This window comes from Mesorhizobium sp. P2_D5 (assembly GCF_056404355.1).
This window is the reverse complement of sequence record NZ_JBFUEE010000007.1, coordinates 1-55,709: the sequence shown is the minus strand read 5'-3', so window position 1 is coordinate 55,709 and position 55,709 is coordinate 1. Positions and strand designations below refer to the sequence as shown.

The window sequence follows — 55,709 nt, the reverse complement described above, 5'->3', positions numbered from 1 at the left end:
CCCCAGCACGGGCAAATGCCCGGTCGTGCACACAGCCGTCGGCAGGGTCAACCGCGACTGGTGGCCGAATCAGCTCAATGTCCAGATTCTCCATCAGCAGTCGCCGCTGTCCGATCCGATGGGTGAGGCGTTCGACTATGCCGAGGAATTCAAGAGCCTCGACCTCGACGCCGTGATCAAGGACCTGCATGCGCTGATGACGGACTCGCAGGAGTGGTGGCCCGCCGATTTCGGCCATTACGGGCCGCTGTTCATCCGCATGGCGTGGCACAGCGCCGGCACCTACCGCATCGCCGACGGCCGTGGCGGCGCCGGGGCAGGCCAGCAGCGCTTCGCGCCGCTGAACAGCTGGCCGGACAACGTCAACCTCGACAAGGCCCGCCGGCTGTTGTGGCCGATCAAGCAGAAGTACGGCCGCAAGATCTCCTGGGCCGACCTTTTGATCCTGACCGGCAACGTCGCGCTGGAATCGATGGGCTTCAAGACCTTCGGTTTCGCCGGCGGCCGCGCCGACGTCTGGGAGCCCGAGGAGGACATCTACTGGGGTCCGGAAGGCAAGTGGCTGGCCGACGAGCGCTACAGCGGCGACCGCGATCTCCAGGATCCGCTCGGTGCCGTGCAGATGGGCCTGATCTACGTCAACCCGGAAGGACCGAACGGCAAGCCTGATCCGCTGGCCTCCGCGCGCGATATCAGAGATACCTTCGCGCGGATGGCGATGAATGACGAGGAGACCGTCGCGCTGATCGCCGGCGGCCACACCTTCGGCAAGACCCATGGTGCCGGCGATGCGACGCTGGTCGGCGTGGAGCCGGAAGGCGCCGACATCGAGCAGCAGGGCCTTGGCTGGGCGAGCACGTTCGGCACCGGCAAGGGCGGCGACGCCATCGGCAGCGGCCTGGAAGTGACTTGGACGACGACGCCGACGAAGTGGAGCAACAACTACTTCGACAATCTGTTCGGCTTCGAATGGGAGTTGACCAAGAGCCCCGCCGGGGCGCACCAGTGGACGCCGAAGGGCGGCGCGGGTGCTGGCAGCGTGCCGGATGCGCACAATTCGGCCAAGCGCCACGCTCCCTCCATGCTGACCACCGACCTCGCTTTGCGGTTCGATCCTTCCTACGAGACGATCTCGCGGCGCTTCCATGAAAACCCGGCTCAGTTCGCCGACGCGTTCGCGCGCGCCTGGTACAAGCTGACCCACCGCGACATGGGCCCGCTCGTGCGCTATCTCGGTCCGTTGGTTCCGAACGAGCAACTGCCCTGGCAGGACGTCATTCCGGCGGTCGATCATGTGCTGATCGACGAAGAGGACGCTGCAGCACTGAAAGCCGAGATCCTGGCGTCCGGCCTGTCGGTGTCGCAGCTGGTGTCGGCGGCGTGGGCGTCGGCCTCGACCTTCCGTGGCTCCGACAAGCGCGGCGGCGCCAATGGCGCGCGCATCCGCCTTGCGCCGCAGAAGGACTGGGCCGTCAACCAGCCGGCGGAACTCGCCAAGGTGCTCGACAAGCTCGAAGCGATCCGCAAGGCGTTCAACGCTTCGCAGACCGGCAACAAGAAGGTCTCGCTTGCCGACCTGATCGTTCTCGGCGGCGGCGCCGCCGTCGAGAAGGCCGCGAAGGACGGTGGCCACAGCGTCGACGTTCCCTTCTGGCCGGGCCGCATGGATGCCTCGCAGGAGCAGACGGACATCCACTCCTTCGCACCGCTGGAACCGACCGTTGACGGTTTCCGCAACTATGTCGGCGGCAAGCAGCGGCTGACCGTCGAGGAGGCGCTGGTCGACCGCGCGCAACTGCTGACGCTGACGGCGCCGGAGATGACAGTTCTCGTCGGTGGCCTGCGCGTTCTCGGCGCCAATGCCGGGCAGTCGAAGCACGGTGTCTTCACCAAGCTGCCGGAAACGCTGAGCAACGACTTCTTCGTCAACCTGCTCGACATGGGCACGGAGTGGAAGGCGACCTCGGACGCCAAGGACGTGTTCGAAGGCCGCGACCGCAAGACCGGCGAAGTCAAGTGGACCGGCACCCGTGCCGACCTCATCTTCGGCTCGCATTCGCAGCTGCGCGCGTTGGCCGAAGTTTATGCGACCGCAGACGCCAAGGCGAAATTCGCCAGGGATTTCGTGGTGGCATGGACCAAGGTGATGAACGCCGACCGTTTTGATATCGCCTGAGCTCGGCAAAAGGCACTGGCGCGGCCTGGGAATGGTTGCGCCAGAGCGTCGGTTCCTCCCAAGGGATAAGAACAAGGCCGCGTTTCCAGCGATGGGAATGCGGCCTTGTCGCAAGAGGCCACACCCGGTGGACCGTGCCTTCGCGGATAATGCTGCTACTTTATCGGCGCAGCTACTCCGCCGGTGCAAAATGGTCGAACTCGTCAAACCCGCGCTTGAACATTTACCGTCCTACAAGGCGGCGCTCGAGCGCGGCTGGTCGCCGGACAATGTGCGGCTCGAGCAAGCGACGCGCGAGCAACTTGCGGCCATCGAAAAGGATCCGGTGGCCTTTCTCGCCGACCTCGATGACCCTCTGGCCAATGGCGGCCCTATAACCTTGCCCGACGGCAGAAAGGTGCCGCGCCTGCCGGGCTTTCGGCGCTGGATCTGGGACGGCGAAGCTTCAGGTTCGATCGGCTTTCGCTGGCAGCCAGGTACAGCTGCGCTGCCGCCGCATGTGCTCGGCCATATCGGCTATGCGGTGGTGCCGTGGAAGCGACGGCGTGGCTACGCCACCGAGGCGCTGCGGCTGATGCTGGACGAGGCGAGGGCGGTCGGCTTGCCTTATGTCGAGATCACCGCCAAGCCGGGCAATCCGGCGTCGCACAAGGTGATCCTGACCAATGGCGGCAAGCTGGTCGAGCGTTTCTTCGAGGATGCCGCCTATGGCGGAGCGGAAAGCCTGCGGTTCCGGATCGATCTGTAGCGGGCGCGCGAGCCCTCCTCACCCGTGCTCGTCGGCGCACAGCGCGTGGTCGGACAAGGCGCGGATGACGTAGCAGTCGCCGACCGTATTGCCGTGGCAGCAAGATGTGATGCGTTCGAGTTCGGCCTCCAGCCGCTGCAGCTGGGCAATCTTTTCCCGCACCGAGATCAGTTGCTCCCCGGCGATCCGGTCGGCATGGCCGCAGGGCTGCTCGGGGTGGCCGCTCAATTCGATGAGCGAGCGGATATCCTCGACGGCGAAGCCGAGGTCGCGGGCGTGACGGATGAAGGCCAGCCGCTCGAGCTCCTGCCGGCCATAGCGGCGCTGGTTGCCTTCCGAACGCTCGGGTGCGGCAACCAGGCCCATCTGCTCGTAGTAGCGGATGGTCGGCACCTTGACCCCGGTGCGGCGGGAGAGATCGCCGATCGAAAACATGATTTTGCCTCTTGAAGCTCTAGTGACTAGAGCAATTACAGTGTCCGACATCAGGGTTCAAGGCCGAGGCGGCGGCACGCCACGCGGGCAAGGCAGACAGGTGAAGCGATGACGGCGCCCCTCAAGCAACCAAGTATCAGGCAGACACGGTTCAAGATCGACGGCATGGACTGCGCCTCCTGCGCGGCCAAGATCGATACGGCGGTGCGCCGTCTCGATGGCGTCGCCGACGTCTCGGTTTCGGTGACCGGCGCCAGCATGACGGTCAGCCACGGCGGTGTACTGCCCGAAGACAAGGTGCTGCAGCAGGTGACGCGGCTTGGCTACGCCATCGCCAGGGCGGAAGCCAAGACCGACGGGCATGCAGTAGCCATGGCGCATGATCATGCTGATCACGATCATGAAGGCCACGACCATGGCGGCGAGCCGGTCCGCGAGCGGACCATCGGTTCCGCCCATCTCTATGGCGATGCCGAGTCGAGGCAGGCGTGGTGGCGCAGCCGCCGCGCGGCGCTGACGCTGGCCTGTGCTGCAGCGCTTCTTGCCGCCTACGGCATCGGTCATCTGTTTCCGGCGGCCGAGCGCTGGGTCTTCCTGGCCGCGCTGCTGGTTGGCCTGGTGCCGATCGCCCGGCGCGCGCTGATGGCGGCACTGGCCGGCACGCCGTTCTCGATCGAGATGCTGATGACCATCGCCGCCAGCGGTGCGGTGATGATCGGCGCCACCGAGGAAGCCGCCGCCGTGGTGGTGCTGTTCCTGATCGGCGAAATGCTGGAAGGCGTCGCTGCCGGTCGGGCACGGGCCAGCATCCAAGGCCTTGCCGACCTGGTGCCGAAGACGGCAATCGTCGAGCGGGCAGGCGGCACGGTCGAAGTCCCAGCCGAAGACCTTGTCGTCGGCGACGTGATCGTGGTGCGGCCAGGTGATCGTATCCCGGCCGATGGCGAGATCGTCGAGGGAGCGAGCGCTATCGACGAAGCACCTGTGACCGGCGAGAGCACGCCAAAGCGCAAGGGTGTCTCGGACGGTGTCTTCGCCGGCACGATCAGCACCGACGGTGTGCTCAAGGTTCGGGTGACGGCAGCAGCGTCGGACAACACCATCGCTCGGGTGGTGCGGCTGGTGGAGGAAGCGCAGGAAGCCAAGGCGCCGACCGAGCGCTTCATCGATCGCTTCTCACGGTACTATACGCCTGCTGTGCTGGTGGTTGGGGCGCTGGTGGCGCTGCTGCCGCCGCTGGTTGCCGGCGGCGACTGGAACGAATGGATCTACAAAGGCCTGGCGATCCTGTTGATCGGCTGCCCCTGCGCACTGGTCATCTCGACGCCGGCGGCGATCGCCGCGGGCCTGGCCACCGGCGCGCGGCATGGCCTGTTGATGAAGGGCGGTGCCGTGCTGGAAGGCTTTCGCCGGATCACAGCCGTCGCCTTCGACAAGACCGGTACGCTGACCGCGGGCAAACCGGTGGTTACCGACATCGTGGCCTATGGGCGCGACGAACGCACCGTGCTGGCGCTGGCGGCAGCACTTGAGCAGGGCTCCAGCCATCCCCTGGCGGTGGCCATACTGGACAAGGCCAAGGCCGCCAAGGCGCCGGTGCCGCCGGCCCTGGCCGCCAAGGCGATTTCAGGCAAGGGCGTCGAGGGTAGCGTCGGCGGCGTCGCGGCCTTCCTCGGCTCCGGCCAGGCGGCGGGCGAACGCGCTACGATAACCGAGGCGCAGCGTCTTGCCATCGACAGCCTCAACGGCCAGGACAAGACCGTCTCGGTGCTGGTGGCCGATGGCGTGGTGGCCGGGCTGATCGCCATGCGCGACGAGCCGCGGCCGGATGCGGCGGCCGGCATTGCGGCGCTGAAGGCCGAAGGCATCCGCGCTGTGATGCTGACCGGCGACAACCGACGCACGGCCGAAGCCATCGCCGCTTCGCTCGGCATCGAGGCGCGGGCTGAGCTCTTGCCTCAGGACAAGCTGCGCATCGTCGGCGAATTGCAGCGCGGGGGGCTGAGGGTGGCCAAGGTTGGCGACGGCATCAACGACGCACCGGCGCTCGCCGCCGCCGACATCGGCATTGCCATGGGCGGCGGCACCGATGTCGCGTTGGAGACGGCCGACGCTGCGATTCTGCATGGCCGGGTCATGGATGTCGTGCGCATGGTGCGGCTGTCGCGGGCGGTGATGGCCAACATCGGCCAGAACATCACAGTGGCGCTCGGGCTGAAGGCGGTGTTCCTGGTCACCACCATTGCCGGCATCACCGGCCTGTGGCCGGCGATCCTGGCCGACACCGGCGCCACCGTGCTGGTCACCGCCAACGCCATGCGCCTGCTGCGCTGGCGCGGGTGAGCGTTCTTGTGTCGTGCGCTTACTCGGCTGGCGCCGTCAGCGGCGGCGTGGCGTTGCTGCGTCCTTCCCAGACATAAGACGCGAGCGCCACTGCTACGGCGACCAGCATGGCGATGGCACCAAGCAGCGGCAGGCTGCGGTAGCCGTAGCCGGCATTCAGCATCGCCGAGCCCAGCGATGCGGCAAGCGCGATGCCGACATTGAAGCCGGATGGAATGAGCGACGAAGCGAGATTGGACGCATCGGCGGTCCAGGCCAGGATACGGGTCTGGATCGGCGTGCCGATGGCGAAGTTGAGACCGCCCCAGATGACGATCGCCACAACCATCGGCAAGGGGTAGGGGCTGACGGCATAGATCACCGCCAGCGTCACCGCCTGCAGGGCCAGCATTGTGATCAGCGACGGCATCAGCTTCCAGTCGGAGAGCTTGCCGCCGAGGAAGACGCCGAGTGTGGCGCCGACGCCGTTGAGCAGCAGTACCCACGGCACCTGGCTTTCATCTAGGCCGGTGATTTCGAGCAGTGTCGGCGTGATGTAGGTGAACAGGCCGAACTGGCCGATCATCAGCATCAGCATCAGGATCAGCGAAGTCCAGACCTGCTGGCGCGCCAGCACGCGAACCTCGCGCGCCAGGCCGGCGGGCTTGGCCTGATATCCAGCGGTGCGCGGCAAAAGCGCTGCCATGGCAAGCGTTGCCGCGACACCCAGCGCACCCATCACCCAGAAAGTCGTGCGCCAGCCCCAGATGTTGCCGATCGCGGTGCCGGCCGGCACGCCGATGACATTGGAGACGGTGAGCCCGGACAGGATGACGGCGACCGCCATGCCGCGCTGGTCTTCGCGCACAAGACCGACCGCCACGACCATGGCGACGCCGAAATAGGCGCCGTGCGCTATCGCCACGGCAATGCGCAGCAACAGCATCGAGGTGAAATCGGGTGCCAGCGCGCAGGCCGCCTGGCCGATGGTGAAGGCGACGGCAAGGCCGAGCAGCAAGGTCTTGCGCGGCAGCGACTTGGTGGCGAGCGCCAGCAGCGGACCGCCGATGGCGATGCCGCAGGCATAGCCCGAGACGAGATAACCGGCCGATGGAACCGAGACGCCAAGCCCCTCCGCCACCTGCGGCAGCACGCCGGCGATGACGAATTCGGTGGTGCCGAAAGCGAAGGCGGCAATGAACAGGGCGATGAGCGGAAGCGACATGGGAAGGCCCTAGCTGGAACGGCCTCAAACCACGGATGGGCGTTGCGGGCAATCCAGAAATTTTTGTCGCGACTTTAGGTTTTCTTGAGTGGAACGTGCGGGCGTGGAACCGCCGATCTCCCTCGCGGGGAGACCGGCAGGGTCAACCTCCGCTCGCCTTAAGCCGCGATCCAGTGAGGAGACCGCGCTCTTCGAGCACCGGATAGGCCATCGACGCCAAAAGCGAATTGATCTGCTTCAGGTCGCGGATGGTGTCGAGATGGATCGAGCTGGTCTCGACGCTCTTGGCGGTGCCGTCGCGCAGCCGCACGAAATGGCTGGCGCTGGTTTCCTTCTCGCGGTCGCGCAACTGGTCCTTTTCCAGCACCAGCTGGCGGGCGGTCTCGGGATCGCGTGATACCAGCACGTTGAAGGCGAGCCGAGCATTGGCCAGCACCGAAGCGTGGAAAGCGCATAGTTCGCGCCAGCCCTCGGGCGTGAACTCAAGCCCGCGCTCGAGCTTCTTCTTCACATGCACCAGCATATTGCGCACGATGATGTCGCCGACCTGCTCCAGCTTGACGCAGGCGCCGATCAGCTCCTGGCAACGCAGCGCCTCGTCCTCGGTCAGCGGGTTCCTGGTAAGCTTGGCCAGGTAGAGCTTGATCGCTGCGTGCTTGCGGTCGACGCGGTCGTCGAGTGCTGCCAGCGCCTTGATCTTGTCGGCGTCAGCGCTCTCGTACAGCTCGATGATGCGCTTGAGCATGATCTCGACGGTCTCGCAGACCCGCACCACCTCGCGCGTGGCATTGGCCAATGCCTGGCTTGGAACGTCCAGCGCGCTCTCGTTGAGCGCGGAAAGCTCGACGACATCGAGTGTGGCGGCCGGCGCCGGCTTGGTGCCGAGTGCCACGATCTTCTCCGAGGCGCGGTAGACGAACCCGGCCAGCGGCAGGCCGGCGAGCAGGATCAGCACATTGAACAGGATGTGAGCGTTGACAATCTGGTCCGCCGCCGTTGCGCCGAGGAAGGCGACATGCGGCCTGAAGGTCATGAACAGGATCAGCACGACCAGCGAGCCAAGCCCGCGCATCAGGAGATTGCCGATCGGCACGACGCGCACGGCAGGCCCGGCCGAACGGGTCAGCATCGGCGCGATGATCGAGGATCCGAGGTTGACGCCGAGGATGAGGACGACGCCGAGTTCCGGCGTGATCAGGCCACGGCCGGCCAGCGTCGCCATCAACAGAACCGCCGCGATACTCGACTGGAACAGCCAGGTGATCAGCGCCGCCAACAGATAGGCGGTGATGGAATCGCTGGAGAAGTAATTGATGATGACCGGCATGAGCTGGCTGTTGCGCAGCGGCTCCGATGCCTGGCCGATCATTTCCAGCGACAGGATCAAAAGGCCGATACCGACCAGGATGCGGCCGGACTGGCGCCAGTCGCGCCGCTCGGTGGCCATGAACATCACCGTGCCGGTGATCAGGCAGAGCGGCACCAGCAGGGTGAGATCGAAGGTCAGCAGCTTGACCACCAGCGCCGAGCCGATTTCGGCGCCGCGCACGGCAAGCTGCCCGGCGGCGCCCGAGACGATGCCGGAGCCGGCGAAGGAGCCGACCAGCAGCGTGACGGCGGTGGAGCTCTGCAAGGCGATGGCGAGGCCGGTGCCGGCCAGCACCGCCATGATCGGATTGCGCATGGTGGCGCGCAGACGATGGCGCAGCACGTCGCCATAGGCGCGCTCTACGCCGGTTTTCACCATGCGGGTGGCAAACAGCATCAGCGCCACGGCGCCGGCCAGATGCAGTAGGACGACGGAACCGCTCATGTCGCCTTCCGCATGCGGACAACGGGGTGCGCGATGCGATCAGCGCGGCGATCAGTAGGGGAAACGAGGGTGCGAATCATGTTCATAGCAGTGACCAGAATGACGATATTACATTAGCCGGGTAATAAAATCTTGTCGATTTCAAGGGCCGTTGCGCCGCGACAGGCGGTGTCGGAAAATGGACGGACGCGCAAATGGTTGCATTGCGAGGCTGCTGTGGCGCGGCGGATCGCGCGTGTTTGGTCGCGATCTTTGCGAGGATGTTCAACTCTCCTAAGTAAGCTAAGGAATTCATTACACAATTGTAATGCAGGTGTTCAGTTTCGGTTCATCGGTGGGTCACTATCCCTTGGGCATCGACAACCAAGGAGACTCCCATGAAACGCATTGTCCTTTCCGCACTCGCTTTCTCGATGCTGGCCGCCACGTCGCTCGCCGGCCAGGCCGCGCCGATGAATGCGCCGAACGCCCCGCAGTCGACCTACAGCCAGGTCGACTGGCAAAAGCCCGGCAAGCACGTCGACGTCAGGAAGCGTGTCGTGAAGAAGAAGATCGTCGTGAAGCGCAGCCATTGGCGCAATGGCCAGAAGTATTCCGGTTGGAGGCAGCACCGGCCGATCCGCGACTATGGCCGCTATGGCCTGCATCGCCCCGGCCGCGGCCAGGAGTGGATCCGCGTCGGCAACGACTATGTGCTGGTCGGCGTTCTCTCCGGCGTCATTTTCGGCGCGCTTGCCGGGCAGTAAATCTCGTCTGGGCCAGCACCCTGCTGGAGGTGAAAGAAAGGCGGCCCGCAACGGCCGCCTTTTTTGCCCTGTGGAAACCGGGCATCGTCCGCATTAGGGGTCGTCGGATTCCGCGGGCATGATTATATGGTGGGGAAACGAGTTTCCCGATGCGCTTTCCGCCCGCCTTCCTCGACGAGATACGCGACCGCGTGCCGATTTCATCGGTGATCGGCCAGCGCGTCGCGTGGGACAGGAAGAAGACCAACGCGCCGCGCGGCGATTATTGGGCCTGCTGCCCGTTCCATGGCGAGAAGAGCCCATCCTTCCACTGCGAAGACAAGAAGGGCCGCTACCATTGTTTCGGCTGCTCGGTTTCGGGCGATCATTTCAAGTTCCTCACCGAACTCGACGGCATGAGCTTTCCCGAAGCGGTCGAGAAGGTCGCCGACATGGCCGGCGTGCCGATGCCGGTTCGCGATGCGCAGGAGGAGCGGCGCGAAAAGGAACGCGCCAGCCTGACGGACGTCATGGAGATGGCGACCGCCTTCTTCCAGGAGCGCCTACAGGGGCCGGAGGGCGCGAAAGCCCGCGCTTATCTGCGCGATCGTGGGCTGACACCGGCGACGCAGCAATCGTTCCGGCTCGGCTTCGCGCCCGACAGCCGCAATGCGCTGAAGGAGCATCTCGCCGCCAGGGGTGTTCCCAAAGCCGATATCGAGGCCTGCGGGCTGGTGCGGCATGGCGACGACATTCCGGTCTCCTATGACTGGTTCCGCGACCGCATCATGTTCCCGATCCCGGATTCGCGTGGCAAGATCATTGCTTTCGGGGGCCGCGCGCTGGCGCCGGATGCGCTGGCCAAATACATGAACTCGCCCGACACAGAGCTCTTCCACAAGGGCAACGTGCTCTACAATTTCGCCCGCGCCCGCAAGGCGCTTGCCAAGGGCGGTACGGTCATTGCCGTCGAAGGCTATATGGACGTGATCGCGCTGGCGCAGGCCGGCTTCGAGAATGTCGTGGCGCCGCTGGGCACGGCGCTCACCGAAAACCAGCTCGAGCTGTTGTGGCGCATGGCCGGCGAGCCGGTGTTGTGCTTCGACGGTGACAAGGCCGGCCTGAAGGCTGCCTGGCGGGCCGCCGACATGGCGCTGCCGGCGGTGCAGGCAGGGCGCTCGGCGCGCTTTGCACTGCTGCCGGAAGGCAAGGATCCCGACGACCTGGTCAAGGCCGAAGGGCCGGACGCTTTCCGTTCCGTGCTGGCCGATGCGCGGCCGCTGGCCGACCTTCTGTGGATGCGCGAAACGGCCGGCGGCGTCTTCGACACGCCGGAGCGGCGGGCCGAGCTCGAAAAGACGTTGCGCGAACTGACCAGCCGCATCCGCGACGAAAGCCTTCGCTATCACTATCAACAGGAAATGCGCGAGCGCGTGCTGAGCTTCTTCGGCGCGCAGCGCGGTACAAGGCAAGGCCGCCAGGATGGGCGCCCGGGCCAAGGCAAGGCGCCGCCGCCGGGCGGACAATTCGCCAAGGCCGGCGGCGGACGCACGCCGATCACCGAGAGCCTCGGCCGCTCGGCGCTGGTCAAGCGCGGCAGCGAGGGGATGTCGATGCGCGAGGCGACGATCATCGTCGCGCTGGTCAACCATCCGGTGCTGATCGACGAGAATTTCGCACATATCGAGTTTCTCGATCTCGCCAACTCCGATCTGAGGCGGCTGCACGCCGCCATCCTCGACGCGATGGCGCATGACATGGCCAACGACCGTCAGGCCGTGGTGGCAATGATCGAGCGCGCCGGCTGCGCCGAGATCTGGGAGCGGGCGGTCGGGCTGATCCGGCGAATGCGGCATTGGCCGGCGCTGGAAACCGCAGCCCTCGAGGATGCCCGCGACGCTTTCAGCCAGGCCCTGCACTTGCAGCGCAGCGCGCGCACCTTACATAAGGAGCTGAAACAGGCGGAAGCGGCGCTCGCCACCGATCCCACAGATGAAAACTATCGGCACCTGATCGAAATTCAGGCGCAATTTCAGGATGTACAAGCGACGGAAGCGCTGATCGAAGGATTCGGTGTATCCTCGGGCAGGGCCGGGCGGGCTTAAAGCATGATCCCGAAAAGTGGGAACGGTTTTTCGGACAAACGGAAACCGTTTGTCCAGAGATCGTGCTTCCACCAAAAGAAAGACAGAGCCTTTGCCGGCCGATAGGGCAGGACGGGCTCGGCAAGAGAGTGAAATGTGAAAGCGCTGTTGCGCGTCCAAATGGCGCTTGGCGGGGCTAAGTCGGGTAATTGATTCGCTTTTTTCATGCGAATCATGCGAGAGGCGCTTGACCTTCCGGCAGAATGGCGGAATCAGGACGATTCGAAACGTTAACCCGCACCCGCGTCGACGGGAAATAAACGATGTGAGGTACTGGTCACTGGACAGGCAAGCTGCCTGCCACAGATATCAGGGTTAATCTGGACTTAACGAGAGATGCAGTTACTGGCCCGGTGAAGCGCGACTCATAAGCGAGTGCATCCGATTTGACTGGTCCGACAGCTTACGCGGCTTTGATGTTCGGCCGCTAGGAGAAGATAAAGACTATGGCGACAAAGGAAAAGGAAGAGGTCGAAACCGAACGCGAAGGTGCCACCGATGGCCCTCTGCTCGACCTTTCCGATGATGCTGTCAAGAAGATGATCAAGGCCGCCAAGAAGCGCGGCTATGTCACCATGGACGAGCTGAATTCGGTGCTGCCCTCCGAGGAAGTGACCTCAGAGCAGATCGAGGACACCATGGCGATGCTGTCCGACATGGGCATCAACGTGGTCGAGGACGACGAGCAGGGCGAAGAGCCCGAGGCCGCAGACACTGCGGCTGATGCCGAGGAAGACGCCAACGAGCTGGCCGAGCAGACCGGCACCGCCGTTGCTGCCACCACCACCAAGAAAGAGCCGACCGACCGCACCGACGATCCGGTGCGCATGTATCTGCGCGAGATGGGCTCGGTCGAGCTTTTGTCGCGCGAGGGCGAAATCGCCATCGCCAAGCGCATCGAGGCCGGCCGCGAGACGATGATCGCGGGCCTGTGCGAAAGCCCGCTGACCTTCCAGGCCATCATCATCTGGCGCGATGAGCTCAACGAATCCAAGATCCTGCTGCGCGAGATCATCGATCTCGAAGCCACCTATGCCGGCCCCGAGGCCAAGCAGGCGCCGGTGGTGGAGCGCATTGAGGAAGCCAAGGTCGAGGACAAGCCGCGCCGTTCGCGCGACGAGGAAGACGACGTCACCAATGTCGGCGCCGACACGCGCGGGCTGGTCGATGACGACGAGGAAGACGAGGACGAGGCCAGCCTGTCGCTGGCGGCGATGGAAGCGGAACTCCGCCCCCAGGTGATGGAGACGCTCGACGTCATCGCCGACACCTACAAGAAGCTGCGCAAGCTGCAGGACCAGCAGGTCGAGAACCGGCTGGCCGCGGCCGGCACGCTGTCGCCCAGCCAGGACCGCCGGCTGAAGGAGCTGAAGGACCAGCTGATCAAGGCGGTGAAGTCGCTGTCGCTCAACACGGCGCGCATCGAGGCGCTGGTCGAGCAGCTCTACGACATCAACAAGCGCCTGGTGCAGAACGAGGGCAAGCTGCTGCGGCTCGCCGAAAGCTACGGCGTGCGCCGCGAGGAATTCCTGAAGGAATATCAGGGCTCGGAGCTCGACCCGAACTGGACGCGCGCGATCGGCAACCTGACCTCGCGCGGCTGGAAGGAATTCACCAAGAACGAGAAGGACGCCATCCGCGACCTGCGCGCCGAAATCCAGCATCTGGCCACCGAAACGGCGATCTCGATCCTGGAATTCCGCAAGATCGTCAATCAGGTGCAGAAGGGCGAGCGCGAAGCCGCGATCGCCAAGAAGGAAATGGTCGAGGCCAATCTGCGTCTCGTCATCTCCATCGCCAAGAAATACACCAATCGCGGCCTGCAGTTCCTCGACCTGATCCAGGAAGGCAATATCGGCCTGATGAAGGCGGTCGACAAATTCGAATACCGCCGCGGCTACAAGTTCTCGACCTACGCGACATGGTGGATCCGGCAGGCGATCACGCGTTCGATCGCCGACCAGGCGCGCACCATCCGTATTCCGGTGCACATGATCGAGACGATCAACAAGATCGTGCGCACCTCGCGCCAGATGCTGCACGAGATCGGCCGTGAGCCGACGCCGGAAGAGCTGGCCGAAAAACTCGCCATGCCGCTCGAAAAAGTGCGCAAGGTGCTGAAGATCGCCAAGGAGCCGATCTCACTCGAAACGCCGGTCGGCGACGAGGAGGATTCGCACCTAGGCGATTTCATCGAGGACAAGATGGCGATCCTGCCGATCGACGCGGCGATCCAGGCCAATCTGCGCGAGACCACCACCCGCGTGCTGGCCTCGCTGACGCCGCGCGAGGAGCGCGTGCTGCGCATGCGCTTCGGCATTGGCATGAACACCGACCATACGCTGGAAGAGGTCGGCCAGCAGTTCTCGGTCACCCGCGAGCGCATCCGCCAGATCGAAGCCAAGGCGCTCAGGAAACTGAAGCATCCAAGCCGTAGCCGGAAGCTCAGGAGCTTCTTGGACAGCTGAGCAGGGACGGCGTCGTCGCCGGCCAGCTCAATTGACGCCGATACCGATGCCTGCTGCGGTGTGCTCTTCGAAGGGCATCAACGCCGCGAAGGCCTGGGGCGTCCGCCCGTTGTCGATCTACCACAACGGCACGTTCAGCCGCGTCCCCTTGACGATGATGCCGCCCCGGTCGCCGATCTCTATCGAGCCATAACGCTGCCTGAAGCACTCGGGCAGCGGTCGGTCGCCCGGCACTGACAACCACAAACGCAGCATATGGCGCCGCTTGTCCGGGTCTGGCCAATCCCGAAAGCCGCTGCGGTCGTGAAGCAGCGAATGATTGTAGACGAACTGCATGTCGCCGGGCCGCAGGCGCATCGACAGGTTTAGTCTGGGATCATTGGCAAGGCTGTCGAAGAGATCCAGCGCTTCGATATGTGTGGTGCTGAGCCGCATGGCATCCGGAAAGCGTTGCGCGCTGTCGATGTACTGGCGCTGATAGATGCCGGTCAGCAATCCCGCATGCCAGTTGAGAACCGGGATTTCGAAGTAGGGTTTTTCCCCTTCCGGTATCTCGCCGCGCCGGTCGGTGGCGATCGGATCAAACAGCAGGCGGGTGAGATCAGGCCGCTTCCTGCGCATCACGTTGTAGATCGTCGCTGTGCTCACCAGCAGGGACTCGCCGCCTTGCATGGCATCGCGCCGGCAGAGCAGACCGACGACATCGGCGGAGTCGGTGTGAAACGTCTGGCGCTCAGAGGTCTGGTAGATGCGCGTCGTGGCGTCCCTGGCGTCGGCGCCTATGTCGCGGACGTGGCCGAGGATATGGCCCTGGGCATTCTGGGATCGTGCGCTTCCCAGATGCGCGCCAATCCCGCAGAAAATCGTTGCCGCCCTTTGCGCTGAATATCTCTCGACCGGGAGACCGCGAAGCACCTCGAAGCCAATGCCGGCGATCAGTTTTTCGCGAAGGGCGGCAAGATGGCCGACAAGCCGGGGCAAGGGGAAGTCAGCCTTGGTCAGGTTGCCGATGTCCTGCGAGCGGGCGAGAAAGCCGGTTGCCGCCAACTCCAGTTCCGCGACGTCGCGCGCATCCAGTTCGACCAGCCAACGCTCAGGATGTTTCGCCATGTCCTCGCCGGTCCATGCGGCAGGACTCTCGATCGATTCCGGCGGCAGGTCGATGGTTTCGCGCATGAAGCTCTCCGGCGGCTGGATCGGTCTCGGTTGCCGGCCGGGGATTTCCGCCAGATCGACGGCCACGACCGAGATTGCCGCAATCGGGCGGGTTTTAAAACCGGCTTTCCCCGGTCGGTGCGCCGACCGTCTTACGGCCGTCGCTTTGCCGCCGCCTCGCGAGGCTCGTCTTTACCCAGCAACAGGGCGTCGGCGCGGTAGTCCTTGCAGGATGTTCGCTGCGGGAGGATAATTTCGACGTCGGATGCATTTTCTGGGCGACAAACCCGGATGCCCGCCCCGGCGAAGCCGCCGTGCTCCGTGGCCCGGAGGGAGGTGTGCATGACAAGCTATATCGTGCTGATGAACTGGACGGAACAGGGCGCCAGAAATGTGCGCGATTCACCGAAGCGACTCGACGCCGCCAGGAAGCAGCTGGGAGACATGGGCGGATCGTTCAAGGCGTTCTACCTGACCATGGGTGAATACGACATGGTGGCCGTGGTTGAAGCGCCCGACGACGCGGTCCTGGCTCGCTTCTCGCTGATGCTGGCGGCGGCCGGCAACATCAGGACGCGGACGCTGAAAGCCTTCCCCGAATTTGCCTACCGCGAGATCATCACCTCGCTCGGGTAGTGCTCTCAGAACAGCGCCGAGGCTGAAGCGCTTCAGGTCCTTGTGGAATGCATGTCGCCCAAATCCGCTGCGCAGTTTTGGGCGACATGCACTAGGATGCGGCCATGTCCGAACCGAATTCACATGCGCATCTGTGGCCCGGCGTGCCGCTCGCTCTTGGCTCCGCCATCCTGTTCGGCGCTGCGCCGCCGCTGTGCAAGCTGCTGCTCGACAGCGTCAATCCCTTCATGCTGGCCGGTCTGCTCTATCTCGGCGCCGGCGCCGGGCTGGCCCTCTATCGCTCGGCTCGCGGCGGCGGCGGCGGCGAGGCGCAACTGACCGCCAGGGACATACCATGGCTGCTGCTGGCGATCGGCGCCGGCGGCATCGTCGCGCCGGTGCTGCTGATGTTCGGCCTCGGCCTCAACACCGCATCCAGTTCCGCGCTGCTGCTTAATCTCGAAGGGTTGGCGACGATGGCGATCGCCTGGCTCGTCTACCGCGAGAATGTCGACCGCCGGCTGCTCCTGGGCGCCTTCGCCATCGTGGCCGGCGCCGTTCTGCTGTCGTGGCAAGGTGAGGGCGTTGCCTTCAACCTTGGTGCCGTGCTCGTCGCCGCGGCGTGCCTGGCGTGGGGGCTGGACAACAATTTCACACGCAAGATCTCGGCCACCGACCCGGTGGTGATCGCCATGCTCAAAGGGCTGGTGGCTGGTGTCGTCAATGTCGGGTTGGCGCTCGCCGGCGGGGCTTCGTTTCCGCCAGCGTCGATCGTCGCAGTCACCGCGGCCGTCGGCTTCTTTGTCATCGGGGTCAGCCTGGTGATGTTCATCGTGGCGCTGCGTCATCTCGGCACGGCACGGACAGGGGCGTATTACTCGCTCGCCCCCTTTATCGGCGCGCTGCTGGCAATCGTCGTCCTGGGTGACGCCGTCACGCTCAAGCTTGCGGTTGCCGGGCTTCTGATGGCCTTCGGACTCTGGCTGCATCTGTCGGAACGCCATGAGCACGAGCACGACCACGAGGAACTGGAACACGAGCACAGCCATGTGCATGACGAGCACCACCAGCACCGTCATGACGGACCGGTGAGCGAGCCGCATTCGCACTGGCACCGGCATGCGCCCATGCGCCACCGGCATCCGCATTATCCCGACCTGCACCACAGGCATGGCCACGGTTGAGCATGATCCCAGGAAACAGGTACCGGTTTTTGGAGGAATCATGCCCGAGCAACGGGCCAAGCCTTTGCTGACCGTCTGGTACAACACACGCTGCCCGGTTTGCGATGCCGGTATCAGCCGGCAAAAGCGGCGGCTGATCGAAGCGGTCAAGGCCGGGCGGATCGCGTTTCGCGACATCAATCTTGAACCGGCAGCACTTGCTCGATTTGGTGCGTCGCTTGAGGATGTCCGCCGCCGGCTGCACGCCACCGACGCCGACGGCCGACTGCTGGTCGGTGCCGATGTCGCGATTGCCGTGTGGCTGATAACGCCGGGCGAGGGCTGGCTGGCGACGGTGTTAGGCAATCCGGTCGCCTTGCCGTTGACGCGCTTTGCCTATGATCAGTTCGCCGACCTGCTCTACGCCTGGAACCGGCGCAACGGCCGCTGGTAGCGGTTCCTCGTCGGTGACCGGGGCGAATGGAGGTCCCGAACCATTTGCGGACCTCCCTTCGCCAGGCCCTATCGGCCGGCCGGCTCGCAGAGTGCGCCGACGATGCGGCGCACCATCGGCAGCACCAGCAGCAGCGTTGGAAACGCCACCAGCCAGGACAAACCCCAGGCCGTCATCCAGATCGTCGGCAGGCCGGGGTGGAAACCGAGGCTTTTCAGCGTCGAGATGAATGAGACAATGAAGGTCATCAATAGCGACAGCACCAGCGGGCTGAGGATGGCAGCATAGCGCGCAGGCAGCTTCCTGCGCCGATTTCTTGCAGTCATTTTGGGAGTTTCCCTGAAGTGTCCGGTCCGTCGCATTTGGCATCCATTCGCCGGTTTTCGGCGCAATTGCCCGGAAGGACCGGGGTTGGATGCGTTGCCTGACGTCAGACGCTTACGGAGCAGCCGTGGCGCTCGCGGGCCTTCTAGCGGCGCGTTCCGGCAAAAGCAAGCCTCTGGCGCGGCATTCAGATACATCGTAAGATATATCTTGACTCCAGCGATTGGTGCGCCTAGTTAAGATATATCGTAAGATAGAACTCAAGGAGCAATCAATGCACAAGCAATTCGGGCACAATCATTTCGGCGAGCGCATATTCATGCACATGGCCGGCAAGTTCGGCGGCCGTGGCGGCGGCTTTGGCCCGTTCGGCCATGGCGGTCGTGGCGGCGGACGCGGCGGGCCGGGCGACATGTTCCGCGCCGGGCGCATGCTGGCCGACGGCGATCTCAAGCTGATCACGCTGTCGCTGCTGGCCGAGGCACCGCGCCACGGCTACGACATCATCAAGGCGCTTGAAGAGCGCACCAGCGGCATCTACAGCCCGAGCCCGGGCGTGGTCTACCCAACGCTGACCTTCCTGGAAGAAGCCGGCTATGCCGCTTCCGCGGCCGACGGCAACAAGAAGGTGTTTTCGATCACCGAAGCCGGGCAGGCGCATCTCAACGACAACCGCGAGATGATCGACGGCGTGCTCGACCACCTCGAGCGCTTCGGCCGCAAGATGGCCAAGGCGCGCGACTGGTTCGGCTGGAACGACGAGCGCGAAGAGGGCGGGCGTCGCGGCGGTCGTGGTGGCCGCTCGGAAGCGCGCGACGAATTCCGCGCCGTGCGTCACCGGCTGCGTGCGGCTCTCGGCGATTTCGTCGATGCCCCGGCCGACAAGCAGGCCGAGGCGATCGCCATTCTCGAAGGTGCCGCCGAGGCGCTGGAAGCGCTGTCGCGCGGCTGAGGCCGCCCGTCCAGTACCGCCAAAAGCCAGAACAGACAAAAGCTCGGGAACCCCCGGGCTTTTTGTCATTTCGATTGACCGGCTGCGGCAGGCTGACGAGATCGATCTGCCAGCCGACGTCTTCATCAGGGGGCTGGAATGCGGCGGCACATTCGCGCATTCTGGAACGACAGCGTCGTGAATCGCGAACAGGGCAGGCCGCGATTGCAGGGCGAACAGGGAGATTTGAGCGATGTCTTTTCTAAAACGTCTTTTCGGTGGCGGTGGCGAAGCCGAGGCAGGTGAACCAAAAAGTGCAGCGCCGGCCAAGCAGGTCGAGCACAAGGGGTTCCTGATCAGCGCCACGCCCTACAAGGCCGAGGGCCAGTACCAGACCTGCGGCGTCGTCTCCAAGGAGGTCGATGGCGTCGTCAAGGAGCACAAATTCATCCGTGCCGACCGCTTCGCCGGGCTCGACGACGCCGTCGACATCTCGATCAAGAAGGGCATCCAGCTGGTGGACGAGCAGGGCGAGCGGATCTTCCGATAGGGCAGGACCGGTCGAGGCGACGATCGTCGGCTTTGCGCCAGCTGGTTGACCTTTACTTCCCCTACGCGGGGCTGCCTTTGACCGCTCTATTGAGTTCCTGTTCCAGGTCGACCAGTTCCTTGCCGCCGGCCATCAGATTGAGCAACTGATCGCGATCAATTTCGCTTTTCGCGTAGGTGCCGGTGCATCTGCCGCGCTTCAACAAGGTAAAGCGGTCGCCGACCACATAGGCGTGATGAACGTTGTGGGAAATGAAGATGACGCCGATGCCGCGCGCCTTGGACTGGACGATGAGCTTCAGGACGACAGATGCCTGATGGACCCCCAGCGCCGATGTCGGCTCATCCAGGATCAGCACCTTGGCGCCGAAATAAACGGCGCGGGCGATGGCCAGGCACTGCCGTTCCCCGCCCGAAAGCGTGCCGACAGGCTGTTCCGGATCGCGCAGCTGGATGCCCATCGCCGACAATTCGTCATACGCGGTGCGGTTGGCGAACTCGGCGTCAAACTGGCTGATCGGGCCGAACTTGCGCATTGGCTCGCGCCCGAGAAAAAAGTTTCGCGCCACGCTCATGAGCGGCACCAAAGCCAAGTCCTGATAGACCGTTGCGATGCCGCTGTTGCGCGTATCGGCCGGTGACGCAAACCTCGTCGGCTTGCCCTGGACGCGGATTTCACCCTCGTCTGGCGCGTAGACGCCGGACAGCGTCTTGATCAGCGTCGACTTGCCCGCGCCGTTGTCGCCGAGCAGGCAATGGACTTCGCCCGGACATACGTCGAACGACACATCCTTCAGCGCAACGACCGATCCGAAATACTTGCTGACCGACTTCAGTTCGACATAGGGCTCGGCCATCACCGGCTCCTCATGGCGCGGTTGCGCACATAGCTGTTGAACAGCACGGCGATGACCATCATGGCGCCCATGAACAGCTTGAACCAGTCCGTGTCTATGCCGGTGTAGAAGATGCCCATCTGCACCACGCCGAAGATCAATGCGCCGAACATGGCGCCGACGGCCGATCCGTAGCCGCCGGTGAGCAGCGTGCCGCCGATGACGACGGCTATGATGGCCTCGAATTCCTTCTGGGTGCCGCGCAGCGTGTCGGCCGAGCCGGTGACCAGGACCTGGATCGCAGCAAAGAGCGCGGCCGCCATGGCCGTCATGACGAACAGCGTGATCTTGGTGCGCGCCACCGGTACACCGAGGTTGCGCGCGGCGTTGGCTTCACCGCCGGCGGCGAAGATCCAGTTGCCGAAGCGGCTGCGCGTCAGCAACCAGGTGCAGATCAAGGTCAATGCGATCCACCAGACGATCGACACCGGAATGCCGGAAATCGACGGCAGTCCGTCCGCCCGCTTGCCGACCAGGCCGATGTCCGAAAGCCAGGCGATCAGGCCGGAAAACACCTGGCCTGAAAACAGGCTGTTGAGAGGATCGTTCAACGCCAGTTCATGCACGCCCGAAACCTGGGTCCGCCCGGATATGCCGCGGGTGAGACCGAGCGTCAGGCCGCGCAGCATGAACAGGCTTCCGAGCGTCACGATGAAGGAGGGCAGCCCGGTCTTGACGACGGCGAGCCCGTTGAGCGCACCGATACCGCCGCAAACAGCGAAGGAAAACAGCAGCGAAAGCCAGATGGGCCAGCCCCAGAATACGGAAGGGATCGCGATCAGGATCCCGGCAAAGCCAATCATCGAGCCTACCGACAGGTCGAACTCGCCCGCGATCATCAACAGGGCCACGGGTGCGGCGAGAATGCCAAGCTGGGCCGAGACCTCGAGGAAATTGATGATCCCCTTGGCACTGAAAAGTCCCGTATTTCCCGCCGTGATGGCGAAGAACACAAAGACCAGAACGGTCCCGGCCGCCGCGCCAAGTTCCGGCCTGCTCAACAGGCGGCTCAGGCGGGAGACGGACCGGATCCGCTCGTCGCGAACCTCTGCAGCCATGGATGCGTTACCTTCATCGGTGAAAGCGGCCGGGCCGGAGCCCGGCCGCCAGCGGTTAACGCTTGCCCTGTTTTGCCAGATCGATGACCGAGGCGGCAGTATCCTTGGTGACGAAACCGGGGCCTGTCGGATAGTCGGCGATCGGCATGATCTTGTACTTCTTCCAAAGGTCGAACATCGCGACCGGGATATAGCCCATGGCATATTGCTGGGCGTCGATGCCCCACTCCATCTTGCCGGCAACAACGGCCTGCAGGATGGTGGGAGACAGATCGAACGTGCCGGTTTTCACCTTGCCCGCGAGGCCCATTTCATCGAGCGCGGCCAGCGTTGGTTCGGCACCGCTGGCGCCGACAGCGAGAATGAACTGCGTGTCGGCATGGGCGGTCATATAGGCGATCATGCGGTTCTTCATTTCGGTCGGGTCGATGACGCCGTTCATCACCGGAACATCGACGCCCAGCCCCTTGGCAAAGCCCGCGCAGCGATCGTCAAGGCTGGAATTGCCCACCTCGTGATTGGCGCAGACCGCCTTGGTGAGGCCGAGTGCCTTGATGCGCTCGCCGGCCATGACGCCCGCCTGAAATTCGTCCTGTCCCATGAACAGCAGGCCGCCAAGATCATGAGTCAGCTTCGAGCCGCCGGAGTCGATGACGATGACCGGGATGCCGGCGGCAACGGCATTCTTGACCGGACCTGAAAGGGCCGCGGCGTCGGGGATCGAAACAACCATCCCATCGGGCTTCGAGGCTGTAATGGCGTCGATCATTTGCGCCATCTTGGCCATGTCGAATGTTTCGGGCGCCAGATATTCGGCCTTGACGCCCAGGGTCTTGGCCGCATCGTCCATGCCGTTCTTCACGACCGACCAGTAGGGGTCGCCGCTCTGGCCATGGGTTACAAACACCACGTGCGTATCATCGGCGGCCGCAAGACTGGTGGCCGCCGCCATCATCGTAACGCCGGCCAGCAGGCCGAGCGCAGGCTTTATTAATTTCGCAAGCGAAAACATAACAACCTCCTGTTTGTTTTCCGCCGCCGCAGTTACGGTCGGCAGTCCAGTTGCCCCTTCAAGGTGTGTTGTTATTCCATGACCTGAATCTTCGCACACCTCTGTCCAGTTTCATTCATCAGCACTGGTTCCCTGGAGGCCGAATAGTGGCCTCGATCATTCCCTGACAGTAAATCCGGCTTCCCCAGCCATGCGCGACAAATTCCGGAATCCCATTGTCGCATAGGTCAGCGGGTTGGCCTTGCTGGGATCCTGCTCGGCCTCGACGACCAGCCAGCCGCTGTAGCCGTTGTCGGCAAGCACGCGCAAAATCGAGGGATAATCGATGAACCCGTCGCCGGGAACGGTGAATATCCCGTCCATGACCGCTCCCATGAAACTCATGTCTTGCGCGCGAGCCCGATCAAGCACGGCCTTGCGCGCGTCCTTGCAATGCACGTGCACGACGCGCTTGACGTGCGCCCTGATCAAAGCCAGCGGATCGCCGCCCGAGAATATCGAATGGCCGGTGTCGTAGAGCAAGCCGACCGCCTCGCCGGTGTGGCGCATCAGCAGGGCCACCTCGGCATCGGTCTCGACGATGGTCCCCATATGGTGGTGAAAGGCCATGCGCACGCCGAAATCCGCCATCCGCTCGGCCAGCGCGGTCAGTTTGCGGCCGTAGGCCGGCCATTCCTGCGGGCTCAGTGCCGGGCGTTGCGAGATTGGTCCCCAGATGGCGTCATGGCGTCCGCGCGAGGTGTCGGCATAAACGACATGCGCCGCGCCCATATCCTTCAACAGCTGGAGATGCGGCATGATCGCATCCATTTCCGCGCTGACTTCCTTCTCGTCGCAGCGGCCATCATACCAGCCGGAAATCACGGCAAGGCCATAGCGCTCCATGATCGGCTTCAGCTCGGCCGACCGGCGCGGGAACTTGCCGCCAAGTTCAGTGCCGGAATAGCCGGCCTGTTTGGTCTCGCCGAGACAGACCTCAAGTGGCGTATCGCCGCCGAGTTCCGGCACGTCATCATTGCTCCAGGTGATCGGGTTTATGCCGATGCGAACCGTCACGGGCGAGCTCCTGATTGCTTGAGCTGGGCAAGGTGGCGCCGGGTGAGCCCGGCCAGCAGCGTCATGTCGCGACGCGCCTGCTCGGCGGTGTTGCGCACCGGCGTGCCTTCGACGATCGCCGACCAGAAACCCTTCAACTCCTCGACAAACGCCTCTTCGTATCCGCTGCGGATGTCGCGGCTGGAAAGCGTGTGGCCGTCGCTGGTGCGCAGGGTCAGCCGTGTCGGTTGGTGGTTGAGATAGGGTGAGGGGAATTCCAGTTCGAGCGAGGCTTGGTCGAAGTAGAGCGTTATGCGCTCGCGGTAGTCGGCGAGCCCAGGTACGGCCAGATGCACCATGTTCCACAGCGCCTGGCCACCGAGCAGCCGCACGGCACCCTGGCCGCCTTCACCCCTGGCAAAAAGCGAGGCGCCGACAATGTCGCCATCTGTGACGCCGAGCGCATCGAGCAGCCCGTGGACGGCGTTCACGTCGTGCACGATCGCTGAACAATAGGCGCCGACAAAACCACGAAAGGCGTCGGGATCATCCAGTCCAGGCACCGCTCGATCCACCTGCTCGCGCTGCCTGGCTTCGGTCGCGGCAACCAGATCCACCGCGACGTCGTCACCCCGGCATGTGGAATGGTGCCGCACGAACGGCCACGCGTCGGGATCGTTGACCTCGACCGAAATGTAGCGAAGCGTCCGCGCCGTGCCCGGCAGCATCTTCAGCGCCGCCTCGTAGCTCGGATCGAAACGCTTCATGTAGCCAACCTGAAGCACCTTGCCGGCGCGATCCCTGGCGGCGATCAGGTCGTCGATGTCCCCGGCGCTGTAGCAAAGCGGCTTTTCGCAGAAGACGTGCAGCCCCCGGGCGAAGGCGGCGAGAGCCTGTTCCCAGTGCAAGGCATCGGGGGAGGCTATGACCACGGCGTCAAGCGGCATCGCTAGAAGTCCGTCGAGATCGGCGAATGTAGCGAGGCCGAATTCCTCGCCGACAAAGGCGCGGGCTTTGCGCGAAGGATCATAGACGCCGAGGATCTTGAACTGCCGGTGCAATTTGAGCAGATTCGGGATGTGCTCGACCTGGGCGACGCCTCCCGCACCGATCACTCCCACCCTTATGCACTGCATTGGTCAGCCCCACCTGAACCTGAACGCATTTTTCTTGAGCCTAGGACTGCTTTGGTTCCATTGTTAGAACCAGTTTGCATTGATTTTTCGGAACCAGGATGAAGACGAGTTTTCCAATCGACGGCATTGCGCTGGATCGCGGCAGTTCCGCCAACCTGCACAGGCAGCTCTACGTCCAGTTGCGCGGTCTGATCGAACGGCGCGTGCTGCCGAGCGGCCATGCGCTGCCCTCGACACGGGTCATGGCGCGGGATCTGCAGGTGGGCCGCAATACGGTGATTGCCGCTTGCGACCAGCTGGCGCTGGAGGGTTATCTGGCGATAAGGCCACGCCGGCCCTCGGTGGTCATGGATCTGCCGACCCGTTCGACCGCGGCTGAGCATGTATCGGTCGAGGGTGAGAATCCGATATCATTGCGCGGGCAGGCCATGCTCGCCCAACCCTATCATCACGGCCGACCCGGCATGCTCGCATTTCATCCCGGCATGCCGGACCCGGATAATTTTCCGTTCAACACCTGGTCGAAACTGCTCAGCCGCCGCGCAAAATTTGCGCATATCGACCTTTTCGGGACCTATCACGTCAAAGGCTATCCACCTCTTTGCGAGGCTATCGCTCGCTATCTCACCGCGTCGCGGGGGGTTCAGTGCACCGCCGAGCAGATTGTCGTGACCAATGGCGCGCAGTCGGCGTTCGATCTTCTGGCCCGGCTGCTGATCGATGAAGGCGACACGGTGTGGATGGAGGAGCCGGGATACTATGGGGCGGGTTCGGCTTTCGTCTCGGCTGGGGCGAAACTGGCGCCACTGCGCGTGGGCAATGCAGGCTGGAACCTCGATCCACCGCCTGTCATTCCGCGCATGATTTTCGTGACGCCCTCCTGCCATCATCCGCTCGGCATAACCATGCCGATGGAACAGCGGCTCAATCTCCTGCACATGGCCGAGACCTGGCGGTCATGGATCATCGAGGACGACTACGACGGCGAATACCGTTTTCAGGGGCAGCCTATACCGGCGCTGCAGGGCATCGGCGCGTCGAACCGCGTGGTCTATGTCGGTACCTTCGCGAAAATCCTGTTTCCGGCCATGCGCCTCGGCTTTCTGGTGGCGCCCAAAGCGATAGACCACACAATCGTCTCGGCGCTGAGCGTGACCGGCCAGTTCGCCCCGTTGCTTGCCCAGGCAGCACTGGCGGACTTCATGAACGAGGGGCACTTTACCCGCCATCTCAGGCGCATGCGACGCCTCTATGCGGACAGGCGGCAGTTCTTCCTGGAGAGCGCTCAAAGACATCTCGGAGAATGGCTGGATTTCCATTCCACCGAATCCGGCATCCAGGTTGTCGGCATTTTCCGCGATAGATGTAACGACGCGGCGACTGCCGAGGCGTTGCTCCAACAGGGGATCAACGTCTCGGCTCTATCGATCCAGTACCGTCACGGCTCGGAACAAAACGGCCTTGTCATGGGTTTTGCGGCTGCAGATGCGCAGACAACCGAAAAGACGATGCAAAAATTTCGAGCCGTGCTGCAAGCCCATTTCGGCTAGACTCCCAAGATCACGCCGTCTGCAACTCACGGCGCGGCAGCGGCGGGAAGGCGATCGCGATGCCGACCGCGCCAAGGCCGATGATGGCCGAGCCGATGAACAGCCAGGAATAGTTGGCGTAGGCATCGAACACCATGCCGCCGGCCAGCGGACCGAGCGCCATGCCGAGGCTGGACAGCATGGTTGCGGCCCCGAACACGGTGCCCAGGATGCGCTGGCCGAAATACTCGCGCGCCAGCACCGCATAGAGCGGCATCACGCCGCCATAGGTGGCGCCGAAGATGACGGCCAGCATGTAGAACTGCTCGAGCTGGCTGATGCTGAGATAGGCGGCAATGACGATTGCCTGGATGGCCAGGCCCGCGATCAGCACCGGCTTGACGCCGAGCCGATCGGCAAGCACGCCGTAGAGAAGCCGCCCGCCAAGCCCAGCGAGGCCCTCGACGCTGTAGATCGAGACCGCCGCCATGGGCGCCACGCCGCACAGCATGGCATAGCTGACCATATGGAAGATCGGCCCGGAATGGGCAGCACAGCAGGCAAAGAAGGTCAGCCCGAGCACGATGAATTGCGGTGAGCGCAGCGCCTGGCCGGCCGTCAGGCCGGCGCCTTCGGCAACCCGTGAGGAACCGAAATCGGCCACGGCTCGCTTCGGCGGCTGGCGGACCAGCAGCACGGCCGGCAACAGCAGCACCCATGCGGTAATGCCGATGTCGAACATGGCCGTGCGCCATTCATAGGCCGAGATCAGCCAGCGAGCGAAGGGCGAGATCGTCATCGGTGCTACGCCCATGCCGGCCGAGACCAGCGAGACCGCAAGGCTGCGGTTGGTGTCGAACCAGCCTGATGTCAGCGCGATCATCGGCGCGAAGAAGGCGCTGGCCGCGAGGCCGACAAGCACGCCATAGGTGATCTGGAAGGTCAGCAGCGAGCCGGCGCGGCTGGCCAGCACCAGCGCCAGCCCGAGCAGCACCGCGCCGATCGTCACGACGATGCGGGCGCCAAAACGGTCGGACAGGGCGCCCCAGGCGAAGCCGCCAAGGCCCATCACCAGGAAGTTGAGCGTCACGGCGCTCGAGATGCCGGCGCGCGACCAGCCGGTGTCGATCGCCATCGGCTCGAGGAAAATCGCCAGCGAAAACATCGTGCCGATGGCGACACAGGACATCAACGCGCCAGCCGCGACGATGACCCAACGATAGGAAAGGCTCATGTTTTTCTCCCATGCCAGAGGGCAGCGCAACGCGCTGCTTGCGTCCGAAGGACGCTGGCACGGACATCGATCCTACAATCCGGTTGCATTTTTTATCCAGTCTAACTGGCGCCTTTTCCGGTCGCCCCGGCCGCTTTTGGGCGACATGGTTTTTGGACGCATGTCGTGGTCCCAAAACCGCTTCACACTCTTGGGTGACATGCGTCATAGCGGCAGTTCGGATGTGTATTTGATCGTCTGGCTAGGGACATCCGTCTTGACGTTCTGCACACCCTTGATGCGGCTCAGATGCTCCGACTGGAAGCGGCGGTAGTCGTCGATGCCGGCCGCCACCACGCGCACCAGGGCATCGCAATCGCCGAGCATCAGATAGCATTCCATCACCTGCGGCAGCTTGGCCACTTCGGTGGCGAAATGCTCGATCGTGTCCTCGTCCTGCTGCTTCAGCCAGATGCGGGTGAAGAAGGTCAGGCCCTTGCCGATGCTGGCCGGGTTGAGCACGGCGACATAGCGGTCAATGACGCCGGCCTCCTCCAGCAGCTTCACGCGCCGCAGGCAAGGCGATGGCGACAGCCCGACCTCGTTGGCCAGATCATTGTTGGCCATGCGGCCGTCGCGTTGCAGTGCCCGCAGGATGCGCTTGTCGATCTCATCCAGCTTCATGGCTACGGATTCCATTTTCTTGGCGATTTGTGACACTCAATGCCAAAATCAAATGAAATACAACAATCTTCGCAACCAAATTGCTGGACGGTGTTGGTATGTTTGCCGCCGACATCACTGATTTCAAACGCAATTGGAAGCGGCGGCCGCGAGGCCGACCGATGGCAAAGCATGAGCATTTCACAGGCAGTCGAGGCGGCACGCGATGGTTCGACGTCCGAGTTCCGCCGTGGCGTGGCGTCATGCGCGCCGGTGCTGTTCGGCACCATCCCCTATGCGCTGGTGCTCGGCGCCCAGGCCACCCAGAAAGGCTTGAGCGTCGTCGAACTCTCGGCAATGACAGGGCTGAATTTCGCCGGCGGCTCGGAATTCGCGGCGATCCAGCTGTGGACGTCGCCGCCGCACATCGTGCTCATCGTCGCCATCACCTTCTTGGTCAACAGCCGGCACCTGCTGATGGGGGCCGCATTGGCGCCGTTCCTGCGTCACTTGCCGCGGCGCAAGATGTTTCCGGCGCTGTTCTTCCTATGCGACGAAAGCTGGGCGCTCGGGCTTGCCGATGCTAGGCAGCGCGCCGCGGCTGGTATCACGCCAGCCTTCAGCCCGCGCTACTATATGGGTGCGGCGCTGGCGATGTATCTCACCTGGGTGGCCTTCACCACGCTGGGTGCCTTGCTCGGCCCGATGCTTGGCCATGTTGAGACCTATGGTTTCGACATGGCGTTTCCGGCCGTCTTCCTGGTGTTGATGAGCGGCATGTGGAAGGGCGTGGCCGCCGCGCGGCCCTGGCTGGTCAGCCTTGTCGTCGCGGCGCTGACCTATCTCATGGTTCCCGGCGCCTGGTATGTCGCGGCGGGCGCGGTGTCGGGGCTGGTCTCGGCCTGGTTCTTCTGGAGAGAAGCATGATCGACGCGACGACCCTTTTCACCATCGTGCTGATGGCCGGCGTCACCTATCTGACCCGTATCGGCGGCTATCTCGTGCTGCGCAACCGCACGCTCAGCGTCCGTGCCACGGCGGTGATGGAGGCTGCACCCGGCTGCGTTCTGATCTCGGTGATCGCACCGGCCTTCGTGTCGAGGAACCCGGCTGACCTTCTGGCGCTGGCCATCACTTTTGTCGCCGCAACACGGTTCTCCATGCTGCCGACTGTGCTGATCGGGGTCGCCTCGGCGGGCATTCTGAGGCATCTGATCGGTTAGGACAAAAAGAGCAGGCGCCGACGCCTGCCTTTCCTCATCGGTGTCGTAGCCGCCGCGATCTATTGGATCGTGGACGTGATGCGCCGACCCTCGGCGTTGAACAGATGGAGCTGCGTCAGGTCCGGGGCCAGGAAAACGTGCTGACCCGGCATCACGCGGATCCGCTCGCGCAGCAGCGCGCTCAGCGTGTTGTTGCCGGCTTTGGCAATGACAAGGGTTTCCGAGCCGGTCGGCTCGACCACTTCGACCACTGCCGGCACGCCGCTGTCGGAAAGCCTGAGATGTTCGGGCCGGATGCCCCAGGCGACGGCGCTTTCGGTCTGTTCCAGCACGGGCAGCGGGAAGACGATGCCGTTTCCGGTGGTGAAGCCGTCGGCGGTGCTGCGCCCTTGCAGGATGTTCATCGCCGGCGAGCCGATGAACTGGGCTACGAACAGGTTGGCCGGTCGGTCGTAGAGGTCGAGCGGAGCGCCGACCTGTTCGACGATACCGCCATTCATGACGACGATCTTGTCGGCCATGGTCATGGCTTCGACCTGGTCGTGAGTGACATAGACGATGGTGGTTCCCAGGCGCTGGTGCAGCGCCTTGATTTCGGTGCGCATCTGCACGCGCAGCTTGGCGTCGAGGTTGGAGAGCGGCTCGTCGAACAGGAAGACCTTCGGCTCGCGCACGATGGCGCGGCCCATGGCGACACGCTGGCGCTGGCCACCGGAAAGCTGGCGCGGATAACGCTCAAGCAGATCCTGCAGTCCCAGGATTGTCGCGGCGCGCGCAATCTTGTCGTCGATTTCGCGCTTGTTTTCCTTCTTCAGCGTCAACGCGAAAGCCATGTTCTCGCGCACGGTCATATGCGGGTAGAGCGCATAGTTCTGGAACACCATGGCGATGTCGCGCGATTTCGGCGCGATGTCGTTGATGACCTTGCCTTCGAGTGCGATCTCGCCGGTGCTGATGTCTTCCAGCCCGGCGATCATCCTCAGCAAGGTCGACTTGCCGCAACCGGATGGGCCGACGAGGGTGACGAATTCGCCCGAAGCAATGTCCACCGACACGCCGTGGATGACCTTCGCCTTGCCATAGGCCTTCTCGACATCGGTGATGGAAAGCGCGCTCATCGTGTCATCCTTGGGAAAGATCTGGCCACGGGAAAAGAAAGTCGTCTCAGAAAGAAACCTTGTCGCCGCCCTTGAGTTGCAGGATCTGCCGCGCCTCGTCGGGGGTGGCCACCGAGGCGCCGAGCCCCTCGATGATCTGGCGCACCTTGCGCACCTGCTCGGCGCTGGATTTCGCCAGCTGGCCCTTGCCGATCCACAGTGAATCCTCCAGCCCGACCCGCACATTGCCGCCCAGCGCAATCGCCTGGGTGGCGATGGGCAGTTGACTGCGCCCGGCGCCCAGCACCGACCAGTGGTAGTCATTGCCGAACAGGCGGTCGGCGGTGCGTTTCATATGTGCGACATCCTCCGGATGAGTGCCGATGCCGCCGAGGATGCCGAACACGCTCTGGACGAAGAACGGCGCCTTGACCAGGCCGCGCTCGACGAAATGGGCAAGCGTGTAGAGATGGCCGATGTCGTAGCACTCGATTTCAAAACGCGTGCCGTTTTCCGCGCAGGTGCGCAGGATGTACTCGATGTCGCCAAAGGTGTTGCGGAAGATGCGACCGCGCGACCCTTCGAGATATGGCCGCTCCCATTCGTGCTCGAAGGTCTTGAAGCGCTCCAGCATGGGATAGAGGCCGAAATTCATCGAGCCCATGTTGAGCGAGGCGACTTCCGGCGCAAAGGTCGCCGCCGGCTTGACCCGTTCCTCGACGCTCATCGTCGCGGCACCGCCGGTGGTGATGTTGATCACGCAGTCCGAGCGCTGCTTGATCACTTGCAAGAAGGGCGCAAAGGCCTCGGTCGACTGGTCGGGACGGCCATCGGCTGGATTGCGCGCGTGCAGATGGACGATGGCTGCACCTGCCTCGGCGGCTTCGATCGCGGCCTGTGCGATCTGCTCGGCGCTTACCGGCAGGTGCGGCGACATCGATGGCGTGTGGATCGAGCCGGTAACGGCGCAGGTGATGATGATCTTGTTCTGGTTGGCCACGTGAAAGGATCCTCGTCTATTTGACCGCGCCCTATTTAACCGCGCCTTGGGTGATGCCCGAGATGAACTGCTTCGACAGCACGATGTAGAGCAAGGTGATGGGCAGGGCCGCCAGCGTCAGTCCGGTGAACAGCACGCCCCAGTCGGTGGTGAACTCGCCGATGAAGACGGTGAGGCCCTGCGGCAGCGTCTTGAGATCGTCCGACGTAATCAGCACCAGCGGGAAGAAGAAATCGTTCCAGATTGGAACCGCGTTCTGGATCGCGACTATGACCAGAGCCGGGCGCGCCAGCGGCAGCATGATCGAGCGCATGATGCGAAATTCGCTGGCGCCGTCCATGCGCGCCGATTCTTCAAGTTCGCGCGGCAAGGTTCTGAGGAAGCCGGTCATGATGAACACCGCAGAAGGAATGCCCATGGCGACATAGACCAGCACCAGGCCGGCATAGCTGTCGACCAGTCCCAGCGTATCCAGCTGGATGAACAGCGGGATGATTGCCAGTTTCAACGGCACGGTCATGCCGCTCAGGAAAAACATCAGCACCAGCGCGCTCAGCCTGAACTGGTAGCGGGCGATCGCGTAGGCGGCCATGGTGCTGAACAAGAGGATCAGAGCTACCGCTGCCGTGGTGATGCCGACCGAATTGGCGAGGTAGCGGACGAAGTTGGTCTCGGTCCACACACGTTCGGCATTGGTCAGCGAAAAGCTCGACGGCATGGCGAAGGGCGAACTGAATATCTCCGCATTGGTCTTGAAGGACGAGATCACCATGACGAACAGCGGATAGATCATGATGACGGCATTGAGCGCCAGCATCAGCTGGATGGCGCCGTTCTTCAACAATTCGCCGCGGTCCCGGCTGCCGGCTGCTGCGCTCACAGTTCGATCTCGCGACGGCGCAGGTAGCGAAGCGCGATTGCGGTGACGCCGGCAACGACGATGAACATCATCACGGCCAGTGCGCTGCCCTGGCCGAAATCCTGGATGCCCGTGGTCGTACTGCCGAAGGCGGTGCGGTAGAAATAGAGGCCGAGCACATCGGTGGCGCCGCCGGGTGAGCCGGTAAGGCCAGCCATGACATAGGGGATTTCGAACCAGTTGAAGCTGCCGATGAAGGTCAGGATGGTGACGATGGTAACGCTCGGCGCAATCAGCGGCCAGATGATCCGGGTCATCAGCACATAGTCGCCGGCGCCGTCGAGACGGGCGGCCTCGATCACTTCCTTGCCGACGCGTTGCATGCCGGCCAGCAACACCAGTGTCGGGAAGCCGAGCCAATGCCAGATGTTGGTGAACAGGATGCTGCCCAAGGCGGTCGATTCATTGCCAAGCCACGGGATGGCGCCGATGCCGACAAGCGCCAGAGTCTGGTTCACCAGCCCGAACAACGGATGCAGGAACAGTTTCCAGAGGAAGCCGACGATGACCGCCGACAGCACGACAGGAAGAAAGACGATAACCTGGTGGATGCGATGGCCCGGCAACGCCTTCAACAATGCGTAGGCGAGCAGGAACGCGGTGCCATTCTCGAACACCATCAGTGCCACGAAGGCGATGATGTTGTGCTTCAGCGCATTGTAGGTCCAGTCGCTGTAAGGCGTCTCGAACAGCACCTTGCGGAAGTTCTCGAAACCGACGAAGCCGGTGGGCTGCAAGCCGTTGAACTCATAGAAGGCAAGGCGGAAGGCCGACAGCAGGGGCCAGAGTACGAACAGCACCATGACCACCAGGGCCGGCGTCAGCAGTGATGCGATCCAGAGTGACCGGCGCCACGGGAAGGCTTTTGCAGTGTGGCGCCGGCCGTTGTTCATTTCACTTGCCCTGGAAAGGCTTGTACCACTTGGCGAGCCCGTTGGTCAGATCGGCGGCCAACTGGTCAGGGGTGATCGAACCCGACATCATCTTGGTGATGTCGCCCTGCAGCAGCTCCGATCCCGTCGGCTTCTCGAAACGGAAGTAGACGACATTGATATGCGGCATGGCCGTCTCGTTCAACTTGGCGACGTGGGCGAGCAGTTCGTCCTTGATGACGACGCCCTTGATGGGGGAGATGTTGCCGAGCAAGGCCGAGAACTTGTCGCCGAACTCCTTGGTGCCCATCCAGTTGACCAGCTTGAGCGCGGCCTCCTTGTTGGCCGACTTGGCGTTGACGGCATAACCGCCGTCGAAGAATTTGGTCACTTGTGGCGTGTCGCCGGCCTTGGCCATTGGCGGCGCAACGAAGTCCATGTTGATCGCCGGGTTCTGGGTCCTGTAGGTGGCGATATCAAAGCTGCCGCCGGCCAGCATCGCCGCCTTGCCGCTGATGAACAGCTGGCCCGCGGTTTCATAGTCTATGCCTTCGAAACCGGGAGGCATGTAGTCGCGCAGCTCGAGCAGCTTGCCGAGTGCAGCGACATAGCGCGGGTCCTTGAAGGTAGTCTTGCCCGAAGTCAGGTCGGTGACAAAGTCCTGGCCGAGGAAGGGGTTGGTGAAGATGGCCACGAACATCTCGTTGAACCAGCTTGTGCCCATGCCGTTGGCCAGGGGATAGATGCCCTTTTCCTTGAGCGCCTTGCTGACGGTGATGAACTCATCCCATGTGGTCGGCGGGGTCAGCCCGGCCTTGGCGAAGACATCCTTGTTGATGAACAGACCGAGCGTCTGCGAGGCGAAGGGCAGTGAATAGACCTTCTTGTCGGCGCGGTAGGTGCCGGCCACCAGCGCATCGGCGGGCTGGTTGGCGAGCGAGGGCACGGTGGTCATGTCCTGCGGCTCGAAATAGCCAGCCTTCACGAACTGCTCCAGCCAGCCATAAGCGTGGGTGTGGATGACGTCACCGCCCTTGCCGGCGGCCAGCGCCGTCGAGACGATCGTCGGATAGTTCTCGTCCGGGAAGGACTCGAACTTCACATGGATGTCCGGGTTGGCCTTGGTGAAATCGGCGAAAAGTTCGTTGTAGGCGGCCTTGTCTTCCTGGCGCCACGTCCAGAACGAGATGTCGGTAGCATGCGCCACGCTTGCTGCGAGTCCCCATGCGAAAGACGCGGCCGCGAGGGCCAGGCCAATCCTTCTCCTGCTCATGTTGCAATCTCCCAATGCGCTTGATGCGCTTTTTACGACGATTATCAAATCATAGTTCTTGCCGTCTGGAAAGATAGTTTGTAAAGTTTCCTAACTAATATGGAATGGACGCGGCAACCCGCTTCGTCCGGCTTGTGCGGTGGATGTCGTTGACCCAGAAAATGATTGCAGGCGTGGATATCGGCGGCACCAAGACGCGCATCATGGTGTGCCTGGGCGAACGTACGATCGCCGACGAGGTGCTGGTGACCGAGACCTGGCGCATCCGTGAGATGGAGGCCGATGCCACGAAGCTGGCCGGCATCGTCGTCAATCTGTGTGGCGGCATGGCGCCCGCTGCCCTGGCGGTCGGCGCACATGGCTGCGACACGGGTGAACAGTGCCTGCGCTTCCAGGCGCTGCTGGCGGCCAGGACCGGCGGCGCGGTGCAGGTCGTCAACGATGCCGAACTGATGGTGCCCGCCGCTGGCCATGTCGACGGCATCGGCGTCGTCTCGGGCACCGGCTCGATTGCGGTCGCACGCACGGCTGAAGGCAAGATGCTGGCTGCCGGCGGATGGGGCTGGATCCTCGGTGACGAAGGCAGCGCGCCTGCCCTTGTGCGTGAGGCGGCCAAGGCAATCCGCCGCGCGCTCGACCGTGGCGAGGATGCCAGCGACCCGCTGATTGGAGCGCTGATGCGGGAACTTGGTACTGACGACCAGACCAAGCTTGGCATCCTGCTCAACGAAACGCGCGGCGCGGCGGTCTGGGGCCGTCATGCCAATGCCGTGTTCGACGCGGCGATCGCCGGCTCGGCGCTGGCTGTCCGTGTGATCAGGGAAGGCGGGGCAGGGCTTGCCGCGTTGGTCGAACTGCTGATCGAGCGCGGCGCCAATCCGGCCCTTGTCGTGGCCGGCGGTGGCGTCATATCTGAGCAGCCGATGTTGATGACGGCATTCGTCGACGCCATGGCGAAAGTCTCGCCGCCGAGCCAGGTGCTGTTACTACGCGAACCGCCGGTGCTCGGCGGGGTCGCGCTGGCCAGGCGGCTACTTGCCGGCCAAGGTGTGTCCTCACAAATCGGAGCCGTTTGAATGATGAAGCGTATCGGCTACCGCCAGGCGGTGGCGCGCCAGACGGAAAGTCTCGCGATCGGCAGGCGTTCAGTGGCCAGGTCGCTCGATGCTCTCGATGTCGACGTCCTTGCCGGCAAGGCGATCGGGCTTGCCGGCATTGGCGCCAGCTATCAGGCCGCCCTTGCGGGGGCGCTTTATCTGCGCGCGTGCGGCATGCGGGCCTTCGCTTACACGCCGACCGATCTCTATGGCCACACGGATGCCGCAGCGGATGCCTTCATCGCGCTTTCGGCCTCGGGGCAGAGCCGCGAAATTTCCGATGTCATGCAAGAGGCGTCGGAGGCACCGCGGCTGGCTGTATGCCGTGGCAGCGACAATCCGCTGGCTGATCTGACCGGCGCCGTGCTTGCCACGGATTCGGGCGCCGACAATGGTGCGAGTTCGACTGGCTATACCGGCACCTTGCTGGCGCTTGGCATGCTGATCGACAGGCTCGCCGGCAACAGCTTCGATTGGGCGCGTTTGCCAATCGCGGTCGCCACTGTTCTTTCCGGTGCCGAGCAGGCGGCCGGCCAGGCGGCACGGCTGCTGCAGGGCAGGACATCCATCGATATCGTCGGCGCAGGTGTCAGTTTCGCCAATGCCGGCGAGGCGGCGATGCTGATTCGTGAGGCGGTTCGGGTACCGGCATCGGGATGGGACACGCTGAACTACCTGCATGGGCCGATGGAATCGCAGGATGCGGCGACCGGACTGATCGCCATCGGCGACGGCCGCGAGGTCAAGATCGCCACCGATGTCGCCGGGTTCGGCTGCCCCTCGGTGCTGGTGACGCGGCGTACCGATGTCGCTTCTGCAGACAGGCTGGTGGTGATCTCCATTCCCGCCCTTGGCAACGCCATCGCCGACGCCATCCTGGAGATCATCGCCATCCAGCTTATCGTCGGCGACATGCAGGATGCCGCTGGCCTCACAGATATCGTTTTCCGCTACCGCCAGACCGATATCAAGCTGAAGCCTTGGTCGCCGACCGAAGTCTGACGTGTCCGCCAATTATCGAGAAAATTGCCAAACCGCCCGGCAATGAGGCATTGAAGAGGTGTGAGTCGCGGCGGCGTTCGCTCTCGCGGACGGCAACAGGATTTGCAGGGCAAAGCTCGAAAGGCAGAGATGGCGGCTGCGGAAATCCCCAATCTGACCGACAGTGCCCGCGCCGTGCTGCGTGTGCTCGCCGCGCATGGGCCTGTGACGCGGCCGAAGCTCGGAGCGATGCTCGACCTGTCGAAGCCGACCATGTCGGCCGCGGTTTCGGAATTGAGCGAACTGGGGCTTGTCGCCTCGCGAGGGCTGGAGCGCGGCGCCATTGGTCGCACGGCAACCATCTATGGCATCGGTCCGGGCGCGGGCTATGCGATCGGCGTCGATGTAGGCGCAGCCCAGGTGCGCGCTGTCGCTTATTCGATGGACGGGCAGCCGTTGTCGGCGGCGGAAGAGCCGATACCGGAGGCCAAATCCAGCCATCCCGACGACGTCGGCGCCATCGTGCTGTCGGTTACTCATGCCACCATGGGCAAGGTGGGCAAGAGTTTTCGTGCGCTGCGCGCCGTTGCCGTGGCGGTGCCGCGTATCGTTGCCAACGACCGCTTCGACCGGCCGGGCGGACCGTCGGCCGTGCTTGGCCTGCTGCGGCGCCATGTCGAAGTGCCGATCATCCTGGAAAACAACGTCAACTGCGCCGCCATTGGCGAAATGCATTACGGCGCCGCGCAGGGCCACCAGACCTTCGCCTTCCTGCAAGTTGGCGTGCGGGTTGGCCTTGGCTTCATCACCGAGGGTCGGTTGTTTCGCGGCGCCGGCGGCGCCGCCGGCGAAATCGGCCGCATGCCGTTTCCGTGGTCCGTCAGCGAGACGCCCTATCGTGAAGGGCTCGAACATTATCTCGGCTCGCGGGCGCTGATCGAGCGATGCCGTGTCGACTGGCCCTTGCAGGAAGGCGCGCCGCCCGACTCGGCCAAGGATCTGTTCGCGCGCGCCCGGGAGGGTTCGGCGTCTGCGATGGCGGCTGTCGAGCGTCATGCCGCCGATATCGGCAGACTGGCGGCCGGCTGCATCGGTATGCTCGACCCCGGCCTGATCGTGCTTGGCGGCGGCGTTGGCAGAAACCCGCTGATGACGGAAAATGTCGAGCGCGTCGCGGCAGAACTTGCGTGGCCGACACGCATCGCCGTCAGTTCGCTGGGAGACGGCGGCACCGCGCTTGGTGCGATGAAGCTGGCCGTGGACTACAGTCTCGGGCTCATGCTGCGCGAAGGCCGGCATCCGGCTGTGGTGTTGCCGCCTTTGCCCGAGATCGCGCAAGACACGACGGATATTGTCGCTGAGGCAAAGGACGCTTGACCACAAAAAAGGCAGGCGCCAGGCGCCTGCCTTTCAATTTCGACGATTGATGGCTTATGCGGCCGCAGAGACCTGCTGGCTGGCCGCCACCACGGCATCGACCTTGGCAGTCGCCTTGGCGAGCGCGGCGGTGACCGCGTCAGGGCCCATGCCGACGCCTTCGATGCGGATGACGTCGACATCGGTCATGCCGAGGAAGCCGAGCACGCCGCGCAGATAGGGAATGGCGTGATCGAACTGGACGGCCGCGCCTTCGGAATAAATGCCGCCCGAAGCCAGCACGATATAGACCTTCTTGCCGGTGACGAGGCCCTTGGGGCCGTTCTCGCCATAGGCAAAGCTCTTGCCGGAGCGGGCGATGTGATCCACCCAGGACTTCAGCGTCGAGGAGATGTTGAAGTTGATGAAGCCGGTGGCGAGGATCACCGTGTCGGCGGCGAACAGTTCGTCGAGCACAACGTCGGAGACGCCGACGACTTCAGCCTGGCGCGGGGTGCGGGCTTCAGCCGGGGTGTAGATGCCGGTCGAATAGTCGGCGTCGATATGCGGCAACGGGTTGGCGACGAGGTCGCGCACGACAAGCGTGTTCGACGGATCGGCAGCGAGGAGCTTTTCAGCGAATTCAGTAGCAATGCGGGTCGAGTGCGAGGCAGTGCCGCGGGGGCTCGATGTAACGAGAAGGATAGACATTTTGGGCTCTCCAGGGGGTTGTATTAATTTGTCCCGCTGGATATGGGGCCATCGACCCATTTGAAAAACTGGCATATTTTCTATACTATCCATCTATGAAGTGGATATGGTCATGCAGCCCAACCCGACGCTCGATCAACTTCAGGTCTTTTTGACTGTCGCCGAGGCCGGCAGTTTCTCGGCCGCCGGCCGCAAGCTCAACCGCGCGCAATCCGTCATCAGCTATGGCATCGCCAATCTCGAGGCGCAGCTCGGACTGAAGCTGTTCGAGCGCGAGGGCACGCGCGAGCCGCAACTGACCGAGATCGGCCGGGCGATGCTGGAGGATGCGCGACGCATGGTCGGCGTGCTGCAGCGGATCCGCACGCGAGCCGACGGCTACCATCAGGGGCTGGAGGCGGAAGTCGCGCTGTCGGTCGATGCGGCGCTGCCCTCGCCAGTATTGGTTCGGGTGCTGAAGGCATTCGAGGCGCAGTTCCCAACCGTGACGCTGCGCCTGCACATAGGCTCGCTGGGGTTGATCCCGGATCACGTCGTCAGCAGGCAGGCCGATCTCGGCATTGGCGGTCTGCTGGGCGAAGTCGACGATGTGCATCTTGTGCGCATCGGCTTCATGTCGATCGTGCTGGCTGCCGCGCCAAGTCACCCGCTGGCGTTGCTGCCGAAGCCCGTGGCAATCGAGGATGCGCGCGAACACATCCAGCTTGTCGTCACCGACCAGTCCGAACGTACCAAGGGGCGCGACTTCGGTGTTTTCGCCTACCGCACCTGGCGGCTGACGGATATGCGCACCAAGCATATGCTGATGCGCGAGGGGCTGGGCTGGGGCGGGCTGCCGCGCTGGCTGATCGCCGACGACCTGGCCAGCGGCCGGCTGGTGGAACTCGACCTCGAGCCTTTCAGGGAGGCGAACTCGCCACTTTTTGCCATGCATCGCAACGACAGCAGCCCGAAGCCGGCGGCGGCCTGGCTAATCGAGCAGTTCAAACGCCAGCTCGGCTGCTTCAACGAGTTCGAGCCGGGCCAGATACCTGACGAGGAGGACCTGGTGAGAGCCCATCAATCAGCGCCATGAGCACGGTGCGGTAGTCTTCGGCTGACTCACCGGCCTCGGTGGCCAGGGCCGCACGGTCGAAGGCGGAAGCCAGCAGCGCGGTCAGCGCCTCGACAGGCAATCTCGTCATCGTCTGCGCCCGCATCGCCGCGACAAGCCCCTCGCGCAGCGAGCGGTTGCCATGGCGGTTGTCGATCGCGTCCATGGCGGCGCGGCCAAGCACGGCCGGCCCGTCAAGCAGCAACAGCCGCGTGCGGCCGGGCGCGCGCATGGCGACGAGATAGGCGTCCGAACCGGCGATCAGGGCGTCGCGGGCAAACAACGAGGGTGGCGAGGCGCGCTCGATTTCGTCAGCCACAACTGCCGCTTCCTGTTCAACCACGGCGGCGAGCAGCGCTTGCTTGTCGGCAAAGTGGTGGTAGAGCGCGCCGCGCGTGACGCCTGCGGCTGCCACGATCTCGGGGGTGCCGGTCTCGGCATAGGATTTTTCGGTGAACAATTTGCGCGCCGCGGCGATCAAGTCGGCGCGCGTCGCCTCGGTGCGGTCGCGGTTGGAACGGCGCGCGGATTCTCGTTGCATACATGCAGCCTGTATGTTAATTCAATCTACATGCAGACTGTATGTTGTTTGACGGGAGAAGGAAAGATGAAGACCACGAGCTACTACCCGGTGCTGATGACAGGCGATGTTGCCGCCACAAAGGCTTTCTATATCAAGCATTTAGGCTTCAAGCCGCTGTTCGAGAGCGACTGGTACGTGCATTTGCAATCTGCCGAGGATCGCCGCGTCAATCTTGGCATCGTCCATGGCGATCATGAAACGATCCCAGAAGAAGGGCGGGGCCGCACGTCCGGTCTGCTGATCAATTTCGAGGTCAGGAATCCAGATGCTGTCTACGAACGGATCACCGCCGCCGGCCTGCCGATCTTGTGCAGCCTGCGCGACGAACCCTTCGGCCAGCGCCATTTCATCACCAAGGACCCCAATGGCGTGTTGATCGACGTGATCAAGCCGATCCCGCCGAGCCCGGAGTTTCAGGCGCAATCTACCGAGGGTGCCTGAATGGGGTCGCTGGCAGGAACTGTCGGCAGAGATGGGCGGCGGCACCGGCTGCGTGACCTGGCGGGCATTCGCGGCCTATGGTGGGCTTGGCAAACCCAGGCTCTTCCATGCGTGAAATCTGCCTTATCCGCGCCCCGTCCAACCTTGGTCTTCGCCCGCTCCGGCCCGGCCATGTGCCAGGGACATGGCGGGCGCCGCAGGCGCTGAGCGAGGCCGGCCTGGTCAAGGTGGTTGCTCCCGCCAAGGTGGTCGATCTCGAACGGCCCGCCTACGGCACCGAACCGCAGCCTGGCACCCGACTGCGCAATGGCCCTGCGATCCGCCGGTTTAATCTGGAGCTTGCCGAGTTTGTCGCCGCCACGATCGGGCAGGGCGAATTTCCACTGATCGTCGGCGGCGATTGTTCGATCCTGCTTGGCGCGCTGGCGGCCGCACGGCGGTCCGGTCCACTGGCCCTGGTGCATGTCGACGGTCACAGCGATTTCCGTCATCCCGGCAACTACGATGCCGATGCCACGCTCGGCTCGGCCGCCGGGATGGATCTCGCGCTCGCCACCGGGCGCGGCGAACCGCTCCTGACCGAGTGGCCTGGCATTGCCGGGCCGTTGGTGGCCGACGAACGAGTGATCCAGATCGGCGAACGGGAGAGCCGTGATGCCGACTTCGCCTGGGCGGACATCAACTCCACCGCCATGACGCTGATCGACGTCTTTGCCGCGCGCGAGCTTGGCGTGGCGAGGGTGCTGGAAAAGACCCGGGCAACGCTGGCGCGGTCTCCCTACTGGCTGCATCTCGACATTGACGTGCTCGACCAGACGGTGATGCCGGCGGTGGATTCGCCCGGCAGTCCCGGCATCGATCCCGACGATCTCGTCGCTATCCTGTCCGCATTGGTTGCCGGTCCTGCCTGCATCGGCATGGACATGACGATCTTCGATCCCGACCTCGACCCGACCGGCGAACTGGCGGCGCTACTGGTGTCGCTGCTTGGGCGGGTGCTCGAGCAGCGAGACCTCAGCTGCGCGCCACCGGCGTCACCGTCACCTGACTGACGCCGGTGCGGCGCACGACGGTGCACAACGTCTCGCGGCCGATGCGCTCGGCATCGAGCAGGCGCACCAAATCGTCGACGCCGGTGACCGGGCGGCCGTCGATGGCGGCGATGATATCGCCTTCCTTCAGGCCGGCCTTCGCCGCCGGGCCATTCTTCTCGACGCTGCGCAGCCGCACCGCCGTGCTGGTCGAGACTTGCGACAAAAGGGCTGCGCGGCGCGGCAGGTTCGTCGTGTCGGCTGAGACGCCGATGAAGGCGCGGCGCACGCGGCCGAAGCGGATGATCTCAGAGATGACGAAATTGGCGGTGTTCGAGGCGACGGCGAAAGCAATGCCTTGCGCGCCATGGATCATGGCGGTGTTGACGCCGATAACCTCGCCAGCCGAAGACACCAGCGGCCCGCCGGAATTGCCGGGGTTGAGCGCTGCGTCGGTCTGGATGACATCGTCGATCAGCCGCCCGGTGGAGGCGCGCATCGAGCGGCCGAGCGCCGAGACGACGCCTGAGGTGACGGTCCATTCGAAGCCGAGCGGATTGCCGATGGCAATGGCGATCTGGCCGCGCCGCAGCCGCTTGGAATCGCCAAGGGGGGCGACATCGGCAAAGCTGCCGTCGGCACGCACCAGCGCAATGTCGGTGTCGGGGTCGCGGCCAAGCACGCGCCCCTCGCTGGAGGCGCCGTCCGGCATCGAGACACGCACCGTCTTGGCGTCGCCGACGACATGGAAATTGGTGACGACCAGTCCGTCCGGCGCGATGACGAAGCCGGAGCCATGGCCGCCCTGACCGCCAACACGCTCGATGCGGCAGACGGCGGGGCCGATGCGGTCGACGGCGTCGGCAACCGTCGTTGAATAGGCGTCGAGCAGCGTGTCGTCGGTTTGGAGTTTGGCGGCGGCGAGGGCCATTGGCGGGCTCCGTGTTTTCAGGCTTTTTCCTGTGCGTGTCGTTATCCCAAAACCGCTGAGCACTTTTGCGCGACACGCACTATATGTGCGAAGCGGCTGGAACCGTCGCGACCTGACCAGATGGCCAGTCAAACCGCCAACTAGCCGTCAGGCGAGTACCTCCAAGCGCGCTGCCGAGCGATATCTGGGGCATGAAGAAACCCAGGAGACCAACATGAGCGATTTCAATCTGAGCGCGTTTTCCCAGGCCATCGCCGATCTCGCCGCCAAGGCGGCGCCGGCAATTGCAAGTTTCGCCACGCATCATCATCGCACGGCAAGCGCCTTCCATTGGAGCGACGGCTATTTCGTCACCGCCGAGGAAGCCGTCGAGGCTGGCGAGGAGATCGAGCTGACGCTGGCCTCTGGCAAGACGGTGAAGGCCGAACTCATCGGCCGCGATCCATCGACCGGCGTCGCCCTGCTGAAGCCGGCCGATGCGGGCACAGCGCCTGCACTTACCAAGGCCGATGCGGTACGGCCCGGCAACATCGCCATCGCCATCGGCAACAGCCAGGGTTCGGCACTGGCCGTGTCGGGCTCTGTCGGCGAGGTCGGCCCGGCCTGGCGCTCGATGCGCGGCGGCACCATCGACCGGCGCATCAATCTTGCCATCGGCGCCGGCGGCCGTTTCGAGGGCGGTCCTGTGCTCGACGCCAAGGGCGCGCTGATCGGCATGCTGTTGTTCGGGCCGCGCCACCGGGCACTGGTGATGCCTTACGAGACGATCGAGCGGGCGGTTGCGACCTTGCGCGAAAAGGGTCACGTCGCGCGCGGCTATCTCGGCGCCGGGCTGCACCCGGTGCGCGACCGCGACGCGCATGGCGCGATGGTGATGAGCCTCGACGACGAGGGCCCGGCCAAGGCCGCCGGTCTTTCGCTCGGCGACATCATCGTGGCATGGAATGGCGAGGCCGTGCATGGCCCGCGCGACCTGATCCGCAGGCTCGGGCCTGACAGCGCCGGCGTTGCCGTGACACTCGGTGTCGTGCGCGGCGGCGAACAGCGCGATGTCGCGCTGACGATCGGCGAAAAGCCGCTTTCCTGAGAGGAGTGATGGACACGATCACCAGCGACCCGATCATGCATGACGGTGCCGCCTCGCGGCGGCTGGTGGTGCTGATTGCGCTTGGCGACGCGGCACGCGCCGAGCGCCTGGCTGCGTCGTTTGCCGCGAGCGAAGACCTGCTGCCTGTCGTGGCCGGCGGCGGCACGGCCGATGTCGCCATCGTTGACGACACCAGCGGTGATGCCGTGCCGGCCTCCACGCCACGGGTGCTGCTGTCGGGCAGCGGCGAGCGGCCTGCCGGCGAGGTGTTGGCCGTAATGCCTGCGGGCGCGGACGATCTGTTGATCGCCGCGGCAGCGCGGCTGGCGGCGGCCGGCTATCGCGTAACGAGCGATGGCGGACGCGGGCGCCATGAGGATTTCCATGCCAGCGATCGCGAGGCCGGCGATGGCGAGCCGTTTGACGACGAAGCCTCCGACGAGCACGCCGCCCGGCCTTCGCTGTCGCCGCGCGAGGCGGAAGTGCTGGCGCTGCTGGCCGAGGGCGCACCCAACAAGGTGATCGCGCGGCGGCTGAACATTTCCGTGCACACGGCGAAGTTCCATGTTGCCGCGATCCTGATCAAGCTGGGTGCCGCCAACCGCACAGACGCGATCGCCATCGCGATGCGCCAGGGGCTGGTGCTGGTTTAGTCACAAACCCTACGCAGCGTAACTCGACGTCCAGCGCGTCGGACCTTGCGCTGTGGTCGCCTGCCGCGCAAAGGTTCGCGCCTGCTGTGTTGCAAGGGAGGCGCAAGGAAATGTCGCTCAAGGGAAAGACGCTGTTCATCTCCGGCGGGTCGCGCGGCATCGGGCTGGCGATCGCGCTGCGCGCCGCGCGTGACGGCGCCAATGTGACGATCGCCGCCAAGACCGCCGAGCCGCATCCGAAGCTTCCGGGCACGATCTACACCGCGGCTGAAGAGATCGAGCAGGCCGGCGGCAAGGCGCTGCCTGTGCTGTGCGACATCCGCGAGGAAGCACAGGTTGCCGAGGCGATTTCAAGGACCGTCGAAAAGTTCGGCGGCATCGACATCTGCGTCAACAATGCCAGCGCCATCCAACTCACCGGCACGCTGGAAACCGACATGAAGCGCTACGATCTGATGCACCAGATCAATACGCGCGGCACCTTCCTGGTCTCCAAAATGTGCATTCCGCACCTGAAGTTGGCTAATAATCCTCACATTCTGAATCTGGCGCCGCCGCTCGACATGAAGGCCAAATGGTTCAAGAACCATGTCGCCTACACGATGGCCAAGTTCGGCATGTCAATGTGCACGCTGGGCATGAGCGCCGAGTTCGCAAAGGACGGCATCGCGGTCAATTCGCTGTGGCCGATCTCGACCATCGACACGGCGGCGGTGCGCAATCTGCTCGGCGGCGCAACTGTGGCGGCGATGAGCCGTTCGCCCGACATCATGGCCGATGCCGCGCATGCGATCTTCATGCGGCCATCGCGCGAGGCGACCGGCAATTTCTATATCGACGAGGAGGTGCTGCGCGCCGAGGGCGTCAGCGATTTGTCCATCTATGCGCCGGGCGCGACCGGGCCGCTGGCTGGCGACTTCTTCGTGCCGGACGAGGTGTTTGCGCGGACGGACACGAAGATCAAGCGGATCTACTAGAGGCTCGAGGCCGCTAGCCGCCAATCCTTGAGCTGCGGAAAATCCTGCTTATGCAAGGCGATAGGGCGCCGATCCTGCTGGATTGATTCAACGCCAGCAGGCGTCACCTCACGCCTCGTCCTTCTTGCCTTTGCTCAGGCCCATCAGCCGGTCGATATAGGCGAGCATGAAGGCCGAGACGACGAAGGCGAGGTGGATGATGGTCAGCCACATCAACTGGTCGGTCGAATAGGAAGACGAGTTGAGGAACACCTGCAAGAGGTGGATGGAAGAGATGGCAACGATGGTCGAGGCAACTTTGACCTTCAGCGAACCGACATCGATCGTGCCCAGCCAATGCACGCCACCGTCTTCATCGTCGAAGCGGCTGACGAAGTTCTCGTAGCCCGAGATGATGACCATCACGACCAGCGAGGCGACCAGTGCGGCATCGATCAGCCCCAGCATCTTCAGGATCGTGTCGGTGTCGCCAAGCGTCAACGCCACGGTGACGAACTCGTAGAGCTTCTTGCCGAAGGACAGCGCATAGATTGCCAGCGCCACGCCCAGCCCGAGATAGAAAACGACCAGCAGCCAGCGCGAGGCAAGGATGATCGATTCGATGGCCAGTTCGAGACGCTTCATGGAGTGGTTCCGGGGTTCTCTTGGGATAGTGGGCCGCGAGGTGGTGGCTCGTATTTCGGTCAGGTCGTCCCTGTTTGCAAGACAAAAAACCCCGCCGGTGAGGGACCGGCGGGGCTCAATGCGTCCCGCTGGAGTCGGGACGGGGCAGGGAACGCCCTGTCAAGAATCTGGGGTAGGTGAACCCACGATTCAATGAGCCGGCGCTAATGCCGGTACAATTCTTGTTGAACCTGACATGTCGAGCCATCCCCGGCAGGACCGGGGATGGCTGCTTCTCGTGCAGAGTCCGCAAACCAGGTCATGGTTTTGAAATCATGACCTAATTGTTGCTGGCGACGGGCGCCACCAGCGAGGTGATGCGGCGAATGGCGACGCGTCGGTTCTCGCGGTTGGGCGCGGCCGTGTTGACCTTCAGATACTCCTCGCCATAGCCCTGCGTCGTCAGGTTCTCCGGCGGAATGCCGAAGGCATTGGTGAGGGCCTCCGCCACCGCTTCGGCGCGACGATCGGACAAAGCGAGGTTGGCCTCTGGCGTGCCGACGGCATCTGTGTGGCCTTCGATCAGGAAGGTCTCGGCCGGGTTCTTCTTCAGCAGCTTGTCCATCGCGCTGGCGACACCCTCGAGCTTCTGCACCTCGGTGTCGGAGATCGAGGCCGAGCCGAATTCGAAGTTCAGCGTGTCGAGGTCGACACGGCGTGCGATGTCGCGCACGCGGGCCGAACGCTTGACCTCGTCGATCGAATAGAGGCGCTGGACCTTCTCCACCGGCGGCTGTTCGAGGAAGGTGTAGTAGTCGTCCGGGCTCTCGACGTCCTCGGAATCGAGGATGTACTGCCGGCGCGGGATGGTCAGTCGCATCGGCGGCAGGTCGTCGCCGGGATCGCGCCAGTCGCCCTCATCCTGATAGTCCTGCTCGTCGACATAGCTCAGCACGTATTCGCGCCCGTCAGGGGTGATGCGCGAACGCTGGATGACATCGCCGTAGCGGTTGCGGATGGTGACGATCTGGACGCCATTGCCGCGCTCGACCGTCTCGCGTGTGCGGCCTTGCGGCAGATCCTCGTAGTAGACGTCCTTGGCGCCACGGTTCATGCGCGGACCGTCATTGCTCTGGACGATCGTCTGGTTGTTGAGCTGGATGATGACGCGGTCGCCGATTTCCTTGAGCACGTCGACGCCCTTGGGACGGCGGCGGTCGCGGATGTTCTCGTCAGGTGCACGATCGACGCGCTTGCCTTTTTCCTCCGTCACAGGGACCATTTTTTCGGGCTTGATCTCCTGCTGGGCGGCCTTGTCGTCGGTGGGCGGTGGACCCTGATCGACAGGCGCGACCACGGGCTTGCGGCCCTGATCGCCACCTTGCTGGGCGTTCTGCCCACCATTCTGCTGCTCGCCATTCTGCTGGCCGTTCTGGTTGGCGGGCTTCCTGCGGCCCTGGTCCTTGCCACCCTTGCGCTCGGCATCCTTCTGGCTGTCCAGTATGGGAGCGGTGTTCGGATCGGCAGGTGCCTCGCCCTGGACAGGCGCCGCCTTGCCGCCATTGGCCGGTTGCTCGGCTATGGCAGGCTTTTCGCCATTGGCCGGTTGTTCGCCCGTGGCAGGCTGCACGCCGGTGACAGGCTGCTCACCAACCGGTTTCTTACCGTGCTTCTTGGTCTTGTCCTGCGGCTGCTCGCCCTGGGCCGCTGGCTGTTCGCCGGCGGGAGCCGGTTCGACCTTGGGCTTCGCCACTTCGGCCGGAGCTTGCTTCTCGGTCGGTGCCGGGGCGGCTTCCGGCACGACGGCCGGTTTGGCCGTTTCGACAGGCTTCTTCTGCTTCTCAGGCTTCTGTGCGGGCTCGACGGCCGGTGCTATCGTGGTCGGCTCGGCCTGCTGATCCTGCTTGTGCCTCTTGCGCGGCTTGGCTTGCTCGCCCTGCTGGTTGTCGTTGGCCGGTTCGGCCTGGCCGGCAGGAGCCGCTTCGGCTGGCGCCTGCTCAGTCTGCTGCTGCTCGCGCTTTTTCTTGCGCGGCTGCTGCGCTTCGGCGGCTGGAGCGGCCTGCTCTGCGGGTGCCGCTTCGGCCGGCGCCTGCTCGGTCTGCTGCTGTTCGCGCTTCTTCTTGCGCGGCTGCTGCGCTTCGGCGGCTGGAGCGGCTTGCTCGGCCGGCGCCTGCTCAGTCTGCTGTTGCTGCTGCTGATCGCGCTTCTTCCTCCGAGGTTGCTGCTCTTCGACAGCCGGAGCGGCCTGCTCGGCAGGGGCGGACTCGGTCTGCTGTTGCTTCTCACGCTTCTTGCGCGGCTGCTCCTGCTCGGCGGGCTGCTCGCCCTGGGCTGCGGGCGCCGCCTGCTGCTCTGGCTCGGCCTTCTTCCGCTCCCTTTGTTTCGGCTGCTTCTGCGCACAGGCTTCGGCCGATTCGCCCTCGGCGCACGCTGCCTGCGCCAAAATGAACGCGGCTGACGTGTGCTGGGCAGGGTCGAAGGCGGCACTTCCCTGAAGCGGGAACGCGCCCAACGGCGCGGATGCCATCAGCAGGCCAAGTGCGGTGCCTGCCAGAATCCGTGGTTGGCGTTTCATCGAAAACTCTCCTTATGGGGTCCCATCCTTGCCGAAACCGATCTTGCGCCGATTGGTTCCAGTTTGGTTGCGATAGACGCCGTACGGGGCGATTGGCCGGCCTTTTGAAGGCAACTTCGTGTCATTCACCCGGCGATCGCCGCATTCCGGCCGTTGCCGCGCTTGACCTTGCCGGCGGCTGGGGCCACATGCCGGGAATGGAAACGCCGTTCTGGAAAACCAAGGCGCTGGAGGCGATGAGCCCGGCTGAGTGGGAGTCGCTGTGCGACGGTTGCGGCAAATGCTGCCTGTCAAAGCTCGAGGACGAGGACACCGGCGAGATCTACTGGACCAGTGTCGGGTGCCGGCTGTTCGACGCGCAGAGCTGCCGCTGTTCGGACTACGCCAACCGGCTGGCGCGCGTTCCCGACTGCGTGGGGCTGACGCCGCAGAACGTTCGCACCATCAGCTGGCTGCCCAGCACCTGCGCCTACAGGCTGGTGGCCGAGGGCCATGACCTCTACTGGTGGCACCGGCTCGTGTCGGGCAGCGCCGAGACCGTGCATGAGGCCGGCATGTCGATGCGCGGGCGGGTCAAGGCAAGCGAGACCGATCTCGCCGAGCCGGAAGACTATTTTGATTACCTGCTGGACGACGAGCCGTAGGGCTCGCATGGAGACGACCAGCCGCAGGGCTCCGCGTTGGAACGAACAAGCTGGTCTTCAGCCAAACTGCTGGATTGGGATCCGGGCACTGAGTGAGGCGTTTTGGAGCATTCACCCCTGCCGTGGACGATGGTAGATGGCCGGCGAAATCCTTTTCCGCCACATGAACCGGAGATGAACGGCCGGTTCGCAATGAGTTCAGACAGCCAAGTGCATTCTCCCCCCATCGGTTCACGAGGACGGGCGAAAGCCCGCAACAAGGAGAGAAGACAATGTTCAACACGATCAAGACGGCAGCCCTTTCGGCTCTGGTCGGTCTCGGCACGCTGGCCGCCATCCCGGCCCATGCCGACAGCCTCTATCTCGGCTTCGGCAACAACAACGACACGCGCTTCGGCGTCTATGCCGGCGACGACGGCTATCGCCACCGCCGTGATGAACGTCGCGGCTGGGGTGATGAACGCCGCGGCGAATGGCGTCGTGGCTGTTCGCCGGACCGCGCGCTCGACAAGGCCGAACGCATGGGTCTCCACCGCGTCCGCATCCTCGACGTCAGCCGTCGTACGGTGAAGGTGATGGGCCGACAGTACGGCGACCGCGTCGTCGTCGTGTTCGCCAACGACCGCGGCTGCCCGGTTATCTATCGCTGAAGCCGGGTCCGGCTTGAATACAAGGGCATGATCTCCTTCAAAGATCAGCCTGGCGGCATGCCCCTCATCGAGGGTTAGCCGGGCAGCATGATCTTCTGCGAAGATCATGCTGGGAGTAGCCGAGCCCCTTTCCTGCTGGAAGGGCGTGGCTCGAAAAAACCCCGCGGGAGCAATCCCGCGGGGTTTTTCATATAGGGCGTTGGCTGAAGGCTCGATCCATGGCCGAGCAAGCCCCACCATGGATCGTCAGGCGCTTACTTCAGTTCGAAGGTGACGGTGACCTGGACGTTGTAGGAATTCTCGCCGGCCTGTACCGGAGCCGCAGCGCCCGCTGCGGCATCGAAGGCCTTGGCGTTGATCGGCATTGGTGTCGGCGCGATGTTCTGGTCGGTGATCTCGAGCACCCGTCCGAGGCTGACGCCGGCGGCCTCGGCAAGCGTCTTGGCCTTGGCCACGGCGTTGGCCACCGCCTTCTTGCGGGCCTCGGTGACGGTCGCTGCCGGGTTGTCGTTGGTGAAGGTTATGCCGCCACCCTGGTTGACGCCGAGCGATACCGCCTTGTCCAGAATCTCGCCCGTCTTGTCGACATCGCGCACCCGCACCGACAGCGTGTTGGTCACTTGATAGGCGACGAGTTCGGCTTCCTGGCTGCCATCAGGCTTGTTGGTGTAGTTGTAGCGCGGGTTGATCTGGATGCCGGCGGTCTGCAGGTCGCGGTCCTTGATGCCAGCCGACTTCATGGCGGCGATCACGGCGGCCATGGCGTCGTTGTTGGCGTCGAGCGCCGCACGCGCGGTCTTGGCTTCGCGCATGACGCTGAGCGTCAGGATCGCCAGATCGGGGGCTACGGTTGCTTCGCCTTCGCCCGACACAATGATGCGGGGCGGCGTCGGCAAATCGGTGGCTCCAGCCATCGCCGGAAAAACGATTGCAGCGGCGAGCGCGAGAGGCAAAAGGCGTCTGGTCATGAAAATCTCCTTGGTCCGCGATCAAAGTCGCAGAGGTCGCGTAGAGCGCGATTATGGGTTGATTTGGGCGATCCGTGGAAGCCCGACGGGAAAGCCTTGTGCGGCGATGCGAAAAACATTAATCCAGCCCGCGTGGGGCCTGTAGCTCAATGGTTAGAGCCGGCGGCTCATAACCGCTTGGTTGGGGGTTCGAGTCCCTCCGGGCCCACCATTATCGTTATTTATCAATGGTTTATAGAATGGTTCGCCACGAGGTTCGCCAATAGGTTCGCCAAGCATCGGCTTGCGCGTCACGAGACGCATGACTCGATCCATCCCTTGGACCGCCAGCCGAACCTGCGAGGCCTCGCGCGAATAAAGCTCGGCATGGTCGATATCGTCGTGACCGAGCACGTCCATGAGCTGTCTCGTTGAGGCCTCGGCCTCCGCCAGATAAACACCGAGCGACTTCCGCAAGCCATGCAGTGTCAACCCCTTCGGAAGATCGGCAAGCTTGCACCAATGCGCCATCATTCCAGTCAGCGACTTGGCGGAGAACGGCTCACCGTAGCCGTTGACCAGAACGGTCTCGCCGCGCCTGTCGGCCGCATCCAGGATCTCGGACAGCATCGGTGTGATCGGCACGAAAAGCCGTTTGCCACCTGTTCGTCCCTTGTTCTTGGCCTGAACGATATCAAATCCGTCCAAGTGACGCTCGACACCGTCGATGAAGACGCGGCGGGTGACCCTCTGATCCCAGCGCAGGCCCGCGACGTCGCCGCGGCGATTGCCGAGCCAAAGCGATTCGTCGAGGAGGGCGCCTTCGTCTTCATCTTCGGCCGCCGACAGGAAGCGCTCGACGCCGCTGTGGCGGACCTCGGGCCCAATGCCCGCGCGGTGAAAGGCTCGGTCTCGGATGAGGCCGACCTCGACCGGCTCTACGCGGCGGTGAAGCACGAGCGCGGAAGCCTCGACATCGTCTTCGCCACGGGGCCGGAGGCCCGCTCCCGCTCGGTCAGATGACCGCCGAGCACATTGACGAAACCTTCGACACCAATGTGAAAGGTACGATTTTCACGGTCCAAAAGGCGTTGCCGCTGATGGGCCCGGGCGGTTCGATCATCCTGACCGGATCGAGCGCCGGCACCACGGGCGCCCCGGGATTCACTGCCTACAGCGCGAGCAAGGCGGCCGTGCGCAACCTCGCGCGGACCTGGGCCGAGGACCTGAAGGGCACTGGCATCCGCGTAAACGTGCTATCGCCCGGAGCGACGGCGACCGAGCTCGCGAAGGAGGCGCTGGGCGAGGAGGGGCAGAAGGCCTACGGCGCGATGACCCCGCTCCAGCGCATGGCCGACCCGGCGGAGATCGGAGCCGTGGCCGCCTTCCTCGCGTCGCCGGACAGCAGCTTCATGACCGCCAGCGAAGTCGCCGTCGACGGCGGCCTGGCCCAACTCTGACCTCGGCGCGGTTCCGTACCTAGCTCACACACAGCGAAAGACAAAAGATCATGAAAGCACTCGAGGGTAAAATCGCGGTCATCACGGGCGGAAGCAGTGGGATCGGGTTAGGGACAGCCAAGCGCTTCGTGGAAGAAGGTGCGCACGTCGTGATCACCGGGCGAAGAGAGAAAGAGCTGAAGGAGGCCGCTACCTTCATCATGAGAGACGTTACGACGGTCGTCGGCGACGTATCGCGCTTGGAAGATCTGGACCACCTCTATGCCGTCGTGAAAGAGAAACATGGTCACATCGACATTCTCTTCGCGAACGCGGGCGCAGGGACAATCGCACCGCTCGCGGTCGCCACTGAGGCACATTTTGATCAGACCTTCGATGTGAACGTGAAGGGTCTGTTCTTTACGGTGCAGAAGGCCCTTCCCCTGTTCAAAGACGGCGGCTCGATCATCCTGACATCTTCCGTCGCGAACGTGTTGGGGGTGCCCGGATTTAGCGCCTACGCCGCGAGCAAGGCGGCTGTTCGCAACTTCGCGCGCGCTTGGACACTGGAGCTGAAAGACCGCCAAATTCGCGTGAATACGGTGAGCCCCGGACCGATCGAGACTCCCGCGCTAGAGACGACGACGGGCCTCACCCCTGAGCAAGCCGAGCAAGCGGCCGCCCAGTTTGCTTCACAGATACCGATGGGTCGCAGAGGCCAACCGGAGGAAATTGCGGCTGCGGTCACGTTCCTCGCCTCCGACGAAAGTTCTTTCATCACCGGCGTCGACCTCGCGGTCGATGGCGGCATGGCCCAGGTCTGAACTGGGCAGCACAAGATTGGAGAACGTTATGAGCTACGCAATTATCGGTTTCGGCAAGATCGGTCACGCTCTCGCCAAGGCGTTTGCGGGCTCCACTGTCATTGACGTCTATCCAGGCGACGGCGATTGGACGCGCCTGTTCTCCGACGTCGTGGGCCCCGAAGGTCGGGTCTACAGCTTCGTGCCGGCCGAAGTCGCCGACTTCAAGAACGATCCGGTTGGGCGTGTGCTGCCGTTCTTTGAGAGCCTGCCGCGTTGCCTGGTCGGAATCGAAGCCTGCAGTTCGTCGCATTATTGGGCGAGAGAACTGACTGCACGTGGCCATGATGTGCGGCTGCTGCCGGCACAGTATGTGAAGCCTTATCTGAAGCGGCAGAAGAATGATGCTGCAGATGCAGAAGCCATCTGCGAGGCCGTGACACGACCGACTATGCGCTTCGTGCCGGTGAAGTCGCCCGAGCAGCAGAGTGTGATGATGCTGCACCGGGTTCGATTGATGCTCAACCGCCAGCGGACACAGATATCGAACGCGTTGCGGGCGCACCTATCCGAGTTCGGGGTCGTGGCGCCGATCGGGCGTAATGGAATTGAGCAACTTCTCGTGGTCATCAACGACGAGAACGATGCCAGGATACCGGCCGACGCACGGCTTTGCCTGAGGATGCTGGAAGCACAGCTTCGTGTCGTGAAGGAACAGATCCTCGAAAACGATCGCCGGGTCCGTGCGAGTGCGCGAGAGACCGAACTGGGTCGCAGGTTGATGGAGATTCCGGGCGTTGGCCCGCTGCTGGCGAGTGCGTTCGTTGCGACCGTCGCCGATCCGCACGCATTCAAGTCGGGGCGATGCCTCTCGGCTTGGATCGGGCTCGTGCCGAAGCAAAACTCGAGCGGGGGCAAGGAGAAGCTCAGCAGCATCTCCAAGGCAGGTAATCGCTACCTGCGCCAGCTGCTCGTCGTCGGAGCGATGGCAGTCATCCGCTATGCCGAACGGAACGGGACCAGGCGGCCTTGGCTGGTGCAACTGATGGCGCGGCGAAGAACCAAGGTCGCGGCGGCGGGTTTTCCAGGCTCCATTGGACAGGCTGCTGGTGTCGGGCGCTCAGCGAGCATTTTTCCAATTGGCACAGCCAACCTTTTCCTAAAACGCACGTTGTTCCTCCGCAACTGAGGAGACATCGATGCCGAGCGATAAGAAAACCGACACGTCAACGACCGTCCGAAAACAGCGGCGAATACAGCGCAAGGTCGACGCCGACGATCGAATGAAACCAAAATCGACATCCGACGGCGCCATGCAGGCCGGTGCGCGAGCATACCCGGCGCCACCCTTTCCAAAGCAGCATCATCCGAAACCCGGCCCTGAAGCAGAAACCAAGCCGGCGCCGCTATACGATGCACCGTTCTGGCGCGGCTCTGGCAAGCTCGAGGGCAAGGTGGCGCTGGTCACCGGAGGTGATTCCGGCATTGGGCGTGCGGTCGCCGTCCTTTTCGCGCGCGAAGGCGCAGACATTGCGATCGTCTATCTGTCGGAGGATGGCGACGCCGAGGTAACGAAACACTCGGTGGAAAACGAAGGCGGCCGCTGCATCACCATCCGAGGAGATGTCGCGGATCGAACCTTCTGCCGCAGAGCTGTGGCCAACACGGTCAAGGAACTGGGAGGCCTCGACGTGCTCGTAAACAACGCAGCATTCCAGGTTCATTCAATGGATTTTGCCGACCTGACTGAGGAGCATTTCGACACCACCTTGAAGACCAACCTCTACGGCTATTTCCACATGGCCCAAGAGGCGGTGGCGCATATGAAGGCCGGCTCAGCAATCATCAATACGGGATCTATAACCGGAATAGACGGTTCGAAAGAACTGATCGACTACTCGATGACCAAGGGCGGTATTCACGCCTTCACAAGAGCGCTGTCAGGCAACCTTATCGGCAAAGGCATTCGCGTCAATGCAGTGGCTCCGGGGCCGGTGTGGACACCGCTCAACCCGTCTGAAAAGCAGGCCGACGATGTCTCGCAGTTCGGCGCGAAAACACCTATGAAGCGGCCGGCACAGCCGGAAGAAATCGCCCCGGCCTATGTCTTTTTGGCGTCGCCGCAATGTTCGAGCTACATCACCGGAGAGATCCTGCCGATTATAGGGGGCTATTAAAGAACGGCGGCGCCGGGCAATCATGGACTAAGCCCGTCAATACGTTCGCAAGAATGCGCTAACCGCTTCGGCTACAGAGCGTGGTGGTCCAGTGCGGCTCAACCCGGAGGTTCCATCCGGAACGCTTGCATGTCCAACGGGTTGTTGGCGCCGATGGCAGGAGCGTTGGAGCCGTAAAAATGGAAAAGACGTTCAATCTGGTCGCCAACGCGGTCGCACACGCAACTGGGCGCACTTGGGCTTTTGCGCTATCCTTGGCGCCAGTGGTCGTCTGGGCCGCGACCGGGCCAGTTTTCCATTACTCTGAACCACAATCATTACCTTCCTCATGGTATCCTGATCCAGAATACCCAGAATCGCGATGTCCGCTTGGCCCGCGCCAACCCTAGCCCGTCCCAACTGCGCCGACCATTTGACGGAACATCCCGACGTCAGCGACGTTTGAGCGGATGGCTCTCATTACCAAGTTTGCATCTGCCGTGGTGGTTCTGTCTGGCACGTACCAGCGCATTGCCCTGCACGAGGCGGTCATGGGCACGCGCCACAGCGAGTTGGACAATGCACGGAAGTTTTCGAACGGCATCACCGCTGTGCTCTATGCATTCAACAGCGGCGCGTCGACTGTCGTCATATCGGGCATCAATCCCGGCTCGACCGGCCATGTCTACAACGAGCTCGGCTTGAGGAGGCTTCATAGCCACATGGACAGCTCGATCTTGCTGAAGCTACGCGGCCGTGGCGCCAATCTCTTCACGGC

Annotated in this window: 52 protein-coding genes, 1 tRNA gene and 3 pseudogenes (1 of these 56 running past the window's edge); 32 read left to right on the top strand and 24 right to left on the bottom strand. The window is 63.6% G+C overall.

The genetic code is table 11. The annotated features are described in order from the left end of the window. Together katG and AC1DYW_RS26260 are read left to right on the top strand one after the other, a co-directional pair. Positions 1-2,176, top strand: partial view of a catalase/peroxidase HPI gene (gene katG / locus AC1DYW_RS26265; protein WP_477228128.1) — the 3' portion only. Its footprint begins 20 nt before the window's first position; only the last 2,176 of its 2,196 coding nucleotides appear in the window; its start codon lies off the left edge, out of view; it ends in the stop codon at positions 2,174-2,176. Between the two features lie 190 nt (positions 2,177-2,366). Next, positions 2,367-2,924: a GNAT family N-acetyltransferase gene (locus tag AC1DYW_RS26260; protein WP_477228127.1), complete on the top strand. Its 558-nt coding sequence runs from the start codon at positions 2,367-2,369 to the stop codon at positions 2,922-2,924. Positions 2,925-2,942: 18 nt separating this feature from the next. Here AC1DYW_RS26260 and AC1DYW_RS26255 read toward each other — a convergent pair whose 3' ends face one another. Beyond that, positions 2,943-3,359 carry a MerR family transcriptional regulator gene (locus tag AC1DYW_RS26255; RefSeq protein ID WP_477228126.1) on the bottom strand — a complete coding sequence of 139 codons (417 nt, stop codon included), beginning with the start codon at positions 3,357-3,359 and terminating at the stop codon, positions 2,943-2,945. A 108-nt stretch (positions 3,360-3,467) separates the two neighbouring features. On the opposite strand from AC1DYW_RS26255, the gene AC1DYW_RS26250 reads away from it, so the two are divergent. After that, positions 3,468-5,702, top strand: coding sequence for a heavy metal translocating P-type ATPase (locus AC1DYW_RS26250; protein ID WP_477228125.1), 2,235 nt, complete (start codon positions 3,468-3,470; stop codon positions 5,700-5,702). Positions 5,703-5,721: 19 nt separating this feature from the next. On the opposite strand, the gene AC1DYW_RS26245 is transcribed toward AC1DYW_RS26250, so the two are convergent. Both AC1DYW_RS26245 and AC1DYW_RS26240 read right to left on the bottom strand, forming a co-directional pair. Further along, complete coding sequence (locus tag AC1DYW_RS26245; protein ID WP_477228124.1) at positions 5,722-6,906, bottom strand: MFS transporter; 1,185 nt, start codon at positions 6,904-6,906, stop codon at positions 5,722-5,724. Between the two features lie 142 nt (positions 6,907-7,048). Then, positions 7,049-8,719: a Na/Pi cotransporter family protein gene (locus AC1DYW_RS26240; protein ID WP_477228123.1), complete on the bottom strand. Its 1,671-nt coding sequence runs from the start codon at positions 8,717-8,719 to the stop codon at positions 7,049-7,051. Between the two features lie 377 nt (positions 8,720-9,096). On the opposite strand from AC1DYW_RS26240, the gene AC1DYW_RS26235 reads away from it, so the two are divergent. The 3 genes from AC1DYW_RS26235 to rpoD all read left to right on the top strand — a co-directional run bounded on the left by AC1DYW_RS26235 (position 9,097) and on the right by rpoD (position 14,056). Further along, positions 9,097-9,465, top strand: a complete 369-nt coding sequence (locus tag AC1DYW_RS26235) for an RcnB family protein (protein ID WP_457151315.1) — start codon at positions 9,097-9,099, stop codon at positions 9,463-9,465. Positions 9,466-9,614: 149 nt separating this feature from the next. Next, the gene (gene dnaG / locus AC1DYW_RS26230; RefSeq protein ID WP_477228122.1) at positions 9,615-11,549 is read left to right on the top strand and encodes a DNA primase; all 1,935 of its coding nucleotides are present in this window, start codon (positions 9,615-9,617) and stop codon (positions 11,547-11,549) included. A gap of 485 nt (positions 11,550-12,034) precedes the next feature. Beyond that, positions 12,035-14,056 carry an RNA polymerase sigma factor RpoD gene (rpoD, locus tag AC1DYW_RS26225; protein WP_095090975.1) on the top strand — a complete coding sequence of 674 codons (2,022 nt, stop codon included), beginning with the start codon at positions 12,035-12,037 and terminating at the stop codon, positions 14,054-14,056. A gap of 117 nt (positions 14,057-14,173) precedes the next feature. On the opposite strand, the gene AC1DYW_RS26220 is transcribed toward rpoD, so the two are convergent. Then, on the bottom strand, positions 14,174-15,232 hold the full coding sequence (locus tag AC1DYW_RS26220; RefSeq protein WP_457152535.1) for a TauD/TfdA family dioxygenase: 1,059 nt from the start codon (positions 15,230-15,232) through the stop codon (positions 14,174-14,176). A 321-nt stretch (positions 15,233-15,553) separates the two neighbouring features. Between AC1DYW_RS26220 and AC1DYW_RS26215 the strand changes: the two genes are divergently transcribed. From AC1DYW_RS26215 to AC1DYW_RS26205, 3 genes are all read left to right on the top strand, one after another. After that, positions 15,554-15,847, top strand: coding sequence for a GYD domain-containing protein (locus AC1DYW_RS26215; protein ID WP_095091717.1), 294 nt, complete (start codon positions 15,554-15,556; stop codon positions 15,845-15,847). 104 nt (positions 15,848-15,951) lie between these two features. Then, on the top strand, positions 15,952-17,010 hold the full coding sequence (locus AC1DYW_RS26210; protein WP_457152536.1) for a DMT family transporter: 1,059 nt from the start codon (positions 15,952-15,954) through the stop codon (positions 17,008-17,010). Positions 17,011-17,050: 40 nt separating this feature from the next. Beyond that, complete coding sequence (locus tag AC1DYW_RS26205) at positions 17,051-17,443, top strand: thiol-disulfide oxidoreductase DCC family protein (RefSeq protein WP_457152537.1); 393 nt, start codon at positions 17,051-17,053, stop codon at positions 17,441-17,443. 68 nt (positions 17,444-17,511) lie between these two features. Here AC1DYW_RS26205 and AC1DYW_RS26200 read toward each other — a convergent pair whose 3' ends face one another. Then, on the bottom strand, positions 17,512-17,769 hold the full coding sequence (locus tag AC1DYW_RS26200; RefSeq protein WP_457152538.1) for a DUF2798 domain-containing protein: 258 nt from the start codon (positions 17,767-17,769) through the stop codon (positions 17,512-17,514). Positions 17,770-18,041: 272 nt separating this feature from the next. Between AC1DYW_RS26200 and AC1DYW_RS26195 the strand changes: the two genes are divergently transcribed. Next, positions 18,042-18,719 carry a PadR family transcriptional regulator gene (locus AC1DYW_RS26195; protein WP_457152539.1) on the top strand — a complete coding sequence of 226 codons (678 nt, stop codon included), beginning with the start codon at positions 18,042-18,044 and terminating at the stop codon, positions 18,717-18,719. 232 nt (positions 18,720-18,951) lie between these two features. Continuing rightward, positions 18,952-19,248 carry an HlyU family transcriptional regulator gene (locus AC1DYW_RS26190; RefSeq protein WP_457152540.1) on the top strand — a complete coding sequence of 99 codons (297 nt, stop codon included), beginning with the start codon at positions 18,952-18,954 and terminating at the stop codon, positions 19,246-19,248. A 61-nt stretch (positions 19,249-19,309) separates the two neighbouring features. Here AC1DYW_RS26190 and AC1DYW_RS26185 read toward each other — a convergent pair whose 3' ends face one another. From AC1DYW_RS26185 to AC1DYW_RS26165, 5 genes are all read right to left on the bottom strand, one after another. After that, positions 19,310-20,104, bottom strand: coding sequence for an ATP-binding cassette domain-containing protein (locus AC1DYW_RS26185; RefSeq protein ID WP_477228121.1), 795 nt, complete (start codon positions 20,102-20,104; stop codon positions 19,310-19,312). Then, on the bottom strand, positions 20,104-21,201 hold the full coding sequence (locus AC1DYW_RS26180; protein WP_457152542.1) for an ABC transporter permease: 1,098 nt from the start codon (positions 21,199-21,201) through the stop codon (positions 20,104-20,106). Before AC1DYW_RS26180 ends, AC1DYW_RS26185 begins: the two co-directional genes overlap by 1 nt. 55 nt (positions 21,202-21,256) lie before the next feature. Beyond that, positions 21,257-22,213 carry a rhizopine catabolism ABC transporter substrate-binding protein gene (locus AC1DYW_RS26175; protein ID WP_457152543.1) on the bottom strand — a complete coding sequence of 319 codons (957 nt, stop codon included), beginning with the start codon at positions 22,211-22,213 and terminating at the stop codon, positions 21,257-21,259. Between the two features lie 156 nt (positions 22,214-22,369). Next, positions 22,370-23,269 carry a myo-inosose-2 dehydratase gene (gene iolE, locus AC1DYW_RS26170; protein WP_095090983.1) on the bottom strand — a complete coding sequence of 300 codons (900 nt, stop codon included), beginning with the start codon at positions 23,267-23,269 and terminating at the stop codon, positions 22,370-22,372. After that, positions 23,266-24,384, bottom strand: coding sequence for a Gfo/Idh/MocA family protein (locus AC1DYW_RS26165; protein WP_477228120.1), 1,119 nt, complete (start codon positions 24,382-24,384; stop codon positions 23,266-23,268). The genes iolE and AC1DYW_RS26165 overlap by 4 nt, the downstream gene beginning before the upstream one ends. Positions 24,385-24,482: 98 nt before the next feature. On the opposite strand from AC1DYW_RS26165, the gene mocR reads away from it, so the two are divergent. Then, positions 24,483-25,934, top strand: coding sequence for a rhizopine catabolism transcriptional regulator MocR (mocR, locus tag AC1DYW_RS26160; protein WP_477228119.1), 1,452 nt, complete (start codon positions 24,483-24,485; stop codon positions 25,932-25,934). Between the two features lie 10 nt (positions 25,935-25,944). On the opposite strand, the gene AC1DYW_RS26155 is transcribed toward mocR, so the two are convergent. Both AC1DYW_RS26155 and AC1DYW_RS26150 read right to left on the bottom strand, forming a co-directional pair. Continuing rightward, positions 25,945-27,147, bottom strand: a complete 1,203-nt coding sequence (locus AC1DYW_RS26155) for an MFS transporter (RefSeq protein ID WP_477228118.1) — start codon at positions 27,145-27,147, stop codon at positions 25,945-25,947. Positions 27,148-27,351: 204 nt separating this feature from the next. Beyond that, complete coding sequence (locus AC1DYW_RS26150; protein WP_095090987.1) at positions 27,352-27,810, bottom strand: Lrp/AsnC family transcriptional regulator; 459 nt, start codon at positions 27,808-27,810, stop codon at positions 27,352-27,354. 171 nt (positions 27,811-27,981) lie between these two features. On the opposite strand from AC1DYW_RS26150, the gene AC1DYW_RS26145 reads away from it, so the two are divergent. Both AC1DYW_RS26145 and AC1DYW_RS26140 read left to right on the top strand, forming a co-directional pair. Then, entirely contained in the window at positions 27,982-28,716 is a 735-nt protein-coding gene (locus AC1DYW_RS26145) for an AzlC family ABC transporter permease (RefSeq protein WP_477228117.1), read from the top strand. Continuing rightward, positions 28,713-29,012, top strand: a complete 300-nt coding sequence (locus tag AC1DYW_RS26140; protein ID WP_095090988.1) for an AzlD family protein — start codon at positions 28,713-28,715, stop codon at positions 29,010-29,012. The genes AC1DYW_RS26145 and AC1DYW_RS26140 overlap by 4 nt, the downstream gene beginning before the upstream one ends. A gap of 59 nt (positions 29,013-29,071) precedes the next feature. On the opposite strand, the gene AC1DYW_RS26135 is transcribed toward AC1DYW_RS26140, so the two are convergent. The 5 genes from AC1DYW_RS26135 to AC1DYW_RS26115 are packed head-to-tail and all read right to left on the bottom strand — an operon-like array spanning position 29,072 to position 34,173. Next, complete coding sequence (locus AC1DYW_RS26135; RefSeq protein WP_477228116.1) at positions 29,072-30,130, bottom strand: ABC transporter ATP-binding protein; 1,059 nt, start codon at positions 30,128-30,130, stop codon at positions 29,072-29,074. 46 nt (positions 30,131-30,176) lie between these two features. After that, the gene (gene kce / locus AC1DYW_RS26130) at positions 30,177-31,109 is read right to left on the bottom strand and encodes a 3,5-dioxohexanoate:acetyl-CoA acetone transferase (RefSeq protein ID WP_477228115.1); all 933 of its coding nucleotides are present in this window, start codon (positions 31,107-31,109) and stop codon (positions 30,177-30,179) included. A gap of 31 nt (positions 31,110-31,140) precedes the next feature. Beyond that, positions 31,141-31,989, bottom strand: coding sequence for a carbohydrate ABC transporter permease (locus AC1DYW_RS26125; RefSeq protein ID WP_477228114.1), 849 nt, complete (start codon positions 31,987-31,989; stop codon positions 31,141-31,143). Beyond that, entirely contained in the window at positions 31,986-32,921 is a 936-nt protein-coding gene (locus AC1DYW_RS26120) for a carbohydrate ABC transporter permease (RefSeq protein WP_477228113.1), read from the bottom strand. Before AC1DYW_RS26120 ends, AC1DYW_RS26125 begins: the two co-directional genes overlap by 4 nt. Before the next feature lies 1 nt (position 32,922). After that, on the bottom strand, positions 32,923-34,173 hold the full coding sequence (locus tag AC1DYW_RS26115) for an extracellular solute-binding protein (protein ID WP_457155289.1): 1,251 nt from the start codon (positions 34,171-34,173) through the stop codon (positions 32,923-32,925). Positions 34,174-34,322: 149 nt separating this feature from the next. Between AC1DYW_RS26115 and AC1DYW_RS26110 the strand changes: the two genes are divergently transcribed. From AC1DYW_RS26110 to AC1DYW_RS26100, 3 genes are all read left to right on the top strand, one after another. Continuing rightward, positions 34,323-35,249 (top strand): BadF/BadG/BcrA/BcrD ATPase family protein, encoded by a 927-nt coding sequence (locus tag AC1DYW_RS26110; RefSeq protein ID WP_477228112.1) that lies wholly within the window; start codon positions 34,323-34,325, stop codon positions 35,247-35,249. Continuing rightward, positions 35,250-36,272, top strand: a complete 1,023-nt coding sequence (locus tag AC1DYW_RS26105) for an SIS domain-containing protein (RefSeq protein WP_477228111.1) — start codon at positions 35,250-35,252, stop codon at positions 36,270-36,272. Between the two features lie 129 nt (positions 36,273-36,401). Continuing rightward, complete coding sequence (locus AC1DYW_RS26100; RefSeq protein WP_477228110.1) at positions 36,402-37,628, top strand: ROK family transcriptional regulator; 1,227 nt, start codon at positions 36,402-36,404, stop codon at positions 37,626-37,628. 54 nt (positions 37,629-37,682) lie between these two features. Here AC1DYW_RS26100 and AC1DYW_RS26095 read toward each other — a convergent pair whose 3' ends face one another. Then, complete coding sequence (locus AC1DYW_RS26095) at positions 37,683-38,318, bottom strand: FMN-dependent NADH-azoreductase (protein ID WP_477228109.1); 636 nt, start codon at positions 38,316-38,318, stop codon at positions 37,683-37,685. A gap of 112 nt (positions 38,319-38,430) precedes the next feature. Here AC1DYW_RS26095 and AC1DYW_RS26090 point away from each other — a divergent pair, with 112 nt between their 5' ends. Next, on the top strand, positions 38,431-39,393 hold the full coding sequence (locus tag AC1DYW_RS26090; RefSeq protein ID WP_477228108.1) for a LysR family transcriptional regulator: 963 nt from the start codon (positions 38,431-38,433) through the stop codon (positions 39,391-39,393). Here the strand turns inward: AC1DYW_RS26090 and AC1DYW_RS26085 are convergent. After that, the gene (locus AC1DYW_RS26085; RefSeq protein ID WP_477228107.1) at positions 39,323-39,952 is read right to left on the bottom strand and encodes a TetR/AcrR family transcriptional regulator; all 630 of its coding nucleotides are present in this window, start codon (positions 39,950-39,952) and stop codon (positions 39,323-39,325) included. The genes AC1DYW_RS26090 and AC1DYW_RS26085 overlap by 71 nt on opposite strands. Positions 39,953-40,018: 66 nt before the next feature. Between AC1DYW_RS26085 and AC1DYW_RS26080 the strand changes: the two genes are divergently transcribed. Both AC1DYW_RS26080 and AC1DYW_RS26075 read left to right on the top strand, forming a co-directional pair. Further along, positions 40,019-40,435, top strand: coding sequence for a VOC family protein (locus AC1DYW_RS26080; protein ID WP_477228106.1), 417 nt, complete (start codon positions 40,019-40,021; stop codon positions 40,433-40,435). A gap of 107 nt (positions 40,436-40,542) precedes the next feature. After that, positions 40,543-41,487, top strand: coding sequence for an arginase family protein (locus tag AC1DYW_RS26075; protein ID WP_457152451.1), 945 nt, complete (start codon positions 40,543-40,545; stop codon positions 41,485-41,487). Here the strand turns inward: AC1DYW_RS26075 and AC1DYW_RS26070 are convergent. Further along, on the bottom strand, positions 41,450-42,397 hold the full coding sequence (locus AC1DYW_RS26070) for a S1C family serine protease (RefSeq protein WP_477228105.1): 948 nt from the start codon (positions 42,395-42,397) through the stop codon (positions 41,450-41,452). The genes AC1DYW_RS26075 and AC1DYW_RS26070 overlap by 38 nt on opposite strands. Before the next feature lie 214 nt (positions 42,398-42,611). On the opposite strand from AC1DYW_RS26070, the gene AC1DYW_RS26065 reads away from it, so the two are divergent. The 3 genes from AC1DYW_RS26065 (at position 42,612) to AC1DYW_RS26055 (ending at position 45,114) form a co-directional block, all read left to right on the top strand. Further along, on the top strand, positions 42,612-43,484 hold the full coding sequence (locus tag AC1DYW_RS26065; protein WP_477228104.1) for a S1C family serine protease: 873 nt from the start codon (positions 42,612-42,614) through the stop codon (positions 43,482-43,484). Positions 43,485-43,492: 8 nt separating this feature from the next. Next, positions 43,493-44,137: a response regulator transcription factor gene (locus tag AC1DYW_RS26060; protein ID WP_457152448.1), complete on the top strand. Its 645-nt coding sequence runs from the start codon at positions 43,493-43,495 to the stop codon at positions 44,135-44,137. 110 nt (positions 44,138-44,247) lie between these two features. Next, positions 44,248-45,114 carry an SDR family oxidoreductase gene (locus AC1DYW_RS26055; RefSeq protein WP_477228103.1) on the top strand — a complete coding sequence of 289 codons (867 nt, stop codon included), beginning with the start codon at positions 44,248-44,250 and terminating at the stop codon, positions 45,112-45,114. Positions 45,115-45,222: 108 nt separating this feature from the next. Here AC1DYW_RS26055 and AC1DYW_RS26050 read toward each other — a convergent pair whose 3' ends face one another. Next, positions 45,223-45,738, bottom strand: coding sequence for a TIGR00645 family protein (locus tag AC1DYW_RS26050; RefSeq protein ID WP_457152446.1), 516 nt, complete (start codon positions 45,736-45,738; stop codon positions 45,223-45,225). A 319-nt stretch (positions 45,739-46,057) separates the two neighbouring features. Further along, positions 46,058-48,292 carry an OmpA family protein gene (locus AC1DYW_RS26045; protein ID WP_477228102.1) on the bottom strand — a complete coding sequence of 745 codons (2,235 nt, stop codon included), beginning with the start codon at positions 48,290-48,292 and terminating at the stop codon, positions 46,058-46,060. Between the two features lie 197 nt (positions 48,293-48,489). Between AC1DYW_RS26045 and AC1DYW_RS26040 the strand changes: the two genes are divergently transcribed. Continuing rightward, the gene (locus AC1DYW_RS26040) at positions 48,490-48,936 is read left to right on the top strand and encodes a YcgN family cysteine cluster protein (RefSeq protein ID WP_095091722.1); all 447 of its coding nucleotides are present in this window, start codon (positions 48,490-48,492) and stop codon (positions 48,934-48,936) included. Between the two features lie 272 nt (positions 48,937-49,208). After that, positions 49,209-49,586 (top strand): hypothetical protein, encoded by a 378-nt coding sequence (locus tag AC1DYW_RS26035; RefSeq protein ID WP_457154048.1) that lies wholly within the window; start codon positions 49,209-49,211, stop codon positions 49,584-49,586. A gap of 254 nt (positions 49,587-49,840) precedes the next feature. Here AC1DYW_RS26035 and AC1DYW_RS26030 read toward each other — a convergent pair whose 3' ends face one another. Then, positions 49,841-50,554 carry an SIMPL domain-containing protein gene (locus tag AC1DYW_RS26030; RefSeq protein ID WP_477228101.1) on the bottom strand — a complete coding sequence of 238 codons (714 nt, stop codon included), beginning with the start codon at positions 50,552-50,554 and terminating at the stop codon, positions 49,841-49,843. A gap of 135 nt (positions 50,555-50,689) precedes the next feature. Between AC1DYW_RS26030 and AC1DYW_RS26025 the strand changes: the two genes are divergently transcribed. Beyond that, a tRNA-Ile gene (locus tag AC1DYW_RS26025) sits at positions 50,690-50,765 on the top strand. Positions 50,766-50,848: 83 nt separating this feature from the next. Here AC1DYW_RS26025 and AC1DYW_RS26020 read toward each other — a convergent pair. After that, positions 50,849-51,382: pseudogene (locus AC1DYW_RS26020) on the bottom strand (tyrosine-type recombinase/integrase); the annotation flags it as partial. On the opposite strand from AC1DYW_RS26020, the pseudogene AC1DYW_RS26015 reads away from it, so the two are divergent. The 6 genes and pseudogenes from AC1DYW_RS26015 to AC1DYW_RS25990 form a co-directional block, all read left to right on the top strand. Beyond that, positions 51,284-51,993: pseudogene (locus AC1DYW_RS26015) on the top strand (SDR family NAD(P)-dependent oxidoreductase). The pseudogenes AC1DYW_RS26020 and AC1DYW_RS26015 sit on opposite strands and share 99 nt — an antisense overlap. A 50-nt stretch (positions 51,994-52,043) precedes the next feature. Next, positions 52,044-52,796 (top strand): SDR family NAD(P)-dependent oxidoreductase, encoded by a 753-nt coding sequence (locus AC1DYW_RS26010; protein ID WP_477228100.1) that lies wholly within the window; start codon positions 52,044-52,046, stop codon positions 52,794-52,796. 28 nt (positions 52,797-52,824) lie between these two features. Continuing rightward, on the top strand, positions 52,825-53,964 hold the full coding sequence (locus tag AC1DYW_RS26005; RefSeq protein ID WP_477228099.1) for an IS110 family RNA-guided transposase: 1,140 nt from the start codon (positions 52,825-52,827) through the stop codon (positions 53,962-53,964). A gap of 10 nt (positions 53,965-53,974) precedes the next feature. Next, positions 53,975-54,952 carry an SDR family oxidoreductase gene (locus AC1DYW_RS26000; protein WP_477228098.1) on the top strand — a complete coding sequence of 326 codons (978 nt, stop codon included), beginning with the start codon at positions 53,975-53,977 and terminating at the stop codon, positions 54,950-54,952. Between the two features lie 179 nt (positions 54,953-55,131). Then, entirely contained in the window at positions 55,132-55,341 is a 210-nt protein-coding gene (locus AC1DYW_RS25995; RefSeq protein WP_477228097.1) for a low affinity iron permease family protein, read from the top strand. 60 nt (positions 55,342-55,401) lie between these two features. After that, positions 55,402-55,709, top strand: a pseudogene (locus AC1DYW_RS25990) (hypothetical protein); the annotation flags it as partial.

Coding starts and splice junctions, on each gene's coding strand:
- AC1DYW_RS26260 (WP_477228127.1), top strand. CDS start 2,367: ATGGTCGAACTCGTCAAACCCGCGCTTGAACATTTACCGTCCTACAAG.
- AC1DYW_RS26255 (WP_477228126.1), bottom strand. CDS start 3,359: ATGTTTTCGATCGGCGATCTCTCCCGCCGCACCGGGGTCAAGGTGCCG.
- AC1DYW_RS26250 (WP_477228125.1), top strand. CDS start 3,468: ATGACGGCGCCCCTCAAGCAACCAAGTATCAGGCAGACACGGTTCAAG.
- AC1DYW_RS26245 (WP_477228124.1), bottom strand. CDS start 6,906: ATGTCGCTTCCGCTCATCGCCCTGTTCATTGCCGCCTTCGCTTTCGGC.
- AC1DYW_RS26240 (WP_477228123.1), bottom strand. CDS start 8,719: ATGAGCGGTTCCGTCGTCCTACTGCATCTGGCCGGCGCCGTGGCGCTG.
- AC1DYW_RS26235 (WP_457151315.1), top strand. CDS start 9,097: ATGAAACGCATTGTCCTTTCCGCACTCGCTTTCTCGATGCTGGCCGCC.
- dnaG (WP_477228122.1), top strand. CDS start 9,615: ATGCGCTTTCCGCCCGCCTTCCTCGACGAGATACGCGACCGCGTGCCG.
- rpoD (WP_095090975.1), top strand. CDS start 12,035: ATGGCGACAAAGGAAAAGGAAGAGGTCGAAACCGAACGCGAAGGTGCC.
- AC1DYW_RS26220 (WP_457152535.1), bottom strand. CDS start 15,232: ATGCGCGAAACCATCGACCTGCCGCCGGAATCGATCGAGAGTCCTGCC.
- AC1DYW_RS26215 (WP_095091717.1), top strand. CDS start 15,554: ATGACAAGCTATATCGTGCTGATGAACTGGACGGAACAGGGCGCCAGA.
- AC1DYW_RS26210 (WP_457152536.1), top strand. CDS start 15,952: ATGTCCGAACCGAATTCACATGCGCATCTGTGGCCCGGCGTGCCGCTC.
- AC1DYW_RS26205 (WP_457152537.1), top strand. CDS start 17,051: ATGCCCGAGCAACGGGCCAAGCCTTTGCTGACCGTCTGGTACAACACA.
- AC1DYW_RS26200 (WP_457152538.1), bottom strand. CDS start 17,769: ATGACTGCAAGAAATCGGCGCAGGAAGCTGCCTGCGCGCTATGCTGCC.
- AC1DYW_RS26195 (WP_457152539.1), top strand. CDS start 18,042: ATGCACAAGCAATTCGGGCACAATCATTTCGGCGAGCGCATATTCATG.
- AC1DYW_RS26190 (WP_457152540.1), top strand. CDS start 18,952: ATGTCTTTTCTAAAACGTCTTTTCGGTGGCGGTGGCGAAGCCGAGGCA.
- AC1DYW_RS26185 (WP_477228121.1), bottom strand. CDS start 20,104: ATGGCCGAGCCCTATGTCGAACTGAAGTCGGTCAGCAAGTATTTCGGA.
- AC1DYW_RS26180 (WP_457152542.1), bottom strand. CDS start 21,201: ATGGCTGCAGAGGTTCGCGACGAGCGGATCCGGTCCGTCTCCCGCCTG.
- AC1DYW_RS26175 (WP_457152543.1), bottom strand. CDS start 22,213: ATGTTTTCGCTTGCGAAATTAATAAAGCCTGCGCTCGGCCTGCTGGCC.
- AC1DYW_RS26165 (WP_477228120.1), bottom strand. CDS start 24,384: ATGCAGTGCATAAGGGTGGGAGTGATCGGTGCGGGAGGCGTCGCCCAG.
- mocR (WP_477228119.1), top strand. CDS start 24,483: ATGAAGACGAGTTTTCCAATCGACGGCATTGCGCTGGATCGCGGCAGT.
- AC1DYW_RS26155 (WP_477228118.1), bottom strand. CDS start 27,147: ATGAGCCTTTCCTATCGTTGGGTCATCGTCGCGGCTGGCGCGTTGATG.
- AC1DYW_RS26150 (WP_095090987.1), bottom strand. CDS start 27,810: ATGAAGCTGGATGAGATCGACAAGCGCATCCTGCGGGCACTGCAACGC.
- AC1DYW_RS26145 (WP_477228117.1), top strand. CDS start 27,982: ATGAGCATTTCACAGGCAGTCGAGGCGGCACGCGATGGTTCGACGTCC.
- AC1DYW_RS26140 (WP_095090988.1), top strand. CDS start 28,713: ATGATCGACGCGACGACCCTTTTCACCATCGTGCTGATGGCCGGCGTC.
- AC1DYW_RS26135 (WP_477228116.1), bottom strand. CDS start 30,130: ATGAGCGCGCTTTCCATCACCGATGTCGAGAAGGCCTATGGCAAGGCG.
- AC1DYW_RS26120 (WP_477228113.1), bottom strand. CDS start 32,921: ATGAACAACGGCCGGCGCCACACTGCAAAAGCCTTCCCGTGGCGCCGG.
- AC1DYW_RS26115 (WP_457155289.1), bottom strand. CDS start 34,173: ATGAGCAGGAGAAGGATTGGCCTGGCCCTCGCGGCCGCGTCTTTCGCA.
- AC1DYW_RS26105 (WP_477228111.1), top strand. CDS start 35,250: ATGATGAAGCGTATCGGCTACCGCCAGGCGGTGGCGCGCCAGACGGAA.
- AC1DYW_RS26100 (WP_477228110.1), top strand. CDS start 36,402: ATGGCGGCTGCGGAAATCCCCAATCTGACCGACAGTGCCCGCGCCGTG.
- AC1DYW_RS26095 (WP_477228109.1), bottom strand. CDS start 38,318: ATGTCTATCCTTCTCGTTACATCGAGCCCCCGCGGCACTGCCTCGCAC.
- AC1DYW_RS26090 (WP_477228108.1), top strand. CDS start 38,431: ATGCAGCCCAACCCGACGCTCGATCAACTTCAGGTCTTTTTGACTGTC.
- AC1DYW_RS26085 (WP_477228107.1), bottom strand. CDS start 39,952: ATGCAACGAGAATCCGCGCGCCGTTCCAACCGCGACCGCACCGAGGCG.
- AC1DYW_RS26080 (WP_477228106.1), top strand. CDS start 40,019: ATGAAGACCACGAGCTACTACCCGGTGCTGATGACAGGCGATGTTGCC.
- AC1DYW_RS26075 (WP_457152451.1), top strand. CDS start 40,543: ATGCGTGAAATCTGCCTTATCCGCGCCCCGTCCAACCTTGGTCTTCGC.
- AC1DYW_RS26070 (WP_477228105.1), bottom strand. CDS start 42,397: ATGGCCCTCGCCGCCGCCAAACTCCAAACCGACGACACGCTGCTCGAC.
- AC1DYW_RS26065 (WP_477228104.1), top strand. CDS start 42,612: ATGAGCGATTTCAATCTGAGCGCGTTTTCCCAGGCCATCGCCGATCTC.
- AC1DYW_RS26060 (WP_457152448.1), top strand. CDS start 43,493: ATGGACACGATCACCAGCGACCCGATCATGCATGACGGTGCCGCCTCG.
- AC1DYW_RS26055 (WP_477228103.1), top strand. CDS start 44,248: ATGTCGCTCAAGGGAAAGACGCTGTTCATCTCCGGCGGGTCGCGCGGC.
- AC1DYW_RS26050 (WP_457152446.1), bottom strand. CDS start 45,738: ATGAAGCGTCTCGAACTGGCCATCGAATCGATCATCCTTGCCTCGCGC.
- AC1DYW_RS26045 (WP_477228102.1), bottom strand. CDS start 48,292: ATGAAACGCCAACCACGGATTCTGGCAGGCACCGCACTTGGCCTGCTG.
- AC1DYW_RS26040 (WP_095091722.1), top strand. CDS start 48,490: ATGGAAACGCCGTTCTGGAAAACCAAGGCGCTGGAGGCGATGAGCCCG.
- AC1DYW_RS26035 (WP_457154048.1), top strand. CDS start 49,209: ATGTTCAACACGATCAAGACGGCAGCCCTTTCGGCTCTGGTCGGTCTC.
- AC1DYW_RS26030 (WP_477228101.1), bottom strand. CDS start 50,554: ATGACCAGACGCCTTTTGCCTCTCGCGCTCGCCGCTGCAATCGTTTTT.
- AC1DYW_RS26010 (WP_477228100.1), top strand. CDS start 52,044: ATGAAAGCACTCGAGGGTAAAATCGCGGTCATCACGGGCGGAAGCAGT.
- AC1DYW_RS26005 (WP_477228099.1), top strand. CDS start 52,825: ATGAGCTACGCAATTATCGGTTTCGGCAAGATCGGTCACGCTCTCGCC.
- AC1DYW_RS26000 (WP_477228098.1), top strand. CDS start 53,975: ATGCCGAGCGATAAGAAAACCGACACGTCAACGACCGTCCGAAAACAG.
- AC1DYW_RS25995 (WP_477228097.1), top strand. CDS start 55,132: ATGGAAAAGACGTTCAATCTGGTCGCCAACGCGGTCGCACACGCAACT.